Source organism: Rhizobium sp. 01T444 (assembly GCF_056398305.1).
Window position 1 is genome coordinate 115343 of sequence record NZ_JBFTPD010000008.1, and the last position, 56604, is coordinate 171946.

At 60.6% G+C, this 56604-nt stretch carries 52 protein-coding genes and 1 pseudogene (2 of these 53 only partly in view); 20 read left to right on the forward strand and 33 right to left on the reverse strand.

Annotation, left to right across the window (positions count from 1 at the left end; all coding sequences use genetic code 11):
- The 8 genes from AC1DTN_RS14115 to dhaL (AC1DTN_RS14150) form a co-directional block, all read left to right on the forward strand.
- Positions 1-932: the 3' portion of a sugar ABC transporter ATP-binding protein gene (locus AC1DTN_RS14115; protein ID WP_439018102.1), read on the forward strand. The gene continues 547 nt to the left of window position 1, outside the view; the window shows 932 of its 1479 coding nt (coding positions 548-1479); its start codon lies beyond the left edge, outside the window; its stop codon occupies positions 930-932.
- Entirely contained in the window at positions 901-1977 is a 1077-nt protein-coding gene (locus AC1DTN_RS14120) for an ABC transporter permease (protein WP_439018101.1), read from the forward strand. Before AC1DTN_RS14115 ends, AC1DTN_RS14120 begins: the two co-directional genes overlap by 32 nt.
- Before the next feature lie 94 nt (positions 1978-2071).
- A complete protein-coding gene (locus tag AC1DTN_RS14125; RefSeq protein ID WP_113320389.1) occupies positions 2072-3058 on the forward strand; it encodes a substrate-binding domain-containing protein in 987 nt (328 codons plus the stop codon).
- Between the two features lie 59 nt (positions 3059-3117).
- Positions 3118-3888 (forward strand): SDR family oxidoreductase, encoded by a 771-nt coding sequence (locus AC1DTN_RS14130; protein ID WP_442207520.1) that lies wholly within the window; start codon positions 3118-3120, stop codon positions 3886-3888.
- A 22-nt stretch (positions 3889-3910) separates the two neighbouring features.
- Complete coding sequence (locus AC1DTN_RS14135) at positions 3911-4906, forward strand: dihydroxyacetone kinase subunit DhaK (RefSeq protein WP_439018099.1); 996 nt, start codon at positions 3911-3913, stop codon at positions 4904-4906.
- A gap of 14 nt (positions 4907-4920) precedes the next feature.
- Positions 4921-5568, forward strand: a complete 648-nt coding sequence (gene dhaL / locus AC1DTN_RS14140) for a dihydroxyacetone kinase subunit DhaL (RefSeq protein ID WP_439018098.1) — start codon at positions 4921-4923, stop codon at positions 5566-5568.
- Between the two features lie 152 nt (positions 5569-5720).
- Complete coding sequence (locus tag AC1DTN_RS14145) at positions 5721-7811, forward strand: bifunctional sugar-binding transcriptional regulator/dihydroxyacetone kinase subunit DhaK (protein WP_477921485.1); 2091 nt, start codon at positions 5721-5723, stop codon at positions 7809-7811.
- Positions 7812-7863: 52 nt separating this feature from the next.
- Complete coding sequence (gene dhaL / locus AC1DTN_RS14150; protein WP_477921486.1) at positions 7864-8520, forward strand: dihydroxyacetone kinase subunit DhaL; 657 nt, start codon at positions 7864-7866, stop codon at positions 8518-8520.
- Positions 8521-8552: 32 nt separating this feature from the next.
- Here the strand turns inward: dhaL (AC1DTN_RS14150) and AC1DTN_RS14155 are convergent.
- Both AC1DTN_RS14155 and AC1DTN_RS14160 read right to left on the reverse strand, forming a co-directional pair.
- Positions 8553-9311, reverse strand: a pseudogene (locus AC1DTN_RS14155) (alpha/beta fold hydrolase).
- 43 nt (positions 9312-9354) lie between these two features.
- A complete protein-coding gene (locus AC1DTN_RS14160; RefSeq protein WP_442207573.1) occupies positions 9355-11130 on the reverse strand; it encodes a cytochrome c biogenesis protein DipZ in 1776 nt (591 codons plus the stop codon).
- A gap of 230 nt (positions 11131-11360) precedes the next feature.
- On the opposite strand from AC1DTN_RS14160, the gene AC1DTN_RS14165 reads away from it, so the two are divergent.
- The 7 genes from AC1DTN_RS14165 to AC1DTN_RS14195 all read left to right on the forward strand — a co-directional run bounded on the left by AC1DTN_RS14165 (position 11361) and on the right by AC1DTN_RS14195 (position 17511).
- Positions 11361-11732 carry a DUF488 domain-containing protein gene (locus tag AC1DTN_RS14165; protein WP_310382096.1) on the forward strand — a complete coding sequence of 124 codons (372 nt, stop codon included), beginning with the start codon at positions 11361-11363 and terminating at the stop codon, positions 11730-11732.
- A gap of 137 nt (positions 11733-11869) precedes the next feature.
- On the forward strand, positions 11870-12910 hold the full coding sequence (locus AC1DTN_RS14170; RefSeq protein ID WP_442207523.1) for an alpha/beta fold hydrolase: 1041 nt from the start codon (positions 11870-11872) through the stop codon (positions 12908-12910).
- Between the two features lie 137 nt (positions 12911-13047).
- Positions 13048-13788 (forward strand): response regulator, encoded by a 741-nt coding sequence (locus AC1DTN_RS14175; protein WP_007826946.1) that lies wholly within the window; start codon positions 13048-13050, stop codon positions 13786-13788.
- Positions 13785-15110: an ATP-binding protein gene (locus AC1DTN_RS14180; protein ID WP_439018092.1), complete on the forward strand. Its 1326-nt coding sequence runs from the start codon at positions 13785-13787 to the stop codon at positions 15108-15110. Before AC1DTN_RS14175 ends, AC1DTN_RS14180 begins: the two co-directional genes overlap by 4 nt.
- Before the next feature lie 159 nt (positions 15111-15269).
- On the forward strand, positions 15270-15686 hold the full coding sequence (locus AC1DTN_RS14185) for an organic hydroperoxide resistance protein (protein ID WP_113320380.1): 417 nt from the start codon (positions 15270-15272) through the stop codon (positions 15684-15686).
- A gap of 342 nt (positions 15687-16028) precedes the next feature.
- Positions 16029-16628, forward strand: a complete 600-nt coding sequence (locus tag AC1DTN_RS14190; protein ID WP_310382100.1) for a TetR/AcrR family transcriptional regulator — start codon at positions 16029-16031, stop codon at positions 16626-16628.
- Complete coding sequence (locus AC1DTN_RS14195) at positions 16618-17511, forward strand: haloalkane dehalogenase (protein ID WP_439018091.1); 894 nt, start codon at positions 16618-16620, stop codon at positions 17509-17511. The genes AC1DTN_RS14190 and AC1DTN_RS14195 overlap by 11 nt, the downstream gene beginning before the upstream one ends.
- Positions 17512-17591: 80 nt before the next feature.
- Here AC1DTN_RS14195 and AC1DTN_RS14200 read toward each other — a convergent pair whose 3' ends face one another.
- From AC1DTN_RS14200 to AC1DTN_RS14270, 15 genes are all read right to left on the reverse strand, one after another.
- Entirely contained in the window at positions 17592-18551 is a 960-nt protein-coding gene (locus AC1DTN_RS14200) for a S1C family serine protease (protein WP_037098700.1), read from the reverse strand.
- 121 nt (positions 18552-18672) lie between these two features.
- Entirely contained in the window at positions 18673-19482 is an 810-nt protein-coding gene (locus AC1DTN_RS14205; RefSeq protein WP_439018089.1) for a PfkB family carbohydrate kinase, read from the reverse strand.
- A gap of 30 nt (positions 19483-19512) precedes the next feature.
- Complete coding sequence (phnE, locus tag AC1DTN_RS14210; RefSeq protein ID WP_442207524.1) at positions 19513-20367, reverse strand: phosphonate ABC transporter, permease protein PhnE; 855 nt, start codon at positions 20365-20367, stop codon at positions 19513-19515.
- Positions 20368-20370: 3 nt separating this feature from the next.
- Complete coding sequence (phnE, locus tag AC1DTN_RS14215) at positions 20371-21291, reverse strand: phosphonate ABC transporter, permease protein PhnE (protein WP_113320374.1); 921 nt, start codon at positions 21289-21291, stop codon at positions 20371-20373.
- A 67-nt stretch (positions 21292-21358) separates the two neighbouring features.
- Positions 21359-22273 (reverse strand): phosphonate ABC transporter substrate-binding protein, encoded by a 915-nt coding sequence (gene phnD, locus AC1DTN_RS14220; protein ID WP_113320373.1) that lies wholly within the window; start codon positions 22271-22273, stop codon positions 21359-21361.
- Between the two features lie 56 nt (positions 22274-22329).
- A complete protein-coding gene (gene phnC, locus AC1DTN_RS14225) occupies positions 22330-23151 on the reverse strand; it encodes a phosphonate ABC transporter ATP-binding protein (RefSeq protein WP_442207525.1) in 822 nt (273 codons plus the stop codon).
- Between the two features lie 218 nt (positions 23152-23369).
- Entirely contained in the window at positions 23370-24542 is a 1173-nt protein-coding gene (locus AC1DTN_RS14230; protein WP_113320371.1) for an alpha-D-ribose 1-methylphosphonate 5-triphosphate diphosphatase, read from the reverse strand.
- On the reverse strand, positions 24529-25269 hold the full coding sequence (locus tag AC1DTN_RS14235; protein WP_442207574.1) for a phosphonate C-P lyase system protein PhnL: 741 nt from the start codon (positions 25267-25269) through the stop codon (positions 24529-24531). Before AC1DTN_RS14235 ends, AC1DTN_RS14230 begins: the two co-directional genes overlap by 14 nt.
- 21 nt (positions 25270-25290) lie before the next feature.
- Positions 25291-26139, reverse strand: a complete 849-nt coding sequence (locus AC1DTN_RS14240) for an ATP-binding cassette domain-containing protein (protein WP_442207526.1) — start codon at positions 26137-26139, stop codon at positions 25291-25293.
- A complete protein-coding gene (locus AC1DTN_RS14245; RefSeq protein ID WP_442207527.1) occupies positions 26136-27050 on the reverse strand; it encodes an alpha-D-ribose 1-methylphosphonate 5-phosphate C-P-lyase PhnJ in 915 nt (304 codons plus the stop codon). The genes AC1DTN_RS14240 and AC1DTN_RS14245 overlap by 4 nt, the downstream gene beginning before the upstream one ends.
- Positions 27047-28144, reverse strand: a complete 1098-nt coding sequence (locus AC1DTN_RS14250; protein ID WP_442207528.1) for a carbon-phosphorus lyase complex subunit PhnI — start codon at positions 28142-28144, stop codon at positions 27047-27049. Before AC1DTN_RS14250 ends, AC1DTN_RS14245 begins: the two co-directional genes overlap by 4 nt.
- On the reverse strand, positions 28144-28689 hold the full coding sequence (gene phnH, locus AC1DTN_RS14255) for a phosphonate C-P lyase system protein PhnH (RefSeq protein ID WP_442207529.1): 546 nt from the start codon (positions 28687-28689) through the stop codon (positions 28144-28146). Before phnH ends, AC1DTN_RS14250 begins: the two co-directional genes overlap by 1 nt.
- Entirely contained in the window at positions 28689-29147 is a 459-nt protein-coding gene (locus AC1DTN_RS14260) for a phosphonate C-P lyase system protein PhnG (protein ID WP_442207530.1), read from the reverse strand. The genes phnH and AC1DTN_RS14260 overlap by 1 nt, the downstream gene beginning before the upstream one ends.
- Positions 29140-29928 (reverse strand): phosphonate metabolism transcriptional regulator PhnF, encoded by a 789-nt coding sequence (phnF, locus tag AC1DTN_RS14265; RefSeq protein WP_442207531.1) that lies wholly within the window; start codon positions 29926-29928, stop codon positions 29140-29142. Before phnF ends, AC1DTN_RS14260 begins: the two co-directional genes overlap by 8 nt.
- Positions 29929-30182: 254 nt before the next feature.
- Positions 30183-31328 carry a M24 family metallopeptidase gene (locus AC1DTN_RS14270; protein WP_442207532.1) on the reverse strand — a complete coding sequence of 382 codons (1146 nt, stop codon included), beginning with the start codon at positions 31326-31328 and terminating at the stop codon, positions 30183-30185.
- Positions 31329-31424: 96 nt separating this feature from the next.
- Between AC1DTN_RS14270 and AC1DTN_RS14275 the strand changes: the two genes are divergently transcribed.
- Positions 31425-32723: an alpha/beta fold hydrolase gene (locus tag AC1DTN_RS14275; protein WP_442207533.1), complete on the forward strand. Its 1299-nt coding sequence runs from the start codon at positions 31425-31427 to the stop codon at positions 32721-32723.
- Positions 32724-32767: 44 nt separating this feature from the next.
- Here AC1DTN_RS14275 and AC1DTN_RS14280 read toward each other — a convergent pair whose 3' ends face one another.
- The 5 genes from AC1DTN_RS14280 to AC1DTN_RS14300 all read right to left on the reverse strand — a co-directional run bounded on the left by AC1DTN_RS14280 (position 32768) and on the right by AC1DTN_RS14300 (position 38953).
- Entirely contained in the window at positions 32768-33865 is a 1098-nt protein-coding gene (locus AC1DTN_RS14280) for an ABC transporter ATP-binding protein (protein WP_477921488.1), read from the reverse strand.
- 10 nt (positions 33866-33875) lie between these two features.
- A complete protein-coding gene (locus AC1DTN_RS14285; RefSeq protein ID WP_442207535.1) occupies positions 33876-35807 on the reverse strand; it encodes a glycoside hydrolase family 127 protein in 1932 nt (643 codons plus the stop codon).
- Positions 35808-35836: 29 nt separating this feature from the next.
- Positions 35837-36685: a carbohydrate ABC transporter permease gene (locus AC1DTN_RS14290; protein WP_442207575.1), complete on the reverse strand. Its 849-nt coding sequence runs from the start codon at positions 36683-36685 to the stop codon at positions 35837-35839.
- Positions 36686-36705: 20 nt separating this feature from the next.
- Positions 36706-37632, reverse strand: coding sequence for a carbohydrate ABC transporter permease (locus AC1DTN_RS14295; protein ID WP_442207536.1), 927 nt, complete (start codon positions 37630-37632; stop codon positions 36706-36708).
- Between the two features lie 76 nt (positions 37633-37708).
- Positions 37709-38953, reverse strand: a complete 1245-nt coding sequence (locus AC1DTN_RS14300) for an ABC transporter substrate-binding protein (RefSeq protein WP_442207537.1) — start codon at positions 38951-38953, stop codon at positions 37709-37711.
- 180 nt (positions 38954-39133) lie between these two features.
- Between AC1DTN_RS14300 and AC1DTN_RS14305 the strand changes: the two genes are divergently transcribed.
- Complete coding sequence (locus AC1DTN_RS14305) at positions 39134-40147, forward strand: LacI family DNA-binding transcriptional regulator (RefSeq protein WP_442207538.1); 1014 nt, start codon at positions 39134-39136, stop codon at positions 40145-40147.
- Between the two features lie 11 nt (positions 40148-40158).
- Here AC1DTN_RS14305 and AC1DTN_RS14310 read toward each other — a convergent pair whose 3' ends face one another.
- Positions 40159-41349 carry an MFS transporter gene (locus tag AC1DTN_RS14310; protein WP_442207539.1) on the reverse strand — a complete coding sequence of 397 codons (1191 nt, stop codon included), beginning with the start codon at positions 41347-41349 and terminating at the stop codon, positions 40159-40161.
- Positions 41350-41608: 259 nt separating this feature from the next.
- Here AC1DTN_RS14310 and AC1DTN_RS14315 point away from each other — a divergent pair, with 259 nt between their 5' ends.
- Positions 41609-42022 carry a cupin domain-containing protein gene (locus AC1DTN_RS14315; RefSeq protein ID WP_442207540.1) on the forward strand — a complete coding sequence of 138 codons (414 nt, stop codon included), beginning with the start codon at positions 41609-41611 and terminating at the stop codon, positions 42020-42022.
- A gap of 105 nt (positions 42023-42127) precedes the next feature.
- On the opposite strand, the gene AC1DTN_RS14320 is transcribed toward AC1DTN_RS14315, so the two are convergent.
- Positions 42128-43267: a helix-turn-helix transcriptional regulator gene (locus tag AC1DTN_RS14320; protein ID WP_442207541.1), complete on the reverse strand. Its 1140-nt coding sequence runs from the start codon at positions 43265-43267 to the stop codon at positions 42128-42130.
- 436 nt (positions 43268-43703) lie between these two features.
- On the opposite strand from AC1DTN_RS14320, the gene AC1DTN_RS14325 reads away from it, so the two are divergent.
- Positions 43704-45932, forward strand: a complete 2229-nt coding sequence (locus tag AC1DTN_RS14325; RefSeq protein ID WP_477921491.1) for a methyl-accepting chemotaxis protein — start codon at positions 43704-43706, stop codon at positions 45930-45932.
- A 76-nt stretch (positions 45933-46008) separates the two neighbouring features.
- Here AC1DTN_RS14325 and AC1DTN_RS14330 read toward each other — a convergent pair whose 3' ends face one another.
- The 9 genes from AC1DTN_RS14330 to melA all read right to left on the reverse strand — a co-directional run bounded on the left by AC1DTN_RS14330 (position 46009) and on the right by melA (position 55743).
- A complete protein-coding gene (locus AC1DTN_RS14330) occupies positions 46009-47079 on the reverse strand; it encodes an ABC transporter ATP-binding protein (RefSeq protein WP_442207543.1) in 1071 nt (356 codons plus the stop codon).
- 70 nt (positions 47080-47149) lie between these two features.
- Positions 47150-48451: a D-tagatose-bisphosphate aldolase, class II, non-catalytic subunit gene (locus tag AC1DTN_RS14335; RefSeq protein ID WP_442207544.1), complete on the reverse strand. Its 1302-nt coding sequence runs from the start codon at positions 48449-48451 to the stop codon at positions 47150-47152.
- The gene (locus tag AC1DTN_RS14340; protein WP_442207545.1) at positions 48448-49404 is read right to left on the reverse strand and encodes an SIS domain-containing protein; all 957 of its coding nucleotides are present in this window, start codon (positions 49402-49404) and stop codon (positions 48448-48450) included. Before AC1DTN_RS14340 ends, AC1DTN_RS14335 begins: the two co-directional genes overlap by 4 nt.
- An 11-nt stretch (positions 49405-49415) precedes the next feature.
- Positions 49416-50273: a carbohydrate ABC transporter permease gene (locus AC1DTN_RS14345; RefSeq protein ID WP_439018062.1), complete on the reverse strand. Its 858-nt coding sequence runs from the start codon at positions 50271-50273 to the stop codon at positions 49416-49418.
- Entirely contained in the window at positions 50273-51190 is a 918-nt protein-coding gene (locus tag AC1DTN_RS14350; protein ID WP_113320349.1) for a carbohydrate ABC transporter permease, read from the reverse strand. The genes AC1DTN_RS14345 and AC1DTN_RS14350 overlap by 1 nt, the downstream gene beginning before the upstream one ends.
- The gene (locus tag AC1DTN_RS14355) at positions 51187-52443 is read right to left on the reverse strand and encodes an ABC transporter substrate-binding protein (RefSeq protein WP_442207546.1); all 1257 of its coding nucleotides are present in this window, start codon (positions 52441-52443) and stop codon (positions 51187-51189) included. The genes AC1DTN_RS14350 and AC1DTN_RS14355 overlap by 4 nt, the downstream gene beginning before the upstream one ends.
- A gap of 27 nt (positions 52444-52470) precedes the next feature.
- The gene (locus AC1DTN_RS14360; protein WP_442207547.1) at positions 52471-53433 is read right to left on the reverse strand and encodes an N-acetylglucosamine kinase; all 963 of its coding nucleotides are present in this window, start codon (positions 53431-53433) and stop codon (positions 52471-52473) included.
- The gene (locus AC1DTN_RS14365; protein WP_442207548.1) at positions 53430-54224 is read right to left on the reverse strand and encodes a DeoR/GlpR family DNA-binding transcription regulator; all 795 of its coding nucleotides are present in this window, start codon (positions 54222-54224) and stop codon (positions 53430-53432) included. The genes AC1DTN_RS14360 and AC1DTN_RS14365 overlap by 4 nt, the downstream gene beginning before the upstream one ends.
- A gap of 202 nt (positions 54225-54426) precedes the next feature.
- Positions 54427-55743, reverse strand: a complete 1317-nt coding sequence (gene melA / locus AC1DTN_RS14370) for an alpha-glucosidase/alpha-galactosidase (protein ID WP_442207549.1) — start codon at positions 55741-55743, stop codon at positions 54427-54429.
- 102 nt (positions 55744-55845) lie between these two features.
- Here melA and AC1DTN_RS14375 point away from each other — a divergent pair, with 102 nt between their 5' ends.
- A protein-coding gene (locus AC1DTN_RS14375; RefSeq protein ID WP_442207550.1) for a helix-turn-helix domain-containing protein crosses the window boundary here: on the forward strand, positions 55846-56604 show its 5' portion. It continues 96 nt past the right edge of the window; the window shows 759 of its 855 coding nt (coding positions 1-759); its start codon is at positions 55846-55848; its stop codon lies off the right edge, out of view.

The window sequence follows — 56604 nt, forward strand, 5'->3', positions numbered from 1 at the left end:
CGATCCGCCGCCTGCAGGCCCAGGGGCGCGGTATCGTCTACGTCTCGCACCGCCTGTCGGAAATCTTCCAGATCGCTGATTCCTACACGGTCTTCCGCGACGGTTCCTTCGTCGGTGCCGGCGCCTTGTCGGAGATCGACCGGCCGAGCCTGATCCGCATGATCGTCGGACGGGAATTGTCGGAAGAATACGTCAAGACCAATACGCCGACACCTCAGATCGGTCTGGAGGTCAGTGCGCTCTCCTGCCCGAACAAGATCGAGGACATTTCCTTTTCCGCCCATAAGGGCGAGATCTTCGGCATATACGGGCTTATGGGCTCCGGCCGTACGGAAATCTTCAACTGCCTCTTTGGCCTCGATAAACCATCGAAGGGACACATTGCAGTGGACGGTGCGCCGATCTCGGTCGCGAAGCCCTCGGACGCGATGGCTCATGGACTGGCGCTGGTAACCGAGGATCGAAAGCAGACGGGGCTCAATCTCTCCGATTCCGTTCGCGCCAATATCTGCATGGCAAGCTTGCCGGAGTTGAGCCCCGCCTTTGCGATGGACCATGCGAAGGAAGTGGATGCCAGCAGGCGGATGCGCGAGCAGTTTCAGATCAAGGCAGCGCGCGACACCATGCCGGTATCAGGCCTTTCCGGCGGCAACCAGCAGAAGGTCGTTCTCGGCAAATGGTTCCTGCGCAACCCCAAGGTCCTGCTGCTGGATGAGCCGACACGCGGCGTCGATGTCGGCGCGAAGCGCGAAATCTACCGCATCATCTGCGACTTCGCCGAAGGCGGCGGCACGGTGGTGATGATCTCATCGGAAATCGACGAAGTTCTCGGCATGTCGGACCGCATCATGGTGATGCGCGGCGGCAAGAGCGCCGGAATATACAGCCGGGAGGAGACGAATGCCCAATCACTCGTCCACTTATCAACCTGACCAGGGTCAGGGCGTTCGTCCGGCAGCAGAGGAGCAGGCAGTGTCAGTGAGTGAGAACAAGAGTGCGGGCGGCTGGTTCAAGACCGAACAGCGGCGTTTGATCGTGCAGGAATACGGCATCTTCCTCGCCTTCCTGCTTTTGGTCGTTATCCTGTCGTTCTCGAACGAGTTCTTCCTGACCGGCGGCAATATTTCCAACGTGCTGCTGCAGACGTCCATCAACGGCGTGCTGGCGATCGGCATGACCTTCGTGATCCTGACGCGCGGCATCGACCTGTCTGTCGGCTCCGTCGTAGCACTCGCCGGTATCGTCAGCGCCAGTTTTGCCACCACTTCGGAAACGGCCGGGGTCATCGGTTCGCCCTATCCGGTCGCTATCGGCCTCTTGGTCGGTGTCCTGGTCGGTGTTGTCTGCGGCTCGATCTCCGGCGCGATCGTCTCGCGCTTCTCGGTGCCTGCCTTCGTCGCCACACTCGGCATGCTCTCAGCTGCCCGTGGCATGACGTTGATCTACGGTGGCGGTCGCCCGGTTCCGGCGCTGACACCCGCCTTTCGCTGGATCGGCACCGGTGATGTGTTCGGTCTTCCTGCTCCCGTCATCGTTCTTGCGGTCGTCTTTGTGGCTTCCTGGTGGGTGCTCAACCGTACGCGGTTCGGCCGCTACATCTATGCCGTCGGCGGCAACCCGCATGCGGCCAAGACTTCGGGCATCAACACCGACCGAATCCGCTTCACCGTCTATGTCATCTCCGGCGGCCTGGCAGGGCTTGCAGGCATCTTGCTCAGCGCTCGCACCGGTTCGGGCCTGCCGCAGGCTGGCGTCGCGTATGAACTGGACGCGATCGCAGCAGTCGTCATCGGTGGCACGAGCCTTTCCGGCGGTGTCGGCCGGGTGACGGGAACACTGATCGGCGCGCTCATCATCGGCGTGATGAACAATGGTCTCGATCTGATGGGTATCCAATCCTACTACCAGCAGGTCCTGAAGGGCGCCCTCATCGTCGGCGCCGTCATGCTCGACCAGAAACGAAATTTCGGAGCCTGAGCTCAACAACAGAAATTCGGGGCAGGCGCTTCGGCCGCCCCGTCCGACAGGCAAGCCATGCTGGCAGCCTAAACCCAAGGTGGAGGAGAATGAAATGAAAAAGCTTCTGATTGCGCTTGCTTCGGCAACGGCGCTGCTGGCGACGTCGGCCGCAGCCCAGGAGAAGATTAAGATTGGCGCAGCGCCCTACGGCCTGAATGCGGAATTCATGCAGATCTGGACTGCGGCCCTGCAGGACCACCCCGCCGTCAAGAGCGGCGAGGTCGAACTGACGGTCTTCGATGGCCGCTATGACGCGCTGGTTCAGCAGGACCAGTTCAAGACGATGATTACGCAAAAGTACAACGCCATCATCTTCGCTCCGATCGACGTTGATGCAGGGGCATCTGCCGTTCAGTCCGCCGTCGACGCCGGCATTCCGGTCATCGGCTCCAACACCCGCGTCAATTCCGATCAACTGACCTCCTATGTCGGGTCCGATGACACGGTTTCCGGTTATCTCGAAGCCAAGAGTGTGCTGGACAAAATCGGCTGCAAGGGCAATGTCGTGATCATCGAGGGCCCGGTCGGCCAGTCGGCGCAGATCCAGCGCCTGCAGGGTAACAAGAAGGCGTTGGCCGAGTGCCCTAACGTCAAGGTTCTCGAAGACCAGACGGCTAACTGGTCGCGCGCCGAAGCTCAGACGCTGATGGAGAACTGGCTGACGTCGCACCCGAACCAGATCAACGGCATTATCGGCCAGAACGATGAAATGGCGCTCGGCGCCATCGAGGCGATCAAGGCTGCCGGGCTCGACGTCAAGAGCTTCGCCATCGCCGGTATCGACGGCGTCACCGATGCGCTGCGGGCCGCCAAGGCCGGTGAGATGACCTCGATCCTTCAGGATGCTCGCGCCCAGGCGCAGGGCGCTCTGGATCTTGCGATCTTCAATGCCAAGAAGGGCGACTATAAGCCGGAATCCGATATCTGGACCACCTACAAGGATATGCCGTGGAACGACGGCAAGGATAAGACCTATAATGTCCCGTGGACCCCGGTGACGGCTGAAAACGTCGATAAGCTACTTTCCACTCGCAAGTGATCCTCCCTGGGGCGGGATGAAGATCCCGCCCCATATCCCGACAGGTTGAGAAGAAAGCCATGACTGATTCAAAACAGGTTGATTTGAACTTTTCCTTGAGCGGCAAGGTCGCTCTGATCACGGGTGGGGCCTCCGGCATCGGCAGCGCCATCGCATCCGCCATGACCGCCAAAGGCGCGATCGTCGGCGTGGTGGACATCAATGGATCGGTCGCGAAGGCCAAGGCCGACGAACTCGGCAACGGCGCGAAATCATTCGTCTGCGATGTGTCGGACCCGCAATCGGTCGAAAAGGTGGTTTCCGACGTGGTGGCCGCATTCGGTCACATCGATATTGCCGTCAACAGCGCCGGTGTCGTCATGCTCGCGCCAGCAGAGGAACTCAGCCTCGACGCGTGGGACAAGACCATCGCGATCAATCTCAAAGGCACCTTCCTGGTGTCCCAGGCCGCCGGCCGCGCCATGATCAAGGCGGGCAGGGGCGGCAAGATCATCAACATGGCCTCACAGGCAGGCACGGTCGCCATCGACCAGCATGTTGCCTATTGTGCCTCGAAGTTCGGCGTTATCGGTCTTTCCAAGACGCTGGCTGCCGAATGGGGAAAGCACGGCATCAACGTCAACACGATCTCTCCGACCGTCGTCCTGACCGATCTCGGCAGGAAGGCATGGGACGGCCCACGCGGTGAAGCGCTGAAACAGCGCATTCCATCCGGCCGTTTTGCATTTCCAGAGGAGATTGCGGCGGCGGCGGTGTTCCTGGCTTCCAACGGCGCCGATATGATCAATGGCGCGGACCTTCTGGTCGACGGCGGCTACACCATTATCTGACGCGCGGTAGATAGGAGTTATAATGCAGAGGTTTATCAACAATCCGGACGAGGTCGTCGAGGATACCGTCAAGGGCTTCGTCAAGGCCCATGCCGACATCGTCAGGCTATCGGCACAAAATCCCCGTGTCATTGCTGCTCGTCACACGCCGGTCGCCGGCAAAGTCGGCGTTATCACCGGTGGCGGTTCGGGTCATGAGCCGGCCTTCATCGGTTATACCGGCCGCAACATGCTGGATGCCGTGGCCGTCGGCGAACTTTTCTCTTCGCCAACCGCAAAGAGCTTCCTCGATGCCGCGCGCGAAGCCAATGGCGGCAATGGCGTCGTGTGCCTCTATGGCAACTATGCCGGCGACAACATGAACGTGAAGATGGCAATCAAGCTGGCGGCCAAAGAAGGCATCGAGATCGTCACCGTCGTTGCCAATGACGATGTATGTTCAGCAGGCCCTGAGGAGCGCGAAAAGCGTCGCGGCGTCGCCGGCGAGATATTCATGTGGAAGTGCGGCGCGGCGAAGGCTGCAGAGGGCGCGAGCCTCGAAGAGGTTCGTGCGACCGCTCAGAAAGCGATCGACAATTGCCGTTCGATCGGCGTCGGCCTCGGCCCCTGCACGCTGCCCTCCGTCGGCCATCCGAATTTCACCATCGAGCCCGGCACGATGGAGGTCGGCATCGGCCACCATGGCGAACCCGGCGTGCGCGTCGAGCCGCTGAAATCCGCCAAGGAAGTTGCAGAGGAGATGGCGAAGATCGTTCTCGACGATCACCAGCTTCCTGCTGGAGCCGAAGTCGCAGTTATCGTGTCAGGGCTTGGCGCAACGCCGCTCAACGAGCTCTATATTCTCCACGATACGATTGAATCCGAGATCACCGGACGCGGACTGAAGATCTATAAGGTCTATATCGGCAACTATTTCACATCGCTGGAAATGGTCGGCGCAACACTGACCGTCATGGCACTGGACGACGAGCTGAAGCGGCTGCTGAATATTGATGTTCAGTGCCCTGCGATGCTATGAGGGGAGGCAGGCGAATGCAGCAATTTCGGAATGCCAAATCGGGCGATATCGTTCTCTCGCTTGCCGATCGGATCATCGAAAACCGCGCCTATCTGAGCGAAATTGACGGCAAGATCGGCGACGGTGACCATGGCGTCAACATGGCCAAGGGTTTCGGTATGGCGGCCGAACGCGTCAAAGGGGCAGATATGTCCTTGGCGGAAGCGCTCGACACGCTCGGCACCGTGCTGATGACAGAGATCGGCGGCTCCATGGGACCGCTCTATGGCGTCATGTTCACGCAGTTTGCCGAAACGATCGAGAAGTCTGATGCGATCGACGCCGCGACGTTTAGCACCATGCTCCACAATGGCCTCGATGGCATTCAGGCGATCGGCTCGGCCAAGGTGGGCGACAAGACGCTGCTCGACACGCTCGTGCCGGCGATCAGTGCGTTCGATACGGCGATCGGCAGCGGAAAGTCCTTTGGCGAGGCGCTTCAGGCTCTCGTCGCAGCTGCGGAGGCCGGGCGGGACAGTACACGCGATCTCGTCGCCAAGATCGGTCGCGCCAGCCGCCTTGGCGAACGTTCGCTCGGCGTGCTCGATGCGGGCGCGACATCCTGCGCGTTGATCCTGAAATCGCTGGCTGATGGCGTGGAAACGAGGCTCCAGCCCGCCTGACAAATCGGGCTTTGGTGAGAGCCCGTGATCCTCCCTTGCATCACCTTCCCGGCCGCTTCGGCGGCCGGGAACAATCGGCCGGAAGTACGTTGAAAACTGCAGCTTTTGCGCTCATCTTCGCCGTCGATTGCAGACGAGGGGAACCAGGCAGGATGACGGCTAAGACATCATCGGCACGAAAGAACACTACGGCTGATATCGCGGCTGAACCAATCCCGCTGCGCTACGGCGACGATCCCTATGTGTGGGCATGCTGGCTCTACTACGAGGACGGCATGACCCAAGGCGATATCGCCGAAACCATGGGCATTTCACGCGCCACGGTGAACAGTTACCTCGCCGATGCGCGCGCCCGCGGCATCGTCAATATTTCCATCGAACCCTCGCGCCTGAGTTCTCTCACCATCGCCCAGGAACTGAAGCGGCATTTCGGTCTGCATGACTGTCTTGTCGTACCGAGCGACGACAATGCCCGGCCGCTGATCGAACGGCTTGGCGCAGCCGGCGCGCAGGCACTGCAGAAACTGTTGAAATCCGGGGATACAATGGCGGTCGTCTGGGGCCGTACCATCATGGCGGTCGGCGAGCAGGCCGCCATTTCGGGACTGCAGGACATGACCATTGTGCAGGCGACAGGTGGGACGAGCGCAACCTTCGCCTACACGCCGGAACTTTGTGCCGCGGCCTTTGCCGACGCGGTCGATGGCCGGCTTATCAACATCTCTGCGCCTGCCATCGTTTCCAGCGCCGAATTGCGTAACATGCTGATGCGCGAACCTTTGATCGATCAGCAGTTTGAGGCGCTTTCGCGGGCAAACAGGGTGATTTTCGGCATCGCCTCCATGCGGCCGAATTCCACTATCCACACCAGCGGCTTTTTTGAGTCGGTATCGTTGCAGGACTATCTGGCGAAGGACGCGACCGGTGTCGTTGCCGGACGCTTCATCGACGGCCACGGACGGCCCGTCGCCGGTCCGCTGGACGACCGGACCGTCGGCATTTCGCTTGACCTCCTGAAGAAGATCAACATGCGCATTGCTGTTGCCGGCGGGTTCGACAAGGTGCCGGCGATCCTCGCCGCGCTGCGCGGCGGCTATGTCAATGTCCTGATCACCGATGCAGCCACCGGCCGCGGCATCCTGAATGCTGATGGCGTCACCGAGATCGCCCAAAAGCTCTCCCAGCGTCCGCGCGCGGAAAGCGAGGTGTCGGCGCCGCTGAACGGCGCTCGCACCCAAATCAAGAAGTTCCTGAACAATCCTGATGATGTCGTCGAGGAAATGCTCGAGGGTGTCGTCAAAGCGCACGCGAATTACCTCCGCCCGGTCGACGGCTCCAACCGCGCTCTCGTTGCCCGCGCGGGCCCGCGGGCTGGCAAGGTTGGACTGGTCGTCGGCGGCGGCACCGGCCATGAGCCGGCGTTCCTCGGTTATGTCGGCAAAGGGCTCGCTGACGCTGTCGCGGTCGGGAATATCTTTTCCTCGCCGCCTCCGGGGCCGATCCTGCAATGCGCCAAGGCAGCGTCGGGCGGGGAGGGCGTGCTCTTCGTCTACGGCAATTACGCCGGCGACGTCATGAATTTCGAGATGGCTGCCGAAATGGCGGCAGAGGACAATATCGAAGTCCGCACCGTGGTGACGACCGACGATATCTCCTCCTCGCCTTTGGAGGATCGGGATGGACGCCGCGGTGTTGCCGGCAATTTCTTCATTTTCAAGATTGCCGGTGCGGCCTGCGATCGCGGCCTGTCGCTGAATGCTTGCGAGGCAGCAACGCGAAAAGCCAATGACCGTACGTTCACGATGGGTGTTGCGCTGGAGCCCTGTTCGTTGCCGCAGACGCGTCGCCACAATTTCGAGATCGGTCCCGACGATATGGAAATCGGCATGGGCATTCACGGCGAACCGGGCGTGATGCGCGAAAAGATGATGAGCGCCGACGGCGTGGTCGATGTCGTCATGGATCGCATATTTTCGGAGATGAAACCGGTGGCGGGGGACCGCGTCGCCGTTCTCGTCAACTCGTTCGGCGGCACGCCGCTGATGGAACTCTATATTCTCTACCGAAGGGTGGAGCAGCGCCTGAGCGCGAAGGGGATCAAGATCGAAGCGAACTGGGTGGGGCATTATTGCACATCGCTCGATATGGTCGGCGCATCCATATCGATCCTGCATCTCGACCAGGAATTGACGGATCTGCTGCATCACCCCTGCGATACGGCGTTTCTGAGGGTCGTAAACTGAAAAGTATAAAAGCATCCCAGGGGGCTGGGCTGCATGAATTGGGAGGATACGCATGTCGGCAAACGCGGCCCGCCGCCTCAGCAGGATGTTTCACCGGATATCCGTGGCGATTTCGGCTGAGAAGGATCATCTCTCCGATCTGGATGGCGCGATCGGCGATGCCGACCACGGCATTACCATGTCGCTCGGCTTCCAGGCGGTGAATGGCGAACTGGCGAAACACGATCTCGATAAAATATTGCCATCAGAGGTCTTTTCGCTTGCCGCATCCGCCTTTCTCGATGCCGTTGGCGCATCGACCGGCCCGCTCTATGCCACGGCCTTCCGCAAGGCGGCGCAGGCTCTGAAGCGGGACGAGACGCTTTCGATCGCCGCTCAGGCTGCAATTGTCGAGGCTATGACATCGGGTATCCGGGACCGCGGCAAGGGGCAGCGCGGTGACAAGACGATGCTGGATGCCTGGATCCCGGCAACAGAGGCGGCTGCTGCTGCCCGCGACAGACAGGCGACAGTCTTGGACATGTGGAACGGCATTCTTGAAGCCGCAGACGCCGGCGCACGCTCGACCCGTTCGATGGTTGCCACGCGCGGCCGTGCCGCCCGCCTCGGCGAACGATCCCTTGGCCACATCGATCCGGGCGCGGCATCGGCCGTCGTCATCATGAAGGCGATGAAGGAAACGTTCACGGAAAATGAGCCGGCGGAGTGATCCACCGGCTCCGGTCACCGCTTTTGATCTGCTTACTTGCCGGCTGCCTCGGCAGCCTTCGCGATCACATCGGCAACCTTCTCCGGTTGAGACGCGAAGACGGCGTGGCTTGCCTTGATCTCCGCCACCGTGCTGCCGGCCCGCTTTGCCATGTCACGTTCGAGGTCGGGATTGATCGAACGGTCTTCGGTGGCGACGATCGTCCAGCTCTTTTTAGTCTTCCAGGCGGGATCCCCGACCTTGGCCGAGAAGGCCTCCTTGGAGGCGAAGACCTGCGATTTCGCTAGGAACGCGGCCTCGTCCTTCGGCAGGTCGGCGGCGAAGTCGTTCGCGAAGGCGGCCGGATCGAGATAGAGGTATTTTCCGTCCTTCGTCTCACGAATATTCATGCCGCCAGCCGGCTTGGAACTCGCCAGGCTGATGAGGCTTTCACCCTTGTCCGGCTGGAAGGCCGCGACATAGACCAGGCCCGCGACGTTGGGACTGTTGCCGGCTTCGGTGATCACCATGCCGCCATAGCTGTGCCCGATGAGCAGGGTCGGGCCGTCCTGCAAGTCCAGCACCCGGTTGGTGGCGGCGACGTCATCGGCAAGCGAGGTGATCGGCTCCTAGACGATGGTGACGTTGAAGCCGCGGTGCTCGAGGATTTCGGTTGCCTGGCGCCAGCCGGAGCCGTCGGCGAGTGCGCCGTGGACGATGACGATGTTTTTCACCTCGGCCGCCTGGGCAGCAAAAGCGATGACGCTGGTGGCGAAGGCAAGGGCGAGGGTGGAAAAATACTTGCGTTTCATGGTGATTGCTCCTGTTGTTCAAGTTAAATGAGAGAAGGAATGTTCAGCCGAATGTGAAGGCGTAGGCCTGGACGCCGGGATCGAGGAAATGGATCGCGAAGTTGCGTGCTTCCACCGCGCCGGACTGGCGCACGAGCTGGTAGAGTTTGGTCGAGGTCACCGTGCCGTTTCCATCGGCGTCGATATCGCTGCCATGGTCGGCACCTGGCGCCTTGCCGTCGACCGTCACCTGGAAGCGGATCGGTTTGCCGTCAGCACTTGGGCCAAGAACGAGATGTAGGTCGCGGGCGCTGAAGCGGTAGGCGATGCCGCCGCCTGCCTGATCCAGCGTCGCCTCTTCGGCACCGACAGTCCATTTGCCCGAAAGACCCCACTGGTTGAGACCCGGCTGCTTCACCGAATAGTCCCCGGTGGCATCGGCACGCATGCTCTCATTGGACGCAAAGCCGGTGGCCTGCTTGTAGCCGATATAGGTCTCGCCGGAGCCGATGTCCTTCAGGTCCGGGCTCACTTCGGCGCCTTTCGCATCCGGCACGACCGGTGCGCTTGTTGCCGTCTCGCTGCCGGCTTCGCGCAACAGGTCCTGGATCGCCTGCTCGGTCTGTCGATAGTTGCCTTCGCCGAAGTGATGTTCGCGGATCTGGCCCTTGGCATCGATCAGATAATGGGCCGGCCAGTAGCTGTTATCGAAGGCGCGCCAGATCTTGTAGTCGTTGTCGATTGCGACCGGATATCCGATGTTGAAGTCGCCAATGGCCTTTTTGACATTGTCGATCTTCTTTTCGAAGGCAAATTCCGGGGCATGCACGCCGATCACGACCAGGCCCTGGTCTTTGTATTTTTCAGCCCAGGCGCGGACATAGGGGATAGTGCGGATGCAGTTGATGCAGGAATACGTCCAGAAATCGACAAGCACGACCTTGCCACGAAGCTGTTCAGTCGTCAGCGGCGGCGAGTTCAGCCATTCGACGGCCCCGTCCAGTGATGGCGCACGGCCTTCGACCGGCAGATCGCTGTGGAAAGGTTTCTTCGCATCGGCAAGACCGATCGTCTTGTCGTTGCTCGCGACTTCGGACGATCCTCCATCTGTTGGCTTCACATTCACCCTGTCGAGAACGGCCTGCTCGAAGGATGCGGTGCTGGCATAGGAGAGCTGCGAAAGCAGGCCGGTGTCGAGACCGAGTGCGATAACGATGACACCTGCAAGCACGGCAGCGCCGAGGCCCTGACGAATGCGCTCGCTGACGCCGAGCGACTTCTTCATGCCGGCAAAGATCTGGCCGCCGACGGAAAGCGCGATGGCGAGTGAGGTGGCCGCGCCCGCCGCATAGGCGAGCAGCAGGAACGTCGTCTGCAGATTCGCTCCCTGGAGTGCGGCTCCGGTCAGTACGAGACCGAGGATCGGCCCGGCGCAGGGCGCCCAGAGCAGACCGGTTGCGACGCCGAGAACGAGCGCGCTTGCCGTTGTCGGCGCAGAGCCGGTCTTGCCGGAAGCGTTCAGCAGGCGATTGCCGAAATCGACGACCGGCTGGGTGATGAAGCTTGCGACACGCGGCGACAGAAGGCCGACGCCGAAGACAGCAAGCAAGGTCAGCGCGGCAAGGCGGCCATATTCATTGGCGTTGATCGCCCAGCTGCCGCCAACGGCGGCAAGTGTGGCTACCAACGCGAAGGTGGCGGCCATCCCGATCAGCATGGGCAGCGTGCTGCGCACGAATGGCTGTCCGGCGCGGGCGAAGACGAAGGGCAGGATGGGAAGGATGCAGGGGCTGAATATGGTCAGCGCCCCTCCGAGATAGGCAATGATAAGAAGCGTCATCATCGTTTCCTTTGGAACCGGGTGATCGGGCTCTGGACGGCGATGCAGCCCGACCAGCAACGCGGCTATCTGGTCGAGGCGATGTATCTCGGATGTGTCTGGTTTCCCGGCAATATGTACCGAAGTGTAGGAAGCGCTCCGATGAGGGCTGCGCTATCTTCCATGCATCAGCGCTTCGCCTAGCCCGGACCCCGCAAGAAGAGGGATGATCGCTGAATGAGGAGGATCAAATGACAGCCAGAGCTGAGACGGTAAAGCTCAAGCGGGTCTATGCGGCCAAGGTGGATGCGGATGGCGCCCGACTGCTGGTCGATCGCATCTGGCCCCGCGGTCTCAGCAAGGAGCGTGCTGCACTGACTGCCTGGCTAAAGGATGTCGCGCCAAGCACCGAGCTGCGCCACTGGTTCAATCATGAGCCTGATCGCTGGGAGGAGTTCCGTCGGCGCTACACCGCAGAGCTTGAGCACAAGGAGGAAGAGCTGAAGCTCGTGACCGATTTCGTAAAGAAGGGCACGGTCACGCTGCTTTATGCCACCAGCGATGACGAGCACAACAATGCCGTGGCGCTCCGTGATTTCCTCATCCGACGGATTTTCGATTGAGAAGGCAGCCAATTGTATCAGAACGTATCCGGAAGGCCGGATGCTACATCCGCATGCAATTGAAGCGGATACCCGAAACATCGGGGATACATGCGCGCTGTTTTCTCCCTGCCATCAACTTGAAACGGAGAGAGCCAATGTCCAGCGAAATCAATCTTCAGCGTCGTCGTTTTTTCGGTGTTGCGGCCATGACCATGGCGGCGGTCGAATTTGGCCTGACCAGTGCCGCTGGTGCCCAGTCGCAGGTTACCGCGCCCGCCGTGACGGCAGGCTCGCATACGTCCTTTGCACCGCTGAAGCAGGTCAAGGCTGGCGTACTTAATGTTGGCTACGCTGAAGCCGGTCCCGCAAATGGCCCGGTTGTGCTCCTTCTTCATGGCTGGCCCTACGACATCTACAGCTTCGTCGATGTAGCGCCTGCGCTCGCCGATGCCGGCTACCGGGTACTGATCCCCTATCTGCGCGGCTATGGCTCAACCGAATTCCTCTCCGCAAAGACACCACGCAACGGTCAGCAGGCTGCCATCGCCACTGATATCATCGCCTTCATGGATGCGCTTGACATCGAGCGCGCCGTGATCGGCGGTTATGATTGGGGCGGCCGCACCGCGGACATCCTGGCCGCTGTCTGGCCGGAACGTTGCAAGGGTTTGGTCTCGGTCAGCGGCTATCTGATCGGCAGTCAGGAGGCGAACAAGAAGCCGCTTCCGCCGCAGGCCGAGCTGTCCTGGTGGTATCAGTTCTACTTCGCCACCGAACGCGGCCGCGAGGGGTATGAGGCCAACCGGCATGATTTCGCAAAGCTGATTTGGAAGCTTGCTTCGCCGCAGTGGAAATTTGATGACGCAACTTTCGACCGCTCTGCCAAAGCCTTCGAAAACCCTGACCATGTCGCAATCACCATCCACAACTACCGCTGGCGGCTTGGCCTTGCCAATGGCGAAAAGAAGTATGACGCGTTGGAAAAGAAGCTCGCTGCTTTTCCTGTTATCACCGTACCGACCATCACCATGGAAGGCGACGCCAATGGCGCGCCGCATCCGGAGCCTTCGGCCTACGCCAAAAAGTTCACCGGCAGGTATGAGCATCGCAACATCACTGGCGGTATCGGCCATAACCTGCCGCAAGAAGCACCGCAGGCCTTTGCCCAGGCCATTCTGGATGTCGATCGCTTCTAAAGCCTGCCTCGGCTGCCGCGAACGGAATTCCCTGTTTCGTGGCAGCCAATTCAGAGTCAAAACAGTAAGCAGCGAGTCTGCGTCTGAGATAACAGTTCTGCTGCACGCCAACAGATAGAGGATCCGAAAGTCCTGACATGGAGCACGTCGACCACATCCTGATCGTCGATGACGATCGTGAAATCCGCGAACTGGTTTCCAGCTATCTGAAGAAGAACGGGCTTCGGACGTCAGTCGCCGCCGATGGCCGCCAGATGCGCAGCTTTCTCGAAGGCAATACGGTCGATCTCATCGTGCTCGATGTCATGATGCCGGGCGATGACGGGCTCGTGCTCTGTCGTGAGCTGCGTGCGGGTAAGCACAAGGCAACGCCTATCCTGATGCTGACGGCCCGCAGCGACGAGATGGATCGCATCATCGGGTTGGAGATGGGCGCCGACGACTATCTGCCGAAACCCTTTGCCGCGCGCGAATTGCTGGCACGCATCAAGGCCGTCCTTCGCCGCACCCGCGCGCTGCCGCCGAACCTGCAGATTTCGGAGGCAGGACAGTGGCTTCGCTTCGGTGACTGGCGCCTGGATACGGTCGGCCGGCATCTTCTTGACAGGCAAGGAACCGAGATTGCGCTGAGCGGCGCCGAATACCGGCTGCTGCGGGTCTTCATCGACCATCCGCAGCGGGTGCTCAACCGCGACCAACTGCTGAACCTTACGCAGGGCCGCGATGCGGAACTCTTCGACCGCTCCATCGACCTGCTGGTCAGCCGCGTTCGCCAGCGACTGGGGGATGATGCCCGCGAGCCGACCTATATCAAGACGGTGCGCAGTGAAGGTTACGTCTTTTCCGTTCCGGTGGAGATTGAAGAGGCCAGGTCATGAGCGTGGGGGCTGCTCTTCGCTCCGGGTTTTGGCCGAGCACGCTGCGGGCTCGTCTTTTCTTCATTCTGCTGGCGGGCCTGGCGATTGCCTATGGCCTGTCCTTCACAGTCCTCTTCGTTGAGCGTTCCATGTCGGCCAAGGCCGTCATGCTCGGCACGTTGGAAAGTGATGTCGCGACCTCGATCGCCGTTCTCGACCGCCTGCCGGCGGATCAGCGCAGCGACCTGCTCGATCGTCTCAGCCGCGGCAACTATCGTTTCGAACTTGGGCCCGGTCTGCCCGGTGTGCCCGACAATTCCAGCAAGGGCAGGGAAATCGGCGGCAGGATCGAAGAGGCGATCGGCGGCACCTATCCGATCCGCATGGAATCCATTCCGGGCGATATCAGCCGGCTGCAGGCGCATCTGACGCTGAGTGACGGAAGTCCGCTGACGATCGACATCACGCCGCGGCCTCCGATGCCGATTGCGGCATGGTTGCCCTATGTGCTTGCTATCCAGATGGTGCTGCTCGTGCTTTGCACCTGGTTTGCCGTGCGCCAGGCAATCCGGCCGCTCGGGGCTCTTGCGGCTGCGGCCGACGCACTCGATCCCAACAAGAAAGGTCCGCCGCTCAGCGAGCGTGGCCCGAGCGAAGTTGCGCATGCGGCGCGCGCCTTTAATGCCATGCGCGAAAGGATCGCGCATTATCTCGAAGAGCGGGTACAGATTCTGGCTGCGATCTCGCACGACCTGCAGACGCCGATCACCCGTATGCGGCTGCGCGCCGATATGACCGATGATTCCCCCGAGAAGGACAAGCTGGTGCGCGATCTCGGTGAGATCGAACGTCTCGTGCAGGATGGGATCGCTTATGCCCGCAGCGCCCATGGCAATGGCGAGAAGTTTTCCCGTATCGACCTCTCGTCCTTCATCGACAGCATCGCCTATGACTATCAGGACATGGACAAGGCCGTCAGCGTCGTCGGCCTCGTGCAGGGCATTGCATCGACGAAACCGCATGCGCTTCGTCGCATTCTCACGAACTTCGTCGACAATGCGCTGAAATTCGCAGGTGCAGCCGAAATCAGCGTTGAGCGGAAAGGCGAGGAGGCGATCGCCATCACCGTGATGGACCGCGGCCCTGGCATTCCGGACGCCATGCTCGAAGCCGCCATGCAACCCTTCTTCCGGCTGGAACAGTCGCGTAATCGCGAGACTGGCGGCACAGGCCTTGGCCTTGCCATTGCCCAGCAATTGGCAGCCGCAATCGGCGGCTCGGTGCGGCTCTACAACCGCGAGGGCGGTGGTCTCGCGGCCGAAGTGACGATCCGCGCCAATTGATTTTTTCGCTGCATTTGTATGCGAAAATGTCCAGATAGACCGGCGCTACGCTTTGATACAGTTCGGCCGATTTTGGAAACATACGGGATACGTCAGACCGTCAAAACCACTCCGTCACCAGATGTCGCAGGTTGCGACACGAAACCAAGGAGTGCTCTCATGACGACGATTGAAAAGGTTCTCTACACCGGCAAGACCCACACCACCGGCGGCCGCGACGGCGCCGCTCGCAGCAGCGATGCGCAGCTCGATGTGAAGCTTTCGCCTCCGGGCAGCGCCCATGCAGGCACCAATCCTGAACAGCTCTTTGCAGCCGGCTGGTCGGCCTGCTTCATCGGGGCAATGGGCCTTGCTGCTGGCAAGCGCAAGCTGAGGCTTCCCGCCGATACTGCTGTTGACGCTGAAGTCGATCTCGGCATGACCGGCGATGCCTATTTCCTGCAGGCCCGGTTGAACATCAGCCTGCCGGGTCTGGAACCTGAAGTCGCCCGCACGCTGATTGAGGAAGCCCACCAGACCTGCCCTTATTCGAAGGCGACGCGCGGCAACATCAATGTCGAGCTCAATCTCGTCTAAACATCCCGGCTCAATTTGGGTGCAGCTGGCTGCATCCACGGAGGCTTCGATGAAAAGGATCATTATCTTCATTCTGGGAGCAGCGGTTTTTGCAGCCCCCTGTATCTATGACGTGTTCTCTGATGAGCCGTCGCCACTGCTTGGTCTGCTTGCTGCGGCCTCGGGGGCACCCGGGTCCCTGTAAGGTGATTGCAATCTGTCATCGCTGAGAGCGATGAGTAGGGCACCCGCCGTTTGGCGGGTGCCTTTATTTTTTTAAGTCTTTCTACCTGTCTGGCTCCGATTGCGTCGCAAAACGATCTCAGTCTTGACATTAATACGGTCGTACGTATTGTAATGCGTATGGCAAAACATTCACATCGAAACTCAATTCTCGAAGCCGGCCGAAAGGTCATGTTCCGCAAGGGTTACATTGGCGCGGGGGTCCGCGACATCGTCGCCGAAGCGGGCGTGCCACAGGGTTCGTTCACGAACCACTTCCGTTCCAAAGAGGAATTCACGAAGGAGGTGCTGGATCTCTACTTTCAGGATCTTCAGTGCGCCATCGAGACGGCGCTTGGGGATGCGGGGCTGAGACCACGCCAGCGCATCGAGAAATATCTCGATATCATCACCGGCCGTCTGGCTGCCGATGGTTTCAGCCGCGGCTGCCTCATCGGCGATCTCAGCCTGGAGGCGGCCCCGCAGAGCGAGACGCTGCGCACGCGGCTATCGGAAATTTTTGGCGAATGGAGCGCGCCATTTACGGCTTGCATTGCCGAAGGACAGGCCTCCGGGGAGATCGATGATGCGATCAGTCCGGAAGATCTGGCCGAATTCCTCCTTGCTTCATGGGAAGGCGCGATCCTGCGCATGAAAGTATCGCGGGATGCCCAGCCCCTGGAGCGGTTCAAGAAGATCGTCTTTGCCACCGTGTTCAAGGATCACAGCCATGAGACATGATATCAGTCTGCCGCGCGTGCCGGTGCTCGATTCCGAAATGGCATATCGCGAGGCCGGCAGAACGGACGGCCCTGTCGCCCTCCTTCTGCATGGCAATCCCACTTCGTCTTATATCTGGCGCAACATCATTCCGCATGTCGCAGATGCCGCCCATTGTATCGCTCCGGACTTGATCGGCTTCGGCCAATCCGGCAAGCCGGATATTGCCTATCGATTCGAAGACCATGTGCGCTACGTCGACGCCTTCATAGCGAAGATGGGCATCAAGTCGGCCTATCTCGTCGCCCAGGATTGGGGAAGCGGGCTGGCGCTCCATCTCGCCGCCCGTCGTCCCGATTTCGTCCGAGGCTTGGCCTTCATGGAGTTCATCAGACCGATCCCGACCTGGGACGAATTTCTGCAGAACAGCGACGAGCGTGAGATTTTTCGCAGATTCCGCACGCCGGGAGAGGGGGAGGCGCTCGTTCTCCAGGACAATATCTTCGTTGAAGGCGTACTGCCGGGGGCAACGCACCGTCAATTCAGCGAGGAGGAGATGGCCGTCTATCGAGCGCCGTTTCCGACACCGGCCTCGCGCCGGCCGACCTGGCAATTTCCAAATGAGCTGCCGATCGCCGGCGAACCGGCAGATGTCTATGCGATCATGGAAAAGGCGCACGAGGCTCTGGCGGTATCGAACTATCCGAAGCTTCTCTTCGCTGGCGATCCCGGCGCCCTCATTCCGACCGCCTTTGCCGAGGATTTTGCAAAACGTCTGCGTAATTGCCGGCTGATCAAGCTGGGCAAAGGCCTGCACTACCTGCAGGAAGATCATCCTGAAATCATCGGCGAGACGGTTGCCGCGTTCATCGCCGAGATCGAGGCGCAGAGCCTGGTCGCATAAGGCAGCGGAGCGATTGCCGCCACTGGAGAACGAAGGCGAGCCTCGACTTCGTTCTCTTCTCTATCCGGCTACCGCAGATGCTAATGTATTCTTTTTGCGGGGCGAACGGTGCGTTGTTCGATCCGCCCTGCGATGGAGAAAATCAGCACATCGACATCGGCATCGATCGTCGACCCATCCAATAGCCGGACGACGTCGTCTATCCCCGACACCGGATGGCCGGCGATTGCGAGCAGATAATCACCCTCGCGAAGGCCGGCCCTGGCGGCAGGACCATCGTCTTCGACGCGGCGCAGGCGGACTGTTGTCCGTTGGGGAACGCCGGCCTCAAGCGCAATACGCCGATGCAGATCGACCGTATCGGCTGCGATGCCGATATATCCGCGGCGGACCTCGCCGAAGCGCAGGATTTCAGACACGACGTGCTTGGCGGTATTCGATGCGACCGCAAAGGCAATACTCTGCGCGCCCTGGATGACCGCGGTGTTGACGCCAATGACCTCACCTGACGAAGAGACCAGCGGACCGCCTGAATTGCCGGGGTTAAGCGCCGCGTCGGTCTGGATGATATCTTCCATCAGGCGACCGCTCGCGGCGCGCATCGAGCGTCCGAGAGCGGAAACGACGCCCGCTGTGACAGTCCATTCGAAGCCAAGCGGATTGCCGATGGCAACAGCGATATGCCCGCGCTTCAGCTTCTTCGAGTCGGCAAGCTGCGCCCAGGCGCCGGACCAGTCGTTGGCCCGGATCAGCGCAAGGTCGGTGTCTTCATCCCGGCCGAGCACCCGGCCTTCTACGACTGCACCATCAGGCGTCTTGATGGTGACGGCCTTTGCATCGCCGACGACGTGATTGTTGGTGACGATGAGACCGTCGGGCGAGATGGCGAAGCCGGAACCATGCCCCGCCCGTCCGCCGATGCGCTCGATGCGGCTGACTGCCGGGCCGACCATATCGACGGTATTTGACACCGTTTCGGAATAGGCATCCAGCAGCCCGGCGTCTGACGACGGCTGAATGTCACGATCAATGAATCCCATGAAATCTCCTCCGACGCGTGAGGCGTCGACGTTGAGGACCGGCAGCGACTGTTGGAGGCAAAGGGCTGTCGTTCGACAGGTGAACAATGGAAATATCAGGTGAGGCTTGCAGCGCTGTCTTTCAAGAGCCGTGATTTCTGGAGGCGGCGAGGTACGAAGCCGCCACCTTGCAGGCAGCCAGCGCTGCGGCGCCGGCGTCAAGACCTCCGATGATGGCATCGATGTAACCACCAGCGAAATAATCCCCCGCTCCCGTCGTATCGCGCACCGGGGCTGCTGGCGGTAACTCGACGATGATCGAATCTTGCCGGCTGACGATCTCGATGGGTTGCATACCGCTCGTCAGCACGAGGGTTTCAAGCCGTGGCGCGGCGATTTCAGCAGCTGCCTGCCAGGCGGTTTGCGCCGCTCCTTTCACGTCCGAGCGCGAAGCGATCAGAACATTAGCCGGCCGGCGTTCAGCCGAGAGCGGATATTGCGAAACCACCTGGTCGAAATCATCCAATTGCCGCAGGGCGGCCTGGCTCATCGTCCGTGCATTGAGGTAGACGAGCGAAGCATCGATCGGCGGCAGGGCTTCGATACCAGGCCTGCGGCGGCCAGCAGGCGCGATGATGGTGCGTTCGCCGCTGGGGTCGACAAGGATGTCGACGGCTGCAGTCTTTCCGGGCACGAGGCCAACGAAATCGGTGTTGAAGCCACGTTTGCCGAGATCCTTCAGATAGGTGCGCCCTCGATCATCGTCGTGAAGACTGGTGACGAGTATCACCTCATGGCCGCGATCGAGCAGGACCAGGCCGGTATTGAAGCCGCCGCCGCCATAGCGCTCCTCAATCGATTGGCAGGCGAGCCTCCCGCCGGGCACCAGCGGTCGGTCGAGCCGCCAGATTCGGTCGACATTGGCATTGCCGACCACCATTATCCTTGCCATTCCGTCTCCCTTGCCGCGCTCTTCCGCCGCTTAGCGTGCGCTGTCATTCTTACCGATGATCTTACCGCGCAGCCAGGCGGAGGAAAGATCGATAACATAAACGACGGCGACGATCAGGAAGATGATCGTCCAGGCTTCCGGCCAGCGATAGGCGGCAATGCGGTCCGCAAGCAGAAACCCGATTCCGCCGGCGCCGACAATGCCGAGAATGGTGCCTGAGCGGGTGTTGGATTCGAAATTGTAGAGCATGATCGACAGGATCACCGGCATGGCCTGCGGCATGATGGCAAGGCGGATCGTCTGCAGCGGTCCGCCGCCCGACGCGAGAACACCATCGACGGGTTTGCGCGAGGTATTTTCGATTGCTTCCGAAAAAAGCTTGGCGAATGTGCCGATTTCCGAGACGGCGATGGCGAAGACGCCCGGGAGCGGACCAAGGCCGAAGGCGCGGATGAAGATCAGTGCGAGTACGATCTGTTCCACTGCGCGCAGCGCATCGAAACCTCGGCGGGTCGACAGCCGCACCCAGCCGAGCGGCATGATGTTCTTGGCACCGAGAAAGGCGAGCGGAAAGGCGACCACCGCACCAAGCAGCGTTCCCAGGAACGCCATAGAAATCGTCTGGCCGAGGCCGACGAGCACATCGTTCCATTCCTGCCAGGTCGTCCAGATATAAGGCGGGAACATGAAGGAGAAGATCATGCCGAGCCGCGACAGGCCGTTCAGGATGCGCGCCGGCGAAAAGTCGAAGAGATAGAGGCCGGCAACGAGTGGCAGGATAAGGGCTATCGCACCGGTATAGCGCATCAGCCGTACGCGCGGCGGGACCGAAAATGCGCCCGGCACGCGTTGCCGCAGTCCGGAAAGGGAGGAGGTGTCGGCCATGTCTCAGATACTCCGGCTTTCGATGCCGATGATGCGGTGGCGCAGCTTCTCACTCAGGAAATCGATGATCACGACAGTGACGAGAATGATGACGAAGAGCGCCGATAGATCGGTGTATTCCTGAAGCGACATGGCTGTGCGGATCTCCTGTCCAAGGCCGCCGGCGCCGACATAGCCGATGATCGAGGACGAGCGTACATTGATCTCGAAGCGCAGGAGCGTGTAACTGATGATGTTCGGGATGACCTGCGGCACGACGCCATAACGCATCTGCTGAAACCAGTTGCCGCCCGAAGCTTTGACGCCTTCCAGCGGCCGCATGTCGATATTCTCGTTGATCTCGGAATAGAGTTTGCCGAGCGAACCCGTCGCATGCGTCGAGATCGCCAGCACGCCGGCAAGTGGGCCGACGCCGAAGCAGAAGACGTAGATCAGCGCCCAGACGATATCGGGAACCGTGCGGATAACCTCGAGATAACGGCGGGAGGCGATCAGCAGAAAGCTGTTGGGACTGAGGTTGCGGGCGGCGGGGAAGCTCAGGATAAAGGCGCCGACGACACCGAAAAACGTTGCGACATAGGCGATCAGGATCGTTTCGCCGAGCAGCTCCAGCCAGACCGGCCAGCGCCAGAACCATTCGGCGAGATCGGAACCGAGCGTCTCGAGGCGCAAATGCGGCAGTGTCTTGTAGAGATATTCGCCGAGCCGGGGCAGGGAAGCCCATAGTTTCCAGGTCGTGATACGCTCGCCCGAGGGCAGATTGACCTCGGTCATGTCGAAGAAGCCGCCCGTCCAGGCCGTCAGCAAAACCGCGGCGGCAATGAGCATGACCGAAACGAGTTGCACGGTTTTGGCGCGGCTGCGGATACTGCGATATTCCGCCTCGAACTGGCGGATCGTGATGGAAGCTGATGCTGTCGTCATGTCTGATCCCGGTCGTCAGAGCGCCGGAGGGCGCGGCGCTCCCGTTGCTTGGCGTGGATGAGGGATGTCAGCCGTTACGGCGCTGCTTCTTCAGCCAGTCGCGCATGTCGACGATCCACTGATAGCGCTGATGATCGACTTCGACATAGCCTTTGGAGGTGGAGTTATCGCCGCCGCTCATTTCCTTGAAGGCATCGGGTGCCTTCTCCGGCGTTGCCTTTACCGCTGCCTTGACCTCAGCGATCATGTCGGCGGGCAGGTTGGTGCGGGTGGTGAAGGGGCCGTTGGTGATCTCAGGCGACTGCCAGATACGGCAGACCTCACCCTTCGGGATCATGCCCTTCGACTCCATGCGCTGCGGGATGCCGCTGATGTCGTTGTTGACATAGGTCGCGGCAGCATCGAACTGCTTGTTGGCGACGGCCATGACGCCGGTTTCGTGAGCGCCGGAGAAGGGAATGGCCGAGAAAAAGGTCTTCGGATCGTAGCCCTGCTTGACGAGGTTATAGTAAGGCACGGCGTAGCCGGAGGTGGAATCCGGATCGGCGAAGGCGAGAACCTTGCCCTTCAGGTCGTCGACCGACTTGTAGCCGGAGTCGCAGCGAACGGTGATGACAGAATAGTAGCCGGTCGAGCCGTCCTGTTCCTGGCCCGCGAGCAGTGGTTCCACGCCGCCATTGGTTTCGGTATAGGCGGCCGCATAGGCGGAGGAGCCGAGGAAGGCGAATTCGATCTGGTCGGAGGCGAGCGCCTGGATGACGCCGTCATAATTGCCGGCGGTGAAGATCTCGACCTTCACGCCGAGTTCCTTTTCCAGATATTGCTGGAAGCCGACGCGGCGTGCGATGCGGTCCTTCTCGTTCTCGCCCGAGAGAACGCCTAGGCGGATCGTCTTGTACTGGTTTTTCCAACCGTCGGCATGGGCCTGGCTGGACAGGGCAAGCGTGGCCGTCACGGCCGCAAGCATGAGGACGTTTTTCATTCCAACTCTCCTGTTGCAAAAAGAAGCCCGCGGCCTGGCAGAACCGCGGGCGAAACTCATACCGCCTGGTAGACCTTCTCTTTTGCGGTTCGACCGGCGTTGAATGAGGTGGATGTCACGGCCTCGTCGATCTCTGCGTCGAAATCCTCCGTGCCGTAGATTTCGCGGACCCGTTCCTGGGTCAGATCTGCCGGCGCGCCGTCAAAACGCACCCGCCCGGCCCGCATGGCGATAATGCGTTCGCAATAGTTGCGGGCAGTATCGAGCGTATGCAGATTGACGAGTACGGTAATGCCATCCTCGCGATTGATCTTGCGCAGCGCCTCCATGACGCGTGTCGCATTGGCCGGATCAAGCGACGCGATCGGCTCGTCGGCAAGCATGATCTTCGGGTTTTGAACCAGCGCCTTTGCGATGGCGACGCGTTGCTGCTGGCCGCCTGACAACGTGCCAGCCCGTTGCAGAGCCTGCGGCACGAGGTCGAGCCGATCGAGCGCGCGGATCGCCATTTCCTTCTCTTCATCCGTAAAGCGGCGCAGCATGGATGAGAGGAAGCCGTGCTCAGCGACGCGGCCGATCAGAACGTTCGTCAGCACATCCATCCGCTCGACCAGATTGAACTGCTGGAATACCATGGCGCAGGAGGCGCGCCACAGACGCAACTCGCGGCCGCGCAGCTTGGTGATATCCTTGCCCTCGAACATGATCGTGCCGGATGTCGGGTCCAGGAGACGGTTGATCAGCCGGAGCAATGTCGATTTGCCGGCGCCGCTGCGTCCGATAATGCCGACCATCTGACCGGCGTAGATCGACAGATTTACGTCGTCGACCGCCTGTGTTTGACCGAATTTCTTCTTGAGGGAATGAAGTTCAAGCACCGGAAGACCTCCGCTTGCCAGAAGCGCCAGAGACGAAACTGAATTGTACTTAAATACCAGTCTATGAAATGAAATATAGCATTTCAGTATGACACTTTTATTAAGTAATTGTTCAATATTTGCCGATAGTTACGTTGTTTTTATCAAGTAATACATCCGGAAAATCCGGATGTATTTTGTTCAATAGCAGCCCCTGGCGCTTTCCGGCTGGAGGCTTCTTATGCAGCCTTTTGGAATCGCAGGACAATTCCATCCGAATAGACCTGCCTGCCCCGGCAGAAAGTGGCCCGCACCCGCGGAAGGCGGCCATGCTCGGCGATGACGAGATCGGCACGCAGTCCAACTTCGATCGCGCCGCGATCTGTCAGCCCAAGCGCCTTGGCGGGATTGGCGCTGACCAGCGCCACAGAAGCCGGCAGTCCGCCCGATCCGGCTTCCGCAAGTGCGATGGCAGCCGGCAGCATGGCGGAGGGATGGTAATCGCTCGCCAGGATGTCGAGAACGCCGCGTTCATAGGCCTCACGGGCAGAAAGATTGCCTGAATAGGAAAGCCCGCGAAGCGCATTCGGTGCGCCCATGGCCGTTGCCAGCCCGAACTTGCGGGCCTCCTGTGCAGCCGCCATCGTCACAGGAAACTCGCTGATGCGCGCACCAAGTCCCTCCACGATTGCGATCTTCTCTACGCTGTCGTCATCATGGGAGGCGATGATGACGCCATGGTCGCGCGCGGTGGCGGCGATGCCCTGCAGATTGTCGACCGCGTCATTGTTCTGGGCGCGGTTTTCCATGCGTTGCTGAACACGCTGGGCAGCCTGTTCGAGACTGATCTTGTTGTTGCGCGCGATCGTCTCGATATGGCGTTCGACATCGCGGTACTGGCCCTGGCCCGGCGTGTGGTCCATCAGCGAGACGAGATCGAGGGCGCCGGCCCGCAGCAGGTCTTCGATGACGGCGCGGGCATGGGTGAAGGTGATTTCGAAACGTGCGTGAACCCTGTGGTCGATCAGGAGATCGTTCTTCCGGAGTTCGACCAGCGTCTGGATGATCGAGCGCGAATGCTCTTCCGAGCGGATGTGGCCATAGCTGCTATTGGCATGGAAGGAGAGCGCCGCATAGGCGGTGGTGATGCCATTGCCGGCAAGCTTCTTGTCGAGTTCGAAAATGCCGAGTTCCAGCGGAAAGCGCACATTCGGCCGCGGCTCGATCTCGCGCTCGATCATATCGCCGTGCATGTCGATGAAGCCCGGAAGCAGCAGCCTGCCGTCGCCTGAAATATCGGCTTCGGCCACCGGCTCTTCCCTGATGTCGGCGATCATGCCACCTTCGATCCTCACGGCACCGCGCGGTATGACCCTATCGCGCAGCACGATTTCGAAATCACTCAGCCACATTCTCTACTCCATCCTGGATCTGTCGGGTTTGAAGGCTGATTTCGCGGTCGATGAGATCCGCGATATCGTCGGGGTGGTGAAAGACGCCGATCATTGCGACGCCTGCAGCTTTCAGCTCGGCGAGGCGGGCAACGAGTGCGCGGCGCGCATTCTTGTCGAGCGAGGCGGTCGGCTCGTCGAGGAAGAGAAGCCGCTGCGGCAGGATGAGGGCACGCGCCAGATTGACCTTCTGCTGTTCGCCGCCGGAGAAGGTGGAGGGGTAGGCCGCCCAGAGCCCCGGCTTGACGCCGAAGGCGGAAAGCCAACGGCGCGCCTGTTCAATCGCCTCGTCGTAAGGTTGGCCGGCAAGGCGCAGCGGCTCGGCGACCAGTTCTTCGGCCGCCACGCGCGGACGGGCCTGCAGGAACTGCGTCACGAAGCCGATCTCCCGCTTGCGCAGGAGGGCGATATCGACGTCGGCTGCGACTGTTAGATCGATGACACCTTCGCGCGTATGATAATAGGCGTGGCCGGCGCGCGGTACGTAGGAACGGTAGAGCGTGCGCAAGAGCGTCGATTTGCCGGCGCCGTTTTCGCCGGTCAGCAGGATGAATTCACCTTCGCGGAGTTCGAAAGCGACCTTGTCGAAGGCGTGCAGCGTGCGTTTGAGATGATGCATCTCGAAATGCTTGGCGAGGCCCTGGACGGAGAGAATGGTCTGCGCCGAAGCGGCAGGATGTGTGTGCATGTTCACCGGCTCGGTCTCCTCTCAAAGCTTCGCATGCACGAGCTGCTGGGTATATTCATGCTGCGGATCCTGGAAGATCTGGTCGGCGAGCCCCTCTTCGACGGCTTCGCCGTTGCGCATCACCATCACACGATCTGCCATCGTGCGGATAACACCGAGATCATGCGAAACGATGACGATGGTGATCCGGCGTTCGCGCTGCAGCCGCTTCAGCGTGTCGAGCACCAGCGCCTGGACGCTGACATCGAGCCCCGTGGTAGGTTCGTCGAGCAGCAGAAGCGCCGGTTCGAGCGCAATCGCCTTGGCAAGCTGCACGCGCTGCTGCATGCCGCCCGAGAGTTCTGCGGGACGGGCATCCATGCGCGCGACCGGAAATTCCGAGGCATCGAGTGCGCCCTTGGCGCGGGCACGAAGCGTTGCGAAATTCCGCTCGCCGGCGATCAGCAGCCGCTCGGCGACATTTCCGCTGCTCGTATGGTTCATCCTCAAACCAAGATGCGGGTTCTGGTAGACTATGCCGATATGGCGCGCCCGCAGCATGCGCCGCTCGAAACGGTCGAGCGCGAAGAGGTTGATATCCTCGCGGCCGGGAAGCGCCAGCCTGTATTCACCGTCATCCGGCCGGTCTTCTAGGTTCATCATCCTGAGCAAAGTCGATTTGCCGGAACCGGATTCGCCGACGATCCCGAGCACTTCGCCGGGATAGACGGTCACATCGACGCCGCGCAGCGCCTGTACCTTGCCGAAGCTCTTGCGGATGCCGTTCATCGTCAGGATCGGCGAGGACAGCATCAGCCGCGGCGGCTGGCGCCCGGATGCCGAAAGATTGGCGGCAGAAAGATTGGAGGCGGAAAGGGGGGCGGCGCTCATTGCTCGATCTTGCCTTGCTTGTAATAGGTTTCGCCGATGGCAACGGTCTCGCCGTCCTGCTTGCGGATATGCTTGACGCCATACTGGCTGTCGGAAACCTCGAAGGTGGAGGAGCCATCATCCTGCGGTAGTTCGTTCATGAAATAGCCTGTTACGCCGCTGCGGTGACAAATCTTGTCAGCATGATCCTCGACCCGGTAGGGCACGTCGTCGAATACAAGCGGTTCGACGCGGGTGTAGGGTGGCACGGCATGGATGCGCTTTTCGCGGCCGGCCGAGAGGATGGTGAGGTTCGCCGCCTGGTTCATCTTCGGCACATCCCAGCGCGGGATCGGCGAAGGGGTCATCACATGGCGACCATTGACCATGCTCGGATAGCTGGAACCCTGCATAATCCGGCCGGAGCGCACCAGCTGCTCGTAGAGGGTCAACCAGAGTTGGCCGTAATCGGCATCACCATGCATGATACGCGCTTCTGACATGTCCGGCTGGACAGGCCGCAGCGGTTCGGGATTGGGAACCTGCAGCACGAGGATCTGGTCCTCGCGCAGCTTCTCTTCTGGGATGCGGTGGCGCGACTGGATGATGTCTGCCTCCAGCGTATCCAATGTCTCCCGGGCCGAGCTAACCCGGCGCAGGAACTTGCGGATGCTGCTGGCATTGACCGAATCGTCGGCACCCTGATCGATGACCTTGACGACGGATGTCGGCTTCAGGAGCGTCAGCGTCACCTGCAGGCCGCCGGTTCCCCAGCCGCGGGCAATCGGCACTTCGCGGCTGGCATAGGGCACCTGATAACCGGGAATGGCGATGGCTTTGAGGATGCGGCGGCGCATCTCGCGCTTGGCGGATTCGTCCAGGAAGCCATAGCTGAAGGCCGCCCAGGGTTTTGTCAGTTGATCGAGTTTCACGGCATTGCCTTTTCGAGTTCGGCCTGCTTGACGGCGCCGTCCTGGGGTGCGCCGGTTTCATTGGCCGCCTTGTCGGCTTTGACGCGCCTGATAGCATCGAGGCTCGACTGGAAGGTCACGTAATGCGGCAGCTTGAAGTGGATGCAGAAGCCCGAGCTTTCGACGGGTTCCGTATGGTAGAGGACGAATTCCTCATTCGAGGCCGGATGGGGATTGGGCTGATTGGAGGCGAGATCGAGCGAGGCGGCGGCAATGACCTTCACCTCGTTCCAGCCGAACGTGGCGGAAAAGCCGAGTTCGAGGCCCTTGCTCTTGGAGATGACCTCCGTTTGGCTGACGCGCACGCGTCCGGCGCTGAAGAGCGTGCCGCGCGGATGGCGGATGCGCACTTCGGCTTCGGCGAGCCGCAATTCGTTGACGGTCGGATGCACGCTGCCATAACCGCGCATGGTCGAGTAGCCGAGCGCCAGCGTCCCGCCGGTATCGGCACGCGCCAGACTCTGCAGCTTGTGGGCGCGGCTTGCCGGAAAGAGCAGCGGCTCGCGCGTCACATCGGGGATCTCGTCGAGCGGTACGTCTTCCGTTGATGTCTCCTCGATCAGGCCCTGCGCCTTCTGCCAGTCGGTGAGCGACGGCTGGGTGGCGGGTGCGGGTGTCTTTGCGGCTTCCACCGGTTCTGGAACGAAGGTCGTTCCGTTCAGCACATCGACATTCAGCAGACGGTGCGAATAATCGAGCGTCGGCCCGAGGATCTGGCCGCCTGGAATATCCTTGAAGGCTGCCGAAATACGCCGCACTGTAAAGAGATCCCGCTGGCGCACCGGTTCAGCAATCGTCAGGCGCGGCTGGGTGGTGCGATAGGCGCGCAGCAGCAGCACTGCCTCGTAGAGGTCGCCGCCGGACTGGGCCAGCGCCAATGCGGCAAGCTCCGGCGCGTAAAGCGAGGCTTCGCCCATCACGCGGTCGACCAAGTAAGGCAGGCTCTCGCCGATCGCGTCGACACGGGCCTTGTCGATCTGTCCGAGTTCTTCGCGATAGAAGCGCTCGGACTGTTCAATAGCGTGTTCTCCGCCACGTGTTGCAACATAGGCCATCAGAGCACCTCTATCTTGGTGGAGCGGGGAATGCCGATCAGGCTTGCGCCGTCGGCTAGATAGATGTCCCAGCCGAGCGGATAGTGGGTGGCTTCGGCGCGCAGCGCCCAGAAATCCGGATGCACGCCGCCGATCGCGATATCGATGGAACCGTTGACGCCGGGGCCTGTCAGGCGAAGCCTCGTTCCCGATCCGATGATGGCCGGCGCGAAAATCGTTGCGGAGGCATCTGGATAGAGCAGACTGCCGCTGAGCATTACCGAAAGCGCGGAGACTTCGGCGCGGTCGCCGATCGATGCGAAGACATATTCCGCCTGATGCAGGGCAACGGCATTGGCGCCGGTCCCGACAATCTCTGCCTTCAATCTCTCATCGGTGCAGAAGAAGCTGCATTCGCGGTCGAGCAGGCTTTCGGCCAGCGCAAGAAGGCCCTGAAAGGGCAGGGGCTGGACGCGGCCGGGACGGGCAAGTGCCCACATCAGCGCATCGAAGGTGGCGTTCGTGCGCATGTCCTCATCAGTAGGAAGGAGCAAGGTCTGTGTCATCAGAAGGTCTCCATGCGCACGCGCGTCGCTTCGACCTTGCGCAGCCTGATATCGTCGTCCTGAATCTGGCGGCGCTGTTCGCTGGTCAGGAAGGTCTCGATGCCGGTCTTGCCGATCTTGCCTGCGAAACTCGCATCGATGACGGCGATCGCCATGGCATGTTCGAGATCGCGCCCGACGACGGCGCCATAACCTTCTACGCCATGATCCGACAGGCGTATATGGGCCTCGGCCATCAGCACTTCGCCGAGATGGAAGGCCGTGTTATGCACGGTGTCAGTGTAGGGCAGCATCGCAAGGCCGGTGCGGTTCACGAGAACCTCAACCGCTCCCACATCATCGAGCAGTTCCTCTGCAACGGCTTTGATCCCTTCCGCATCCGCCCTGGCAAGTATGTCGAGCATGCTCGCATGGCTAAAGCTGGCAGGGGGCGCGCCGGCTTCCATGGTGTCATTCATCGTCCTGTCCTTTTGCCGTCGTCGCAGCGCGATCCTCCGGCTCGTTATCAATGCTGAATTGCACGCGTTCTCCGGCCCAGACGGTCTCGGAATAGGCGATTGGCCGGCCTTCCATGTCGACGTCGGTTTTCTGGACGACGAGCACCGGCTGCTGGGGCGACTGGGCAAGAAGCTGCGCTTCGTCACCAATCGCGCGGCGGGTGAGGATTATGGTGCTCTGCCTGACATAGTCGGGGATGCCGAAGGCAGCGTAGATGCTGGTGACCGATTCACCCGCGCGGCGGCGCAGGTGCATGTTCGGGAAGCGCTCGACCGGATGGTAGGAATGACTGAGGCTGATCGGCACATCGTCGGCAAAGCCGCGGCGGGCGATCATGTAGACCTTTGCGCCTTCCGGGAGCTTGAGTGCTGTGGAGATCCCCGGCGGCGCCACGATCTCCGACTCAGAGACCGGCTGGCCGGAGGGAACGCGCCCTTGTTCCAGAAGGTTTTTGCGGAAGCGCGTTCGCCGGGCGATATTGTAGGTGATGACGGAGTGCTCTTCCACGAAGGTACCGCGCCCCTGCTCGACCCGCACCTTTCCGGCAGCAGCAAGCTCGGCGATCGCCCGTCGTACGCTGTGGCGGCCGACCTGGAACTGCTCCATGATCTCGGCTTCCGTCGGCAGGCGGCTTCCCGGCTGGAGCGCGCCTGACGCGATATCCCTGTTGATCTGTTTCTCGACGATCTGCCAGTGGCCGGACCGCGATCTTGCTTCGATCGAATGTTCTTCATTAGTCATTCGGATGAATCCAAAATTCATTCGGATGACCTAAACATAGCGGCTATCGGTGACGCTTTTGTGTAAGCGGCGGACGACCTCTTCGCTGATTGACTAGGTGACTGAAGCGAACCGGTCGCGCAGGCCCGGTCCGGAAGATCCGGATGTACAAATATGCTGCCGACGGATTATCATCCGATATCGGCGTCGCGTTCATGTCCGACGCCAGGAGAACCGATGGCACCAGATGACTTGGCGTGGGAGGGAAACGAAATTCAGACTGCGTAGGGATTTTCTGCGGGCGTCGTGAACCAGTGCGGGCCATCTTCGGTCATGTAGATATGGTCTTCGAGGCGAACGCCGAATGTGCCGGGGAAGACGACCATCGGCTCGTTCGAGAAGCACATGCCCGGTGCCAGCAGTGTTTCGTTGCCGCGGACGATATAGGGCGCCTCGTGGATTTCGAGGCCAAGGCCATGGCCGGCGCGATGCGGCAGACCGGGCAGGCGATAGTCCGGTCCGAGCCCATGCCGCACAAACACGTTGCGGGCGGCCACGTCCAGACTTTCGCAGGGCGTGCCGAGTTTTGCCGCATCGAAAACGGCCTGCTGGCCCTCACGCTCGATTGCCCATGCGCGTACGAATTCGCGATTGCCCTCGTCCAGCATATAGGTGCGTGTCAGATCTGAATGATAACCGTCGATCCGGCAGCCCGTATCGACGAGAATGACGTCACCCGCCTGCAGGATCTGTTCGCCATCCGCCCCATGCGGCAGCGCTGTCGCCGCACCAAAGGAGACGATGCAGAAGGTCGAGCCGCCATCGGCGCCGGCAGCGCGATGCTGCTGGTCGATGAAGCGCGCAACGTCCGAGGCGGCTATGCCGGGCGCGAGCGTGTCGTGGACCTTGCGATGAATATCTAGCGTGATACCCATCGCATACCGGATGAGGGCGATTTCAGCCGGCGATTTGATGGCGCGTAGCGCGCGGATGACAGGCCCTGCATCGACAAGGCGGGTCGCCGCTATCTCTCTGGTAAAGGCGTGATAGAAGGCAAGCGGCAATGCATCGTCGAGCGCGAGCTTGCCGGACGGACCGACGAGCCGTGATACCAATGCGGCAGGGCTTTCCTCTTCTTCCCAGACGGCAATCTCGCCGGGCAGGTGCGCCAGGGTCTCGACGCGGCTGCGCTCAAAACCGGGTACGATGTAAGTGAGTTTATCGTCAGTCACGACCGCGCCGAGCAGCCGCTCGCTCAGGTGCCAGACCAGGCCGGTAAAATAGCGTAAGCTCTCTGTCGGGCCGAGCAGCGTGGCGGCGATGCCGTGCGTCTGCATGCACTCGCGCAAGCGCGACAGGCGGTTGCGCCGTTCTTCATCAGTGATGGCTGCGACGGGATGGGACCAGACCGGGAGAGACACGCTATATATCCGTTATCTTTGTCAAAATTGAATGCTTGATTCCAGCATAGGGCAATTGTAGGCAGTGTGTCGACAAACATTCCACAGGATTTGATCATGCTCGTCAGCGAATATACGATCCCCGGGGTTCATGTCTGCGACCATCTCGTCGACGTGCCGCTCGACTGGAAAAAGCCTGATGGCGCCTCGGTCAAGGTCTTCGCGCGCGAGGTTTGCGATCCCGCACGCAAGCAGGAAAAGTTGCCTGTCCTTCTCTTCCTGCAGGGTGGCCCGGGCGGCAAGTCGCCGCGACCGGTCGGCGGCGGTCCGTCCTGGCTCGGCGAGGCGCTCAAGAATTACCGCGTCGTGCTGCTCGATCAGCGCGGTACGGGCAGAAGCACCCGCATCGAGAGCGCCACCATGGCTGCTTTTACGGACGGGAGGGCCGGAGCCGATTATCTCAGCCATTTTCGGGCCGACAATATCATTGCCGATTGCGAGTATCTCCGGAAGACCTTGTTCGGCGGCGTGCGCTGGGAGACGCTTGGTCAGAGCTATGGCGGCTTCCTGACGCTGACTTATCTGTCGCAGGCGCCGGAGGGGCTGGCTGCCTGCTATGTCACGGGCGGGCTGGCTGGGCTCTCGGCAACGGCAGATGAGGTTTATCGCCGCACTTATCTGCGGGTTGCTGCCAAGAACCGGGAATACTACCAGCGCTATCCTGCCGATCGCGACCGCATCGCCCGGATCGCCGAGCGCATTGCCGCCGATGATGTCCGTCTGCCTGACGGGGATCGCTTGACGGTGCGTCGGCTGCAGACCATCGGCATCGATTTCGGCATGGCGCCGGGTTACGAGAACGTGCACTGGCTGGTGGACGAAGCCTTCTCCGATCCGGAGGAAACGCGGTTCTCCGATGCTTTCCTCGCCTCCGTCATGTCGCTGACCTCCTATGATGGAAATCCAATGTTCGCCGTATTGCAGGAAAGCATCTACGGGCAGGGCAAGGGTGCGACCGGCTGGGCGGCAGAGCGTATCCGGTCGGAATTCGCCGAATTCGGTGAAGAGAGCCGGCCGCTCTATCTGACCGGCGAGATGATGTATCCGTGGATGTTTGAGGAAATCCGCTCGCTGCGGCCCTTCCGCGATGCGGTGGAGGCGCTGGCGCGTCACGACGGGTTCGAACCGCTCTACGATCCGGCCCGGCTGGCATCAAGCGAGATCCCGGTCGCCGCAGCGGTCTATTTCGATGACATGTATGTCGATGCCGAGTTGTCACTCGCGACTGCCCGTGATGTCGGCAATATCAAGACCTGGGTGACGAACGAATTCGAACACGACGGCGTGCGCCAGTCAGCCGCTGTCTTCACGCGCCTCAGGCAGATGGTGCGCGATCGCGGCGGCCCCCTCGGTTAATCCGAGGGGTTTCCGCCTTTGGTATGTTCGCACGTACGTCGACGTCAGGCCGAAAGCGACCTGCCGCCGACGGGGTCGAAGAGATGCATGCGGTTCATGTTGAAGGAGAGCGGCATTTTCGTGCGTGGGCGCGGGTCGCTCTCAGGATCGACATTGGCGCACATGCTGACCGAGCCGATGTCGAAATAGATCATCGTTTCCGGCCCCAGCGGCTCCACCAGGTCGACATTCGCCTCGATGGTTTCAAAGCCGGGTTTCGGCGTCAGGCTTGATATCGATTCCGGCCGGATTCCGAAGATGACCGGCTTGCCGGCATGCGCCTGATATTCCTGAAACCGGGTCGCGGGAACCGCAAGCCGGCTGCCGTCTTCCAGGATGACGACCAGCCCATCTCCCTCGGCCTCAAGCATCGCAGTGAGGAAATTCATCGACGGCGAGCCGATAAAGCCGGCCACGAACTGGCTGACAGGATGATGGTAGAGTTCCTGCGGCGGCCCGGCCTGTTCGATGATGCCGCCATTCATGACGACGACGCGATCAGCCATAGTCATGGCCTCGACTTGGTCGTGGGTGACATAGACTGTCGTGGTCGGCAGCAACTGGTGCAGGCGCTTGATCTCGGTGCGCATCTGCACACGCAGCTTGGCATCGAGATTAGACAGCGGCTCGTCGAACAGGAAGACCTTGGGATTGCGCACGATGGCGCGACCCATGGCGACGCGCTGGCGCTGGCCGCCCGAGAGCTGGCCGGGGCGCCGCGACAGGAGTTCGGTAATATGCAGCGTCTCGGCCGCACGGCTGATGCGCTCGTCGATCTCCGCCTTCGGCAGCTTCTGCTGTTCGAGGCAGAAAGAGATGTTCTCGCGCACGCTCATATGCGGATAAAGCGCGTAGTTCTGGAACACCATGGCAATGTCGCGCTTGCCGGGGCCAAGCCGGTTGACGACCTGATCGCCGATGACGATATCGCCGCCGGTGATGTGTTCCAGTCCGGCAATCATGCGCAGCGTCGTCGATTTGCCGCAGCCGGAGGGGCCGACGAAGACGACGAATTCGTTGTCCTCGATATCGAGGTTGATGCCGCGCACGGCTTCGTAAATGCCGTAGGATTTGACCACGTTGCGCAGTTCAAGGCGTGCCATTGTGATCTCCCTACTTTTCGTGCAACCAGACGGCCATTGCGCCCGGCTCTCGGTTTGCCCAGAGATGGTAGGGGATCGCCTTGAATCGCCGCGGCTTCAGCGCCGGCGGCTCGGTGCGATAGAGCGAATTCTGCCAGTCGGAGGCATCGGCTTCCAGCGCGTCGCCTTCGAGAACCGTGGCGCCGCCGAGGAGCGTTTCGTCGAAATTTGCGGCAATCTCGCCCTGCGAGGGCAACCTCAGCCGCTGCGGCTCCGTGCCGAGATCGGCTTCCTCGACGCAGAAGATCACTGGGCCGCGCCGCAGCGCAAAGCGGCCATTGTCCTCCGTTGCCGCCGGATGGGCATAGAGGCGATCGACCGGCATGTCGAAAGCGAGGCGAACCTCGTCGTCATCTTTCCATTCACGTTCGATGGCCGCATAACCCTTGATGATATCCAGCTTGATTGCTTCGCCGTTGACGGAGGCCTTGGCATCGCGGCACCAGCCGGGAATGCGCAGGCGTAGCGTGAAACGCTTCGGCTGATCGAGGCCGAGCGAAATCCCGATATCGCCATTCCAGGGATATTCGGTCTTCTGCTTCAGACGCAGGAAGGAATTGCCGACCGTGAGCTCCGCGGCATTTTCGCCGTAGAGGTGGACAGCAACCTCATCGGCTTTGCTCGAATAGAAATATTGACCGAGCGAGGTGATGAAACGGGCGATATTGGTCGGGCAGCAGGGGCAGTAGTGCCATTTCCAGCGGCGGTTCTGACCGTGGCTTTCGAGCACGTTCTCATAGAAATAATGTTCGCCGTCGCGGGAGATGCCTGACAGCGCGCCATTGTAGAGCACGGTTTCGAGCTTGTCGGTGAATTTGCTGTCGAGCTCGATCTGCGCCATGCGGTGGCTGAAGAAGCCGAGCGCCACGGCCGCGCAGGTCTCGGCATAGGCCGTCTCGTTCGGCAGGTCGTATTCCCTAGTGAAGCCTTCGTTCGAGGCCGAGGGCCCGAGGCCGCCGGTGACATAGAGCTGTCGTCCCACCAGATTGTCGAAGAGCCGGTCGCAGGCGCTCTTCAGGCCCTCGTCATCATTCTCGAACGCAAGATCGGCCATCGCCGAGAACAGATACATGGCACGCACGGCGTGACCCACGACCTGCGTCTGTTCGCGAACCGGCATGTGCGCCTGGCTGTAGGCATAGGTCTGGAAGACATAGCTGGCCGGGTCCTCGCCGCGCTTGCGCGCCTCTTCGTCATAGTAAGAGGGCATCTGGCCGCGTTCGTCGACGAAATAGGTGGCGAGATCAAGGTGGCGGGGATCCTTGGTGACGCGGTAGAGCTTGACCAACGCCAGCTCGATTTCCTCATGCGCGTCGTAGCCGCGCAGCTTGCCCGGCTCACGGCCGAAGGTGTCGATGATGTGATCGACGGCGCGGATCATCACGTCGAGGAAGCGGCGCTTGCCGGTCGCCTCGAAATAGGCGACGGCGCCTTCCAACAGATGGCCCATCGAATACATTTCATGCAGGTCGCGCAGATTGGTCCAGCGCTTCTCCGGCTCGCGGCGGATGAACCAGCTGTTGAGGTAGCCGTCAGTCATCTGGCCATGTTCGAGCTTCTCGACAATCGCGTCGATCTTGGCCTCGATGTCCGGATTCGGATTGTTCTTCAGCGTGTAGCTCGCGGCCTCGATCCACTTGCCGAAATCGGAATCGAAGAAATGCTGCATCGACAGGCCACTCGGCTGGATCGGTCGCGCCAACGGACCGGCCGGCTTGTCGAAATCGAGCACTTCGAGAAAGCCTTCCTCGTCAAGCCGCATATGTTGGGTGGGGATGGTCACGTCGCGGACGGTTTCCGTCCAGCTCTTCCAGAAGCCGCCATTGAAGGCGACGCGGGTATGGTCAGCCGGCAGGTAGCGGTCGATCGGGGATCGTGACTGTGATTTCTGGGCGATGGGCATGGGAACTCCTTGAGCGGACGGGCCGCTTCTCATTTCACGGCGCCGGCCGTCAGGCCGCGCACATAATAGCGTTGCAGAAGAAGGAAGAGGATGATGCAGGGGATCATGGTGACCACGATACCGGCCTGCAGAGCGCCCCAGTCGATGATGCCATAAAGGCCCGAGGACACGTTCACCAGCATGATCGGCAGCGTGAACTTGTTCTGGTCCGACAGGAAGATGAGCGCGGCCAGGAACTCGTTCCACGAATTGAGGAAGGCGAACATCGCCACCGTCGCCACGCCGGGCAGCGCAATGGGCAGCATGATGCGGCGCAGGATCGTTGCCTGCGAGGCGCCATCGATGCGCGCCGCCTCGATCAACGCCTTCGGCACGGCATCAAAGGCATTGCGCATCATGAAGACGGAAAACGGCAGCTGGAAGGTGACGTAGATCAGCACCAGGCCGAAGAGGTTGTTCTGCAGCCCGAGCAGCTTCAGGATCAGGAACAGCGGCGTCAGGATCGACTGGAACGGGATCATCATCGTCGCCATGATCAGCACGAAGAGGAGCGACTGGCCGGGAAACCGGAACTTGGAGAAGCCGTAGCCGGCCGGCACGGAGACGACCACCGTCAGCACAACCGTGCCGACTGCGATCATCACCGAATTGGCAGCGTACACATACCAGCCGGCGCCGACATTCTCGAGCCGCCGGTAATTTTCCAGCGAGAAGGTCTTGGAAAACAGCGCGGCCGGGTTGGCGAGCGCCTCGGCAGCCGGCTTGAAGGAATTCGCCAGCGACCAGACGATCGGCATGATGAAGAAGATCGCCAACAGGATCGATGCCAGCAGGAAGAGCAGGTAGCCCGTCTGGCCGCCCCGCGGATTGGTGTTCATCTTGGATGGGGTCACGGTCATTAGCCTTCCTCCGGGCGCTCGCGCAGCAGCACGAATTGAATGGCGCTGATGGCGACCAGCACGATCAGCAGCGCGAAGGAGAGCGCCGAACCGTAGCCGAGCCGATAGGATGAGAAGGATGCCAGGTAGATGGAAAATACCGCCGAGATCGTGCTGTTTTCCGGCCCACCCTGGGTGATGATGAAGAATTGGTCGAAGGCGAGCATCGAGGAGGTGACATTGAGGACCAGAGCCAGCACCAGCGAATTGCGCATCAGCGGCAGGGTAATACAGCGGAACCGGCTGAAGACGCTGGCGCCGTCGATCTTGGCGGCCTCGATGACATCGTTGGAAATGCCCTGCAGGCCGGTCAGCAGGATGACCATCGTGAAGCCTGCGGTTTTCCAGACGACCATCAGGATGATCACGGCCATCGCTGGCCAGAAGCTTTCGAGCGGGCGCGGTGCCGAGCTGATGAGACCTATGCCACGCAGAACCTGAGCGAAGACGCCGCTGTCAGGATTGAGCAGCCACATCCAGAGTGTGGAGGCCGCGCCGAAACCGATGACGACAGGCATGAAGAAGATGGTGCGGAAAAAGCCGGCCGAGCGCAGTGGGCGATCGACGAGCAGTGCCAAGGGAAAGGCAACGGCGAAGATCGCGGCCGTCACCAGCACGGTATAGAGCATCGTGAAGCCCAGCGAATGCCAGAGCTGCATGTCGCCCAGCAGTTCGCCGTAGTTGGCAAGACCGATGAATTTCTTTCGGCCTAGCAGCGGCCAGTTGTAGAAGCTCATCCATATCGTCATGGCGAGCGGAACGAGAAACAGCACCAGGATGAACAGAAAGCCGGGCAGGATGAAGGCCAGCCCTAGCCAGCCCTTCGGCTCCGGCTCTCCGGAGATCGGCTGTTTTATGTGTGTTGTCGGCGTGTCGACCACTGTCATTCCTCGAAGATTTCAAAACCGCGCGTCGGCATCCGCGGAAGGAGCGGGGCGGGAGGCCGCCCCGCTTGAGATGTGATTACGGATTGGTGCGATCGAGGATCTTGGTGAAGTCGTCCTGCGCCTTCTTGATCGAGCCGTCGACATCATCGCCGAAAATCGTGCCCTGGATCAGGTTGAGGAACGGGCCGGTGCGGCTGACGAACAACTCATCCGAGGAGAAGGTATAGGGCGTGCGCGCCTTTGCCAGGATATCGTAGGCGATCAGATTGCGTGGGTCGAACTTGGCATAGGCTTCCTTGGCAAGATCCGTGCGCGACGGCATGCCGGATTCCTGGGTAATGTAGACCTGCTGGTCGGGCTCCATGTAGAATTTCACGAAGTCGAGCGCGACCTTCTTCTTCTCCTCGCTGATGCCCTTGATGAGGGCCACCGTATCGCCGCCGGCAAAGCTCGATGCGCCGCCCTTAGGACCTGGGATCGGGGCGACCGCGAACTTGACGTCGGGATATTTGCTGGTCAGCAGGTTGACGATGTAGGAGCCGGTCATGAGGATGCCGACCTTGCCGGAGGCGAAGGCTTCGACGGCGTTGTTGCCGTTGCCTGAACGGGAGGTCGGATGAATGGCGCCTTCCTTCCACATGTCGCGATAGGCAGCAATGGTGTCGCGCAGCGCCGGCGTGTCGACGGTCGCCGTGCGGCCGTCATCGGAGAGCACGTCGCCATTGGCCGCCCACAGATGCGGCAGGAAGTCGTAGATCAGCCAGCTGCCGGAATTGGCGACGAAGTAGAAGCCGTAGGTTTCCTTGTCGAGCGCATGGATCTTCTTGGCGTCGGCGGCAATCTCATCGAGCGAGGCCGGAGCCTTGTTCGGGTCAAGGCCGGCCTTCTTGAAGAGGTCGGTGTTGTAAGCGATGATCGAGGCATCCGGCAGCGCCGGCACGCCGTAGACCTTTCCGTCATAAGTGGCAAGGCGGATGTGCGACGGGCTGAGTGCTGCCGAATAGGGCAGACCCTTGACGAAGTCGCTGATGTCCTCAAGGCTGTCATTGGCTGCAAAGGTCGGCAGGTAGATCAGATCAAGGACCGCCCCATCAGGCGCTGCGCCGCCGGCGATTGCGGCGCCGAGCTTCGGCACCATCTGCTCGGCGGTGATCTGGGTCACGTTAACCTTGTCGGAATGCGAAGCATTGTACTTTTCGGCCAGGCCCTGAAGCACGGCACCCGAAGATGTGCGCACCCATAGCGTGATTTCTTCGGCGCTGGCGAGAGAAGAGCTCGCCAGCAACGCAACAGCGGCAATCGTGGTTTTCAAATGTAACATATGGGTTCCCCTTCTCTTATGCGAGGCTCCTCTGCCTCAAGACGAAGATGACGTTAACGGAGAAAATTTTTCATGTCGACAGTCTGTATGCATCAAAAGACCATCTTTTTGTTAAAACCTTTTAGCAGCTAAATTTTTTCTGCTAAAAGGTTTTAACAAGCCAGTTGAACAGGTGCGAATTTGAAGGAATCTGGTGGCAGCCGACATACGATCCGTGACGTTGCGAAGGCTGCGGGCGTAAGTATTTCAACTGCGTCGAACGCGCTGAATGGCACTGGGCGAACCAATGTCGAGACCCGTGAAAAGGTGCGACGGATCGCCGAGGAGATCGGATTTCGACCGAACGCGCTCGCGCGTGGGTTGTTGACCAAGCGCAGCCATGCGATCGGCATGCTGACCAACGATACATACGGGCGTCTGACGCTACCGATGGCGAGCGGCGTATCGGAAGTGCTTGTTGACCATGGCGTCTCCCTTTTCCTTTGCGCCACCAACAATGATCCAAGGCTGGCAAGACTGCATCTCGAAGCGCTGCGCGACCGGCAGGTCGACGGCATCATCTTCACCGCGACGCGCATTGATCTGGAACCACCGCCGGAACTGACCCAATTGGGCATTCCAGTCGTCTACGTCTTCGCGCAGGGACCCGCGGACAGCGTCAGCTTTCATCCCGACGACGCTCAAGGTGCGCGGCTTGCGGTTGAACATCTCCAGAGCCTCGGCCGCTCCCGCATCCTGCACATTACCGGCGAGCAGAACTATCGTGCCGCCTGTATTCGCGCCGAGGCCTATCGGGAGCTCGTGGGACAGACGGCCGAGGTCATGTTCGGTGACTGGTCGGAAGAATGGGGGCATGCGGCGATCGAGACGGTCTTCTCGCGATCCGGGGCCAAACCGGATGCGATCTTCTGTGGCAGCGACGAGATCGCTCGCGGCGTCATCGATGCGCTGCGCGACAGAAACGTCTCCATCCCCGGCGACGTTGCGGTCGTCGGGTTCGACAATTGGGAAGTCGTCTCACGGCAGACACGCCCGCCGCTCACGACCGTTGACATGGAACTCAAGGAACTCGGTCACCGCGCCGGGCTTGCGATCCTCGGTTTCTCGAAAGGTGAACCGGTCCAACCTGGCGTCGAGAGGTTGCCGTGTACGCTCGTCGTTCGCCGGTCTGCCGGCCAGGGCGATCAATCCTAAGCCGGCACGGTCTATCCGCATGCGGCCTGACTGGCTTCGTCCTCGGTATCCTCCTTGTTATCAACGGCGCGCGGCTTCAACGCCTTTGTCAAACAAAGGGCTGCGACGATGATCGGCAGGCAGACAAGGTAGGAAACTCTGATGCCGGCATGTTCGGCGACAAAGCCGAGAAGGGGCGGGGCCAGGAAGAATACGACGAAGGACATCTGCCCGAGAGCCGCGACATTGAGATGGGCTGGGCGATCAGTTCGTTGTGCCGCCGCAGAAACAGCGAGCGGATAGACCGCGCTGCAGCCGCCGCCCATCAGCGCAAAACCGAACAGTGCGACATAGGGGTGTGGCGCAAGCCAGACGGCGCAGAGCCCGACTACCGCGAGAACCAGCAGAAACGTGGCGACGGCGCGCGCGCCAAATCGGTCGACTTGCGGATCGACGAACAGTCGGGCGACCGCCATGAAAAAGGTGAACAGCGTCAGGCCAAGGCCGCCGATAAAGGGTTCGACCGCGAAGGTGTCACGCATATAGATCGCCGACCAGTCAATACCTGCGCCTTCCACCAGAAAGGCGGCAATGCCGATCACGCAAAGTGGCATGAGCCCCCATGTCGGCAGCGCCATACTTGGGCCTTCCACATGCTCAACTCCGGCACGGGCCGGCGCATTCTCTATGCCCGAGATGACGACAATGCCGACGATCAAGACGAAAGTGAATGTCAGCGCAAGATGCAGATGCATTGGCACGCCCGCCTGACGAACGGCAGAGCCGACGAGTGCGGTCAGGAAGAATCCAAGGCTCCAGAAGCCATGTGCCCTGTTCATCACGCCGCGGCCGAGTTGGGCTTCGATGCGATCGATCTCGACATTGAGATTGATCTCCAGGGCGCCGGCCAGCAAGCCCTCACAGAAGAGGATGAAGAAAACCAGCCAGGCGGCATTGGCCCAGGGAATGGTTGCCAGTAGCGCGGACGTGCCGAGCACCGTCAGGAACGCCGTCTTGCGCGCGCCGAAGCGCGCAATCAGCGGCGACGCGAATGTCAAGGAAATCAACGCACCGATCGCTGCGCCGATCAGCGTGAGGCCGAGTTCCGACTTGTTGACGCCCAGGGCGTCCTGTAGGTCGGGCAGGCGCGAAAGCAGTGCTCCCATCGAAATGGCGAAGAGAAAGAAGCAGACATAGATCCGGTGTTGCGGCTGGATATGCATTCGATCGCTCCGGGATGATCGGTTCGGGAGTTTGGTCTCAATCGCAGCGACGGCGAGAAAAGACAATTTCGAGTGGCATTTCCGAGATATATCTTGTTGACGGCAACCGCAACAACAACCTTAACTAGTTGTCGACAGACTGGCGGACTGTGTCATCACAGCCGCAGGGCAGCGCGTTAAACCATCGTATATCTGACCTTTCCTCGTGCGTGGACTTAGCTTGCCCAGGTCGTAGCGAGCCTCAGAGGAGAAAGATACGATGCTCAAGTCCATGACCACTGCCGCGCTGGCGCTGTCACTTGCCGCAGCCCCGGCTTTCGCGGCCCAGAAGGCCCACAATGCCAAGATCACGGTCGTCTTCGACCATGAATTGCCAAACGTCCCGGGCAAAAGTATGCGCGGCGTTCTCGTTGAATACGGGCCGGGCGGATATAATCCCGCGCATACCCACGCGAAGAGCGCTTTCATCTACGCGACGGTCATCGAGGGTGAAATCAAAAGCAAGGTGAACGACGGCAAGGAAAAGGTCTTCAGAACCGGTGAAAACTGGATCGAAGTACCCGGCGATCATCACTTGGTAAGTGCGAATGCCAGCAAGACGAAGCCGGCAAAAATTCTGGCCGTATTCGTCGTCGATACCAAGGAAACGGAACTGACGACGCCCGATCCCTGATCGAGAAGTCGATGCGTTGAGCGGGAAGGGGATGTCCCTTCAGCACCTTCCCGTATTTTTCGGTCTTACAATGCCTCTCGTTATCACTTTGCGACGGAAACGGGATTAGGGCCGGCCGGGCCGCGCGGGAACGGATGCCATCAGTCGCGCAAATGCCGCTTGAGATCGCACACCCGTCTTGGATAGGAGCCTTGCTGTATGTGTTTTGACGGTGTTGGGAGACAGGGCAAGGATCCTGGCGGTTTCTGGAACCGAAAATCCGCAGCCGACAAGCACAGCCACTTTCGTTTCCGCGGCGGTTAGGCTGAAGATGCTGCGAAGCTGCTCTGCCTGCCCGGTGGCGCGGCTTTCCGCATCGACGATCTGAAGAAGCACGCGGGCGCCGGAATCTGCCGGGTCCCATGCGACGAAGGAATTTGGCGGTAGTGGAGTGACCTGCGCGAGGTAGGGCGGCAGGCCCGACGGTCGGAGAATCTGGACAGCGCCCTGCAATTGCGTGGCGGTTCCGGTTGCGATTTCGATGGCTTGCCGTATCGCATGAGCCAGAGCCTTGGAGCTGCTGGAAACGCTTGGAAGCGCCGAGCGCTCATGTCTGTTGATGGAAAGGCCGTCGCCCCGTCTCAGGATGTCTTCTGCGGCGGAATTCAGCAAGACGATTTCGCCCTGGCCATCGAGCAGCATGGCCGCATCGGGCAGGGCCTCGAGCAGCCGCTGCAGAAGGCTGGCTTCTCGTCTTATGCTTCCGACATGAAGGGAAAGCTCTATCGAGCGGGAAAGATGCGGCGTCAATTGCAGGAGCTTCCGGGCCGCCTGGGCGTTTTCGGTGTCCTGGGCCTTGGAGAGAAAAAGCGCTACCCCGCCGATACCGCCGCGTTCGTGCAGGCTGGCGTGAGGAACGAAAAGCTGATTGTAGATGTTTTGAGGCGCGCAGATGTCGGCATAGTATGCGGTGCGCCGAACGGCGGCATCATCGATGAGCTCATTGCCGATCGCCACCTGATCCGGCTGAACTTTCTCGAACGCCTTTGCATAGGGATTGCCGGCGTAATGCTGCAAATAAAGGTCATTCAGATCTTCGCGCATCCGGCCGGGGATCAGAAAGCTGCTTTTCCCATCAGGGGCCTGATAGACAATGTTGCCGGCTGTTGCTCCGACATAGTCGACAACCGCGCATAATGTGCTGGACCACAACTGTATGTTTACAGAAGCCCGATAGATGGCATCGACAATATCCGCATGCTCCATTTGACTGTCTTTCGATTGGTAAAGTCATATGAGCGGCCGAAGCCGAATATTAGTCTGGCCAAATCTTTTAGAGGAGAGACTGATACTTGAGCATCACCCGATTGGGTGATGATAGAAAACTCCGTGGTTTATCAACGAATAAGGCCGAGTATCTGAAACCATCTAGTCGGTTCCTGCCATGAGACGCCGATTGGTCTGGCATGGAAGGCGATACGGCATGTCGCGTTGTCGATGCTCGTCCATCCCTCAGGTGTGGAGTTTCGAACTCGCCCAAGCGACGGAAATAGACGCAATCTATGCGGGATAAGGCGCCGCTTGCTAGCGCTGTCGGCGATATGTGCCTACGGATTATGTCCATAATGTTGACCATTCAAAATTAAGTAAAAAACAAGTTTTCCTCTCAAGAATTAGGGTACTCGACGCATGAGAGGACGATATGAGCGAAGAACAGATTAAGCGGCCGATTTGGATCCGCATCACAGCCTACGGGTTCGCTGCGGTTTTGTTTGCGAGCGCAGCAATCGGTGGTCTTGCTTGGCATCGCCAGAGCGCGATGAGCGATCAATCGCTTCAGAAGGAGCTCTCGGCCGACCTGCACGTCATCCAGACCGATATGGATGCGCAGAAACGCGCGGCTGCCGGGCTTGCAGTAGCCCTTGCCGGTGAGCCTGAAACGGCTGATCTGATCGCCAAGAATGATCGGGCATCCATTCTTGCAAAATACACGGCCAGCCTGCCGGCGATCAAAGCGCAAGGCCTTCAGCTCATCACCTTCAGCAATGGCGATGGCCTCGCAGTCGCACGTATCCACACGCCTGATACTTTCGGCGACGATCTCAAGGGACGTCGCAAGATGATCGTTGCGGCGCTGACGCAGGGTAAACTGAATGCAGGCATCGAACCTGGGCGGACCGCCGTCAGCATGTTTGCCTCGGCCCCCGTTATCAAGGAGGGCAAGACCGTCGGCGTCGTCGATGTCGGCACCTCGCTCACGAATGACTATTTTGCGCCGCTTGCAAAATCCGTCGATGCCGAAGTTGCGGTCCATATCCTGCAGGACGGGAAATTTGTGCCGCAGGCCTCGACCTTCGGAGACAAGACGATCCTCACCCAGGAACAGTTGCAGGCGGGTTTCAACGGTGACCGCGTCCGTGTCCATGCCGTTCTCGGCAACAAGGACTATGAAGTTACCGCCATTCCCTTCGAAGATTTCTCCGGTCGCAAGATCGGTGTCTTCGAAATCGGTTCCGATGTGACGGAGATCGTCGAAGCATCGCAGCAGGCGCTCTGGATGGCTGGGATCGGCACAGTCGTCGTTTCACTTATTTCGCTGCTCGGCTTCCTCGTCTTCGCGCGTTCGATTGCGTCGGTCATGAAGAAGACCACAGGCACAATGGCGCGTCTGGCCGCAGGTGATATCAATGTCGAGGTCGAAGGTCAGGGCCGGCCTGACGAAATCGGCGCGATGGCCCGTGCCGTTCAGGTCTTCAAGCAGAACGCGATCGAGCGGGTTCGCCTCGAACAGGAGGCGGAAGCCAATCGCAGCTTGAGCGAAAGAGAGCAGATCGAGCGCGAGAAGGAAAAGGCGAAGGACGCTGCCGATGTGCAGTTTGCCGTCGACAATCTCGCTGCCGGCCTGTCAAAGCTTGCCGAGGGCGATGTGTCCTACCGGATCGCGCAGCCCTTCGTGGCAAGGCTCGATGGCGTTCGCAGCGACTTCAATGACTCCGCCGACAAGCTGCAATCCGCGTTGAACCGGGTGTCGCAGAATGCCCGCGGCATCGACTCGGGAGCAAACGAGATCAAGTCAGCTGCCGACGATCTCGCCAAGCGCACCGAGCAGCAGGCGGCGGCTCTCGAAGAGACGGCTGCTGCTCTCGAAGAAATCACCACGACCGTCAAGGGTTCCAGCAAACGCGCCCAGGATGTCGGCCAGCTCGTGGCCCGTGCCAAAACGGGCGCCGAACATTCTGGTGAGGTGGTCCGCAAGGCCGTGCTCGCCATGGAGCAGATCTCCAAGTCTTCCGGTGAGATCGGCAATATCATCGGCGTGATCGACGACATCGCCTTCCAGACGAACCTGCTGGCGCTCAACGCCGGTGTTGAAGCAGCCCGCGCTGGCGAGGCCGGCAAGGGCTTTGCCGTCGTCGCGCAGGAAGTGCGTGAACTGGCGCAGCGCTCCGCAATGGCGGCCAGAGAGATCAAGGATCTGATCACGGCCTCGAATGCGCAGGTGCATGCAGGTGTGCAGCTGGTCGACGATACCGGCAAGGCGCTTCAGGCGATCGTTTCGGAGGTTCAGGAAATCAACCGACATATCGCTGCGATCGTCGAAGCATCGCAGGAGCAGTCGTTGGGCCTCGACCAGATCAACACGGCCGTCAATCAGATGGACCAGGATACGCAGAAGAACGCTGCCATGGTCGAAGAGTCGACCGCTGCAAGCTACAATCTTGCGAAGGAGGTTGCGTCGCTCAACCAGCTTCTGGCTCAATTCAAGCTGAACGAAGCAGGCTATGCTTCGCATTCGGCGCCTGTTCGAAGCGCCGGGCGAAACGCTACGCCGGCGCCGTCTCCCGCCCGGGCGCTCGGTCGCAAGATTGCCTCCGCATTCTCAGGAAATGCCGCACTGGATACCAAGGGCGGCAACTGGGAAGAGTTCTGAGGTTAGACCCGTCAAAGCAAGACAAGGTGCGGCGATCATCGCCGCACCGTTTTCATTCAGTAGCGTAAAGCAGCCGCTAGCCGATCGGCAGGCGCTTTTCGGTTTTGGCGTCGAAAAGATGCAGTTTGGTGAGATCCGGCATCATTCTGACGGTATCGCCGGCCTGCAGGGAAAGCCGGTCTCGCACCGTCGCCACCAGGGGATCCGATCCAAGCTTCGCGTTAATCTGGGTCTCCGCGCCCGTCGGTTCGATGACCGCTACCTCGGCGCTCACGCCGTCTTGGCTGACGATCAGATGCTCCGGACGGATGCCATAGACCACCTCCGCGCCGCGTGCTGCCGCAGCAGCCTCCGGCAGCGGCAGGTGCGCCCCTCCGTCGGCGATGAATTCGAGCGGTCCGGACGCGCTGATCCTGCCTTTGATGACATTCATGCCCGGCGAACCGATGAAGCCGGCGACGAAGAGATTGGCCGGCCGGTCGTAGAGATCGAGCGGTGAACCGATCTGCTCGACATAACCATCGCGCATGACGACGATCCGGTCGGCCATGGTCATGGCTTCGATCTGATCATGCGTCACATAGATGGTCGTCGTTTTCAGCCGCTGATGCAGCTGCTTGATCTCGGAGCGCATCTGCACGCGAAGCTTGGCATCGAGGTTGGACAGGGGCTCGTCGAAGAGGAAGACTTGCGGCTGGCGGACGATGGCGCGGCCCATGGCAACACGCTGACGCTGACCGCCGGAGAGATTTCTCGGATAGCGGTCGAGGAAATGTTCGAGGCCGAGGATCTGCGCCGCATCGCGGACACGCGCCTTGATCTGCTCCTTCGGCGCTTTCGCCAGTCGCAACGAAAATCCCATATTCGCTTCGATCGTCATATGCGGATAGAGCGCATATGACTGAAAGACCATGGCAATGTCGCGCTCCTTCGGGGCGACGTTGTTGACGACCTTGCTGCCGATCGAGACGTTGCCACCGGAGATTTCCTCAAGCCCTGCGATCATGCGCAGCAAGGTCGACTTGCCGCAGCCGGAAGGGCCGACAAGGATGACGAATTCTCCGTCGCGGATATCGATGTCGACCCCGTGCAATACTTCGAAGTGACCATAGTTCTTGCGGACATTTGCCACGTTTACGGACGCCATAACTGTCTCCGGCTGAAAATCTGATTTCGGATCTGCGCTCGCTCGGGCAGAGCGATATGCAGCGCATCGCTTATCGAGGCGCTGTCGCGGTGACGTAGGGAGCGAGCGCCGCATCAACAGCGGCAAGGCAGAGATCGCGGGCTTTCGGAGCGACACGCTTTTCGACCACATTAGGATAGAGGCGGGCGAGATGCTGGCTGATCAGTGTCTCCGGGATCTCGTCGGGCAACCGGGCGAGTAGTTCGTCGACTGCTGCCGCCGCACGCGCGTTGGGCCAATAGTACCGGATGCGGTCGCTGTAGCTGAAATGCCGCTGCAATCGCTGCTCATCAGCCGTACCACCATAGTGGCCAGCCCAGTGGCTGGGCTCAGCGAGCATGATCTCTTCCATCGCCGCCGCCAGTCCGCTGCCTGGCCCACCATCGCCAAGAATACCGGCGATCGCATCGAGGCCGTAGAGCGCCTCCCGCAATGCGAAGGTCAGGCCGGGGCCGACTTTCAGGATCGCAAACCCGCCGTCGACCAGAGCCGAAAGCGCGGCTGTCGGCTGGTAGTCGGTGGAATGGGCTTCGAAAAGCAGTCCCTTCATCTCATCGAGCGCAGAGATCAGCTTTTGCGCGCGCTCGGGCCTGTAGAGCGCGACATTGGCGTTGCCGAACTCGACACCCGGCTGGACGACGATGGCGATAACGCGCTCCAAAGCTGGACTGACGCCGGCTTCGGCAAATGCCTGATGGTGAACATCACGCGTCCTCAGAGCTGCTTCCCGCCGCGTGATCTCCAACTCGTCCAGTGCATGGGTCGCACCGCCGGGCGGCGGCACCTCGGTGCCAATGACATAGACCGGCAGACGTCGACCGCTGCGACGGGCAGCCTCTTCGGCAGCTTTCGCCAGACGTGCGGCTCTTGCGGCGGTCAGTTCGTCGGCAAGCGCCACGGGCTCGCCAGCACAGCCCATCGATGTGTCGAGATGCAGTTTTTCGAAACCGGCCTCGACATAAGCCGTCACCATAGCCTCAGCACGCGCCATCGCATCCTCAGCAGCAAGCTTTCGCCATGGGTTCGGGCCGAGATGGTCGCCGCCGAGAATGATGCGGTTTGCGGGAAAGCCGACCTCTGTCGCGATGCGCTCGATGAAGGCCCGGAAGTCCATCGGCTTCATGCCCGTATAACCGCCTTCTTGATTGACCTGATTGCAGGTCGCCTCGATCAGGACGACATCACCCCGCCGGGCCGCGTGTCGCAATGTCGCCTCGATGACCAGCGGATGAGCCGAGCATACAGATGTGATGCCGCGCGGCAGGGGCCGGCCCCTTTCGCCGAACAGTTTCGCCAGTGCGGTCTGGCGGTTTTGATCGATCACGGCGCTCATACGAGTGTGACGACCTTGGTGAGATGACGCGGCGAGACGGTATCAATCTGTCTTGCTTGCGCTGCGCGTTCGCCAAGGATCTGCAGCGCCGGCAGGACAACGAGACCGGCAAGCGACAGATCGACATCGACAGGAAGCTCCAGATCGCCGGGGCCGCCGATACCGATGACCAGGGCGCCTTTCTCGCGTAACTCGCCAACAAGCTTGGCCTCGGCTTGTCTCTGGTCCGTGCTGTAAAGCATGATGGCAGCCGTCTTCTCGTCGACGAGACTGATCGGCCCGTGGCGGTATTCGAGCGGATGAAAGGCCTGCGTCATCAGCTGGCTCATTTCCATCAACTTGAGCGCCCCTTCGAGCGCGATGCCGAAAAGGGGACCGCTGCCAAGAAAAACGAAGTGCGAGCGATCCTTGATAATGTCGGGCAGGGCGGCGTCGAGCGTATTCGCGAGCTGACATGCCGATGCGACGGCCGAGGCAGGCACGGTCTGACCGATCAGTTGCAGGCTGAGCAACACCATGAGGCTTGCCGAAACTGTCATGACGATGCCTTCCTCGGGATGGGTCGGAGAGCAGATCAACTGGTCACAGTTCTTGGCGAGTGCGCTTTCGGGCTCGACGGTCACGGCGGTCACGAAGGCGCCGGCGGCGCGGCTTGCCTTCGCGGCGGCAACCGTTTCCGTCGTTTCGCCGCTGCGCGAGAGCGCGACCACATGGGTCTTCTGCCATTCCGGCCAGAAGTAAGAAGGCCGGTTAAGCCATTCCGCTCCCGGGACGGCGATCGCCTTGCGCTTGAGGCTGTTGGCATAAGCGGCCAGAGACAAAGCGAGGTTGAAGGAGGTGCCACAGCCGACGAAGACGAGGAGGTCGTCCGCCTCGCCGCTTGCCGTATTCGAGCCGATGGCTTTTTCCCAATAGGGGAACTGCTCGAAGATTACCTTTTCGGTCGTGTTCATGATGTCTCCGATTATTTGACCGAACCAGCCAGCAGACCGCTGACGAGGTACCGGTTGAGAAAGATGACGACGAGGGCAGGGATGACGATCGCAATCGATCCGCTGGCCGTGATCAGCCCGTAGTCGATGAAGTTCTTGGTGACGAATTCAGGGATGAGAACCGTCAGGGGTTTCGTCGCCTGCGGTGAGAAGATGAGGGGAACGAGGTACTGACCCCACGCCCCCAGGAAGGTGAGGATAGCGGCCGCCGTCAGACCGGGTCCGGCGAGTGGCAGCACGATGTGGAAGAAGATGAAGAGGCGACCCGCGCCATCAAGCTGTGCCGCCTCTTCGAGCGCGATCGGAAGCTGCTCGAAGACGCTGCGCAACAGCCAGAGGGAGAGCGGCAGATAGGCCGAGACATAGATCAGCGAGACCCCGGTATAGGTGTCGACCAGATGCATCCTGATCATGATCTGATAGAGCGGGATCAGCACCGCATAGGCAGGGATGGCCAACGTCGCGACGACAGCGCCAAACAGAAGCTGACGCCCGGGAAAGCGCATCCGGGTGAAGGCATAGGCGCCGAGTGCCGAAATCGCGACGCAGAGAGCCGTGGCAGCTGCAGACGTGATCACGCTGTTGAGCAGCGCTGCGCGGAACTGCTTCCACACCTCCACCCCACCGATCCGCGCAATGTTGATGCCGAGCAGGCGCGAATAATGGTCGAGCGTGAAATGCTGCGGGAAGAAATGGATCGGCCGCGTGGAAAAATCTTCCGTTGGCGTCACGGAACTTGCGATCGTCCAGTAGATCGGGCCGAGCGACCAAATCAGCAGCACCGCAAGACCGGCCCAAATCATCAGGCGATAGAGAATGGTTGGTTTCATCAGTCGAACCGTGTGTTGCGATAGACGCGGAGGACATAGACGAGCGAGACGAGCAGCGACACGAGTGTGATGACCACCGACAGAGCCATGCCATAGGAGAAGCGAAGGTTCTGGAACGTCTCGAGATAGATCTGCACGAGGATCGGCCGCGTTTCGAGGCTTGATCCGGCCAGCACCCAGGCCTCGTCGAAAAGGTTGAAGGCATTGACCGTCGCGTTCGTCATGGCAACGGCAATTGCGCTGCGCACGAGCGGAAGCGTGACCAGGCTGAACATCTGCACGCGCGTCGCGCCGTCGATGCGGGCAGCCTCATAGAGATGCGCCGGGATGCTCTGCATGGCCGCAAGCACGATGACGATGGTCAGCGGCATCATACGCCAGACATGCACGACGGTGACCGCGATGATCGCGCTCGTTCGGTCGTTGAACCAGACATGATTTTCGAAAGGCAGGCCAAGTGCGACGAGTATGCCGTTCAACAGGCCGGCGCCGGGTTGATAGATCCATAGCCAGATGACGGAGTTGACGACACCGGGGAGCGCCCAGGGCAGAATGACAGCCGCAAGCACCCACTGGCGCCCGACCCTCATCTGATTGATGAGCGCTGCAGCAAGCACGCCGAAGATGGTTTCGGCAGCGACGGCGAGAACGACGTAGATGAGGGTATTCGTCCAGGTCGTCGCCAGCTGGCCATCCGACAGCATGCGTGTGTAATTTTCCAGTCCGACAAAGGGCGTTCCGGCTTGCATTGGATTGACCCGGTGCAGCGAGTCCCAGACCGTCCGTCCCATCGGATAGAAGACCAGAGCTGCCATCGTCACCAGGATCGGCAGCACCAGCAGCAGTCCGAGCATGGTGTCGGCGTTGAGGCCGACACTACGCTTGGCTGCCACACCTTCAGCGGTGGCTGTTGTCATTGCGCCATCGCCTGCTTGGCTGCATCGGCGATGCTCTGCATGGCCTGATCAACGGTGACCTGGTCCTTTGCCGCGCTATTGATCGCCGTGTTTACCGCGCTCGAAAACTGCGGATACCACGGCGGCGTTCCCTGCTGGAACAGAGGCTCGACGGTCTTGGACTGTTCGACAAGTGCGTCGCCGCTCGTCAGCTTGCCTTCCGTATTAAGCTCGGCGAGAGCCGAAGTGCGCGTCGGCAGGAAGCCGTTTGCGGCATTCTTCTTCTGGAACTCCTTGCTGGTGAACCATTTGACGAAGGCGACCGCCGCTTCCTTGTTCTGCGAAACGTTCGGAATGGCGAGCGCTTCCGGAAGGCCGAAGCTGCGGGTCTGACCACTTTCGGTCGGTACGAGGATCGCTTCCACCTGGCCGGCGACCTTGGACTGCTTCGGGTCGTTCATCTGGCCCAGGCGACCGGGCTCACCCGAGATCATGATGCTGGTCAGCCCCTGGGCGAACATGCTCTCGTTGATCTGGCTGTCCTTGAGGCCTGTCGAGGCAGGGTCGACCAGGCCGTCCTTCAAGAGCTTCAGTTCGAAGGCGAGCGCCTTGTAGCCGGCTGAATCGGGGGTGAGGAAAAGCGGCTTGAAATCCTTGTCGAAGAGTTCGCCGCCAAAGGCCTTGGTCAGCAGATACCAGCTCGTGGAAGCGCCTTCGGTCGCCGAGAGCGGTAGGCCGATCGGATAGGTGGAGATGCCCTTCTCCTTGATCTTCTTTGCGGCCTCGACCAGCGCGTCGAGCGTCTTCGGCATTTCGGTAATGCCGGCGTCCGTGAAATGCTTCTTGTTGACGAGCATGACGCGGAAGTCGTTCGTGTAGGGTACGCCGAGCAACTGACCGTCGACGGTGAAGATCTTGGCGACGCCAATATCATCGACACTATCCTTGTCGATCACTTCGTTCAGCGGCATGTACCAGCCGGCGGCGCTGAACTGACCCGTCCATGACCAGTCGAATTCGGTGACATCGGCTGGTGCCGTGCCGGCGACGAGCGCCGTTACCAGCTTCGGGCGGATATCGTCCCAGGAGAGGGTCTGGAGATCGACATGAATGCCGGTCGCGGCTTCAAAATCGGCCGCAACCGTGGCGCCCTGCGGCGACGGCATCAGCACCGTGATAGACTGGCCGGCAAGCGGTTTGGCGTCGTCCGCCAAGGCAGGCAGGGCGATCGCAAGGGCGGCGGAGGCAAGCAAAGGCAATATCAATTTACGCATGTTCCCATCCTTCTTTATCGTTGACAGTCATTGTCTTGATCGCGCGATCACGGTTTCGGCCGCGACCGCGATTTGCCCGAACCAGCGCTCGTCAAGCGGCCAGTCGAGAAGTTGGGCGGCGGCCAGAAGCGCGCCGCCAATGGGGGGAAGTACGGGTGAAACCGCCCGCCGGCCGATCCGCCGTTCGACGGCTTCAAGCAAAAGACGGCTGGAAAAGGTGCCGCCCGCGTAGGTCCAGTCCGTGCCGGTTTCACAATGGCTGGCGATTGCCCAATGGTGTTTGGCAAGCTCTTCGGCCGCCGTCTCGATCAGGCCAATGGCCGTCTCATCACCTTGCTGAGCAGTTCGATCGACAAGGATGGAGAGCGCGGCGATACCCGCACGGGGCCTTGCGAGCCCGTTGATCCAGCCGCCGAGCGCGTTCATCGGGTCTGCAATATCCAGCTGGAGATGATCGTAAATGGCTCGCGCCATCGCCGTCGGCTTGGCACGTCCATCGAGGCTCTGGCTGATGAGATGCAGGGCTGCGCGACCGATCCAGTAGCTGCTGCCCTCGTCGCCGATCACATCGCCCCAACCGCCGGCGCGTGCGGAGGCGCCCGCACCGTTGCGCGCCCAGGACATGGAGCCGGTCCCCGACAGGATGAGGATGCCCGGACGCCCGGCAAAGGCACCGAGATGGGCTGCATCGACGTCATTGAGCACGATCCTGCGGATATCCGGAAAGGCGTCATCAATGCATTGTTTCTGAAGCGCAGAGAGGTGAGCGACTTCGCCATAAGCAGGCAGGGCAGCGCCGACGGCGGCCAGTCCCGGCTCATTGCGGAACGGTTCGATATGCCGCTCCAGCTCCTGTCGCCAGTCCGGATTGTCCATCGGATTGACACCACCGCCGAGCGCAGTGCGGAGAATCTGGCCGCCTCTGTCGGCCAGTGTGACGAGCACCTTGCTGCCGCCGCCATCGATGCCGAGGATCAGCTCGTTACTCATTCTTTTGCTCCGAGCTCGGCATAGGTCGCGTCAATGCCGAAGTTGGTGAGTTCGGCGCGCCATTGGAGTGTCAGACCCTTGTCGGTGATGAGCTTTGCGGTGTTCAGCGGCGCGACCTTGTAGGTTGCCATCGTCCCGAATTTTGAGGAATCGGCGAGCACATAGCCGTTGGCAGAGCGGGTGAGCATGCGCCGGTTCAGGCTGGCTTCGGCACTGTCCACGCTGTAGATCGCGCCGTCGGGGCTGATGGCGCTTGCTCCGAGAAACAGCTGATCGAACCAGATCGTTTCGAGCATCGCCTCGGCCTGCGGGCCGACGAGCGAGGCGTTTTCGCTGCGCAAATGGCCACCGAGAAGCACGACCTCGAGGTTCGGAATGTTGAGAAATTCCTGAGCGACGATCAGGCCGTTGGTGAAGATGCGCAGCGGCATCGGATTGATGCGGATGAGCCGGGCAAGCTGAAGAACCGTCGTGCCGGCATCGAGGAAGATCGCCGTGCGGGGCAGAAGCAGTTCGTAGGCAGCATTGGCGATCGCACGCTTGGCCGAAAGCTGACGCTTTTCCCGTTCCTGGAAGGCCATTTCGACCGAGGAACCCTCGGCGATGCGGGCGCCGCCATGCACACGGTCGATCGCGCCATCCTGTTCGAGAATTTGCAGGTCGCGCCGCACTGTTGCCAAGGAGGCGCCGACAGCATCGGCTAGGTCCTGGATGGTGGAAAAGCCATTCGCATAGAGATGACTGCGGATGGCATCGAGCCGATCAGTCTTCACGCCGCCAGTCTGGTTCACAGATCGTCCCCTGGTGCAATTGTGCTTCTTGCATCAAAATTCCCACTCAATACGATCAATGTCAATCAAGATTGTGATCGTTTATGATCTTTTTCATGTTGGCCGATCTGGTGGTGCGCGATCAAAAAGAAAGGCACGTCGTCTCTGATGACGACGTGCCTCTTGGCTGTTGTTTGGTGAGCGAATAGGCCTGTGGCCGATCTCAGCTATATCTGGGCAGGAGGTCGCCGTGTGCCTCGATCAGGTCGTCGACCAGACCCCAGATCTCGTCCGGCGAGAGTTCTGCTGATGTATGCGGATCGAGCAGGGCTGCCTGATAGATGCGGTCGCGTTTTCCCGTCAATGCTGCTTCAACGGTCAGTTCCTGAACCGAGATGCTGAGCTTCATCACAGCGGCGAGCTGCGTGGGGATCCTGCCGATGCGGGTTGGCTGGATGCCGTTCCTGTCCACATGGCAGGGCACTTCCACGATACATTCGGCCGGAAGGTTCTCGATCAGGCCGTTGTTCGGAACATTGCCATAGATCAGCGCTGGATTGCCGGTGACGGCGGCGTGGATGATGCCCGCGGCATATTCGTTGCTGCGGCAGACCTCGATCGGCTTGTCGCCTTCGAGATCCCGGCGCAGCGCATGCCATTCTGAAATCTGCCGCTCGCAGCGGCTGATATACTCGTCGAGCGGAATGTTGAGCTTGTCGATGAGCTCCGGACGGCGGTCCTTGATGTACCAGGACGTATATTCGGAGAAATGCTCGCTGGATTCCGTCACGAAATGACCAAGCCGCTTCAGGACATCGAAACGCACCCGGTCGTCGGACGGCACGCGTCCCTCGCCGGCGAGAGCCTTCAGGCGGGGATAAAGATCTTCGCGCCGGCCATCGGCATGCAGCTTCTCGTATTTCAGGAAGAAGGCGATGTGGTTGATGCCAGCCGAGATGTAGTTGATGTCGGCAATTTCTTCGTCGAGGCAGGAGGCGAGATGGGCGGCGGTATGCTGCACGCTATGGCAAAGGCCAACCGTGCGGATACTGGGCGCCAGCTCCTTGATCGCCCAGCAGTTGATCGCCATCGGGTTCACATATTGCATTAGCAGCGCGTCGGGGCAGACCTCTTCCATATCGCGGCAGATCGCTTCCAGCACCGGAATGGTGCGAAGTCCGCGGAAGATCCCGCCGATGCCGAGCGTATCGGCAATGGTCTGCCGCAGGCCGTACCGCTTCGGCACGTCGAAATCCGTCACAGTAGCCGGCTTGTAGCCGCCGACCTGCATCATCAGGATAACGAAATCCGATCCGCGCAGCGCCTCGCGACGATCGAGGGTTGCCTCTATCCTTACCCTCTGCAGATTGAGCGCCTCGCAGATGCGCCGCGCAACGATCTCCGATGTCTTCAACCGTTCGGGGTCGACATCAAACAGGCTGATCACATAATCGCTGCCCGAGGGTGTGGACAGCACATCCCCCAGAATGTTCTGCGCAAAAACGGTGCTGCCCGCACCCACGAGGCAAATCTTCGGCATTTCGGTCTCCCACAAATCAAGGTTGCCATAGTAGTGCCTCTTCCAAATCAGAATTTCTTCCTGCTATTGAAGGGAGTATTCCCGGATTGAAGCGTTGGACGCATGAAAGACGATCATTTCAACAGGAGCGGGGAGTGGGCGGGGTCGCCGCGGAGCTTCCTGATCGAGCGCCACACGGCCGATGCCATGAGCGCTGCGCATTGGCACGACCATGTCGAGATCAACCTGCTTCTCGATGGTGCCATGACCTATCTTTTCAATGGTCGGCAGGAACGGGTCGAGGCCGGGCGTCTTGTCCTCTTCTGGGCGGCCATTCCCCACCAGACGATCCTGGTGACGCCGGAGGCGCCGCTTATCTGCATCTACCTTCCGCTCGTCGACTTTCTCGCGCTCTCCATCGACAAGAAGGCGAGACAGGCAATCATGCAGGGCGCCTTCGTGGTCGAGCCCCGCCGCCGCGAGACGACGCCGCTCACCGTCTCTGCCTGGGTCGAGGAATGGGGCAGCAGCGATCCCGTCCGGCGCCAGTTGATCGCGGACGAGGCTAAGCTCAGGGTGCGCCGGCTCATCCTTGATCACGCCGATGATCGAGGCTCGTCCGTTGCAGCGGCCGCGACGCCGGTAAGCCCCGCCATCCGCCATTCAGAGGTGCTGACCGACCTGATCAACCGGCATTTTCCCGAGCCGCTAAGCCTGGCGGATCTTGGAAAGCGCGCTAACGTGCATCCAACCACTGCCAATCGGGCGTTTCGCGATGTGCTCGGCATTTCCGTAATGGAATATCTGACACGTTATCGTCTCGCGAGAGCAATGCAGCGGCTGGCCGAGACCGAGGACTCGATCCTGGAGATTGCCCTCGAC

Bases quoted from the DNA above. Each gene is read 5' to 3' on its own strand.
- AC1DTN_RS14120 (WP_439018101.1), top strand. From the start codon at position 901: ATGCCCAATCACTCGTCCACTTATCAACCTGACCAGGGTCAGGGCGTT.
- AC1DTN_RS14125 (WP_113320389.1), top strand. From the start codon at position 2,072: ATGAAAAAGCTTCTGATTGCGCTTGCTTCGGCAACGGCGCTGCTGGCG.
- AC1DTN_RS14130 (WP_442207520.1), top strand. From the start codon at position 3,118: ATGACTGATTCAAAACAGGTTGATTTGAACTTTTCCTTGAGCGGCAAG.
- AC1DTN_RS14135 (WP_439018099.1), top strand. From the start codon at position 3,911: ATGCAGAGGTTTATCAACAATCCGGACGAGGTCGTCGAGGATACCGTC.
- dhaL (WP_439018098.1), top strand. From the start codon at position 4,921: ATGCAGCAATTTCGGAATGCCAAATCGGGCGATATCGTTCTCTCGCTT.
- AC1DTN_RS14145 (WP_477921485.1), top strand. From the start codon at position 5,721: ATGACGGCTAAGACATCATCGGCACGAAAGAACACTACGGCTGATATC.
- dhaL (WP_477921486.1), top strand. From the start codon at position 7,864: ATGTCGGCAAACGCGGCCCGCCGCCTCAGCAGGATGTTTCACCGGATA.
- AC1DTN_RS14160 (WP_442207573.1), bottom strand. From the start codon at position 11,130: ATGACGCTTCTTATCATTGCCTATCTCGGAGGGGCGCTGACCATATTC.
- AC1DTN_RS14165 (WP_310382096.1), top strand. From the start codon at position 11,361: ATGACAGCCAGAGCTGAGACGGTAAAGCTCAAGCGGGTCTATGCGGCC.
- AC1DTN_RS14170 (WP_442207523.1), top strand. From the start codon at position 11,870: ATGTCCAGCGAAATCAATCTTCAGCGTCGTCGTTTTTTCGGTGTTGCG.
- AC1DTN_RS14175 (WP_007826946.1), top strand. From the start codon at position 13,048: ATGGAGCACGTCGACCACATCCTGATCGTCGATGACGATCGTGAAATC.
- AC1DTN_RS14180 (WP_439018092.1), top strand. From the start codon at position 13,785: ATGAGCGTGGGGGCTGCTCTTCGCTCCGGGTTTTGGCCGAGCACGCTG.
- AC1DTN_RS14185 (WP_113320380.1), top strand. From the start codon at position 15,270: ATGACGACGATTGAAAAGGTTCTCTACACCGGCAAGACCCACACCACC.
- AC1DTN_RS14190 (WP_310382100.1), top strand. From the start codon at position 16,029: ATGGCAAAACATTCACATCGAAACTCAATTCTCGAAGCCGGCCGAAAG.
- AC1DTN_RS14195 (WP_439018091.1), top strand. From the start codon at position 16,618: ATGAGACATGATATCAGTCTGCCGCGCGTGCCGGTGCTCGATTCCGAA.
- AC1DTN_RS14200 (WP_037098700.1), bottom strand. From the start codon at position 18,551: ATGGGATTCATTGATCGTGACATTCAGCCGTCGTCAGACGCCGGGCTG.
- AC1DTN_RS14205 (WP_439018089.1), bottom strand. From the start codon at position 19,482: ATGGCAAGGATAATGGTGGTCGGCAATGCCAATGTCGACCGAATCTGG.
- phnE (WP_442207524.1), bottom strand. From the start codon at position 20,367: ATGGCCGACACCTCCTCCCTTTCCGGACTGCGGCAACGCGTGCCGGGC.
- phnE (WP_113320374.1), bottom strand. From the start codon at position 21,291: ATGACGACAGCATCAGCTTCCATCACGATCCGCCAGTTCGAGGCGGAA.
- phnD (WP_113320373.1), bottom strand. From the start codon at position 22,273: ATGAAAAACGTCCTCATGCTTGCGGCCGTGACGGCCACGCTTGCCCTG.
- AC1DTN_RS14230 (WP_113320371.1), bottom strand. From the start codon at position 24,542: ATGTGGCTGAGTGATTTCGAAATCGTGCTGCGCGATAGGGTCATACCG.
- AC1DTN_RS14235 (WP_442207574.1), bottom strand. From the start codon at position 25,269: ATGCACACACATCCTGCCGCTTCGGCGCAGACCATTCTCTCCGTCCAG.
- AC1DTN_RS14240 (WP_442207526.1), bottom strand. From the start codon at position 26,139: ATGAGCGCCGCCCCCCTTTCCGCCTCCAATCTTTCTGCCGCCAATCTT.
- AC1DTN_RS14250 (WP_442207528.1), bottom strand. From the start codon at position 28,144: ATGGCCTATGTTGCAACACGTGGCGGAGAACACGCTATTGAACAGTCC.
- phnH (WP_442207529.1), bottom strand. From the start codon at position 28,689: ATGACACAGACCTTGCTCCTTCCTACTGATGAGGACATGCGCACGAAC.
- AC1DTN_RS14260 (WP_442207530.1), bottom strand. From the start codon at position 29,147: ATGAATGACACCATGGAAGCCGGCGCGCCCCCTGCCAGCTTTAGCCAT.
- phnF (WP_442207531.1), bottom strand. From the start codon at position 29,928: ATGACTAATGAAGAACATTCGATCGAAGCAAGATCGCGGTCCGGCCAC.
- AC1DTN_RS14275 (WP_442207533.1), top strand. From the start codon at position 31,425: ATGCTCGTCAGCGAATATACGATCCCCGGGGTTCATGTCTGCGACCAT.
- AC1DTN_RS14280 (WP_477921488.1), bottom strand. From the start codon at position 33,865: ATGGCACGCCTTGAACTGCGCAACGTGGTCAAATCCTACGGCATTTAC.
- AC1DTN_RS14285 (WP_442207535.1), bottom strand. From the start codon at position 35,807: ATGCCCATCGCCCAGAAATCACAGTCACGATCCCCGATCGACCGCTAC.
- AC1DTN_RS14290 (WP_442207575.1), bottom strand. From the start codon at position 36,685: ATGAACACCAATCCGCGGGGCGGCCAGACGGGCTACCTGCTCTTCCTG.
- AC1DTN_RS14295 (WP_442207536.1), bottom strand. From the start codon at position 37,632: ATGACAGTGGTCGACACGCCGACAACACACATAAAACAGCCGATCTCC.
- AC1DTN_RS14300 (WP_442207537.1), bottom strand. From the start codon at position 38,953: ATGTTACATTTGAAAACCACGATTGCCGCTGTTGCGTTGCTGGCGAGC.
- AC1DTN_RS14310 (WP_442207539.1), bottom strand. From the start codon at position 41,349: ATGCATATCCAGCCGCAACACCGGATCTATGTCTGCTTCTTTCTCTTC.
- AC1DTN_RS14315 (WP_442207540.1), top strand. From the start codon at position 41,609: ATGCTCAAGTCCATGACCACTGCCGCGCTGGCGCTGTCACTTGCCGCA.
- AC1DTN_RS14320 (WP_442207541.1), bottom strand. From the start codon at position 43,267: ATGGAGCATGCGGATATTGTCGATGCCATCTATCGGGCTTCTGTAAAC.
- AC1DTN_RS14325 (WP_477921491.1), top strand. From the start codon at position 43,704: ATGAGCGAAGAACAGATTAAGCGGCCGATTTGGATCCGCATCACAGCC.
- AC1DTN_RS14330 (WP_442207543.1), bottom strand. From the start codon at position 47,079: ATGGCGTCCGTAAACGTGGCAAATGTCCGCAAGAACTATGGTCACTTC.
- AC1DTN_RS14335 (WP_442207544.1), bottom strand. From the start codon at position 48,451: ATGAGCGCCGTGATCGATCAAAACCGCCAGACCGCACTGGCGAAACTG.
- AC1DTN_RS14340 (WP_442207545.1), bottom strand. From the start codon at position 49,404: ATGAACACGACCGAAAAGGTAATCTTCGAGCAGTTCCCCTATTGGGAA.
- AC1DTN_RS14345 (WP_439018062.1), bottom strand. From the start codon at position 50,273: ATGAAACCAACCATTCTCTATCGCCTGATGATTTGGGCCGGTCTTGCG.
- AC1DTN_RS14350 (WP_113320349.1), bottom strand. From the start codon at position 51,190: ATGACAACAGCCACCGCTGAAGGTGTGGCAGCCAAGCGTAGTGTCGGC.
- AC1DTN_RS14355 (WP_442207546.1), bottom strand. From the start codon at position 52,443: ATGCGTAAATTGATATTGCCTTTGCTTGCCTCCGCCGCCCTTGCGATC.
- AC1DTN_RS14360 (WP_442207547.1), bottom strand. From the start codon at position 53,433: ATGAGTAACGAGCTGATCCTCGGCATCGATGGCGGCGGCAGCAAGGTG.
- melA (WP_442207549.1), bottom strand. From the start codon at position 55,743: ATGCCGAAGATTTGCCTCGTGGGTGCGGGCAGCACCGTTTTTGCGCAG.